Raw genomic sequence first — 54,150 nt, forward strand, 5'->3', positions numbered from 1 at the left:
CCCGGCCGAGGTGTTGATCAGGAATACAGCGGGTGCGTTCACGGCGTTTCCTGCCCGGCGGTGAGGCCTGCGACGGCCGGTTCGCGGATCGGGGGCGACCTGCCTGGATCAATGAGCCTAGCCCGCACGAACAACCGGGGCATCTCGGGCGATCATTCCGGGCTCGCCCGTGTCACGGTACGTACATTTACGTCGTACATTCGTCGCGAGGTGTTCGCCGTGCGGTGAGGAGACAGGACGATGGTCAAATCCACCGGGTCCGATCCGGCCCGGCGCGCCAGCGACCGGGGCCGCTACGGCCGGCTGAGCCGGGAGCGGGTGCTGGCCGGCGCTCTGGAGCTGGTGGACCGCGAGGGCCTGTCGGCGCTGAGCATGCGGCGGCTGGGCGCCGAGCTCGACGTGGAGGCGATGGCCCTGTACCGGTACGCGGCCGGCAAGGACGCCCTGCTGGACGGGCTGGTGGAGGCCCTGTACCTGGAGCTGGCGGAAAGACTGGCCGCGGGGCCCGGCGCGAACGCCGACGCCGCCTCCTGGCGCACCGAACTCCACCGCATCGCCCGCGCCACGTACGAGGTGTGCATGGCGCATCCCCATGTGGTCCCGTTGCTCACCACGCGCATGCTGGCGGTGCCCCTGGCCCGCCGTCCGCTGGCCGTCCTGAAGGACCACGAGCGGGTGCTCGACCTGCTGCGGCGGGCGGGCCTCGACGACGCCGGTACGGCCGACCTCTTCCGGGCCTTCACCGCCTGGCTGCTCGGGTACCTGTCCGTCGAGCTGCGGCCGATGGTCGACAACCCCGACGAGGAGGACCCCGCGTTCCGCCTCGGCCTGCACCGCATGCCGCCCCAGGACCTGCCGGAACTGCGGCGGACCGCCCCGGCGCTGTCCGAGCAGGGCGGAGCCGAGGGACTGGCCGTCGGCCTGGACGCCCTGCTCGACCGGTTCACGCGGGCCGCGGAGGAACAGGCCTCGCCATGACGGACCGGACGGCTCGCACCGAGGGGTGCGGGCCGACGGCAGGAACGTGCCGGGCGCCGATCACACACGACCCGCCGCCGTTGCACACCTCCGGCCTAACGTAGGAGGAGATCACCACACGCCCGGGAGCTCCCATGGCCGGTAGCCGTCGCAAGAGATCCGTCGAAGCCGTCGATGCCATCGAGCCGCCGGGCAACCTCGACGTGGTGGCCGGTGTGGTGTCGGTGACGGTGCTGGTGGAGGTGCTCAGCAACCTGTCCGGGTCCGAGGTGTGGCTGCTCGGGCTGCTGGTGTTCCTGCCGGGTACGGCCTCGGCGCTGTGCACGGTGGTGCAGACCGCGTTCGTCGCCGCCTGGACCGCCCTGGCCGTCACCGCCACGGTGGTGGTGCGGGCCCCACTCGACGGGCACTGGCTCGACCGTGTGCTGCTCGTCCTGTTCACCCTCACCCTGGGCGGGATCTCGGTCTACGCCTGCCACCGCCGCGTCGGACGCGAGCGCGAGATGCTGCGGCTGCGCTCCACCGCCGCCGCCATGCAGCGGCACATCCTGCACCCCCTGCCCCTGGTCACCGACGACGTCCTGGTCAACGGCGTCTACGAACCCGTCCAGGAGGACCGCCTCGTGGGCGGGGACATCTACGACGTCGTCGCCTCGCCCTTCGGCACGCGGGTGCTGATCGGCGATGTGCAGGGCAAGGGCCTGGCCGCCGTCGGCGCCGCCTTCGCCGTCATCGGCGCCTTCCGCGAGGCCGCCCACCGCGAACCGACTCTCACCGCGCTCGTGGACGCCCTGGACGCCGCCGTCGTACGCCACAACTCCTATGCCGAGCAGACCGGCGAGGACGAGCGGTTCGTCACCGCCCTCATCCTCGGCATCGACGCGGAGGATGAGGCGCAGGTGGTCAACTGCGGGCATGTCCCGCCCCTGCTGATGCACGACGGTCTCGTCACCACGCCGGCCCTCGACACGGGCGTCCCCCTCGGTCTGGCCGAACTCGCCGTGGAACCGACCATCGTCGACTGGTTCGACTTCCGGGCCGGCTCCACCCTGCTGCTGAGCACCGACGGCCTGACGGAGACACGGGCCGACGACGGCACCTTCTACCCGCTCGACGAACGCCTGTCGAAGCACCTCGGCCTCTCCCCCACCGAACTGCCCCGCGCCCTGTACGAGGACGCCCTCGCCTTCAGCGGCGACGACCGCAGACAGGACGACATCGCCATCCTCACCGTCCGCCGCGCGACCCACCTCTGAACGGACGCCCACGGACGCCCACTCGAATCCCGCTCGACTTCCCGAGGGCGCCTGACACCCTTGGTCATGAGCATCACTAGGCTTGGCACCTGAGACAACCATTCGGTCGTCCCGACGGGAGGAGTGCCCCGAGGGCCGGCCGAGGTCGCCGATGCCAGGGTCCGCTCCCCGGGCTGCGGTGATCTTCCTGACCAGGAGGACCCTCCCGCATGTTCCGACGTATTGGCAATGTCGTCGTCCGACATCCCGTCTGGACGATCGTGGCATGGCTGATCGCCGCGGTGGCGATCGTCGCCACCGCTCCGAGCCTGCCGTCCAGCAGTGACGAGAGCAGCTTTCTGCCGAAGAGTTACGAGTCGATCAAAGCCGCGGACCTCCAGGCGAAGGCGTTCCCCAGCGCCTTCACGCCGTCCGCGATCGCGCTGTACCAGCGCACCGACGGCGGCAAGCTGACCGCCGCCGACCAGCAGGACGTCGTCCGGATCACCAAAGAGCTGGGCGACAAGCACATCGACCAGGTACAGAAGGTCGTCCCCGGCCGGCCGTCCCAGGACGGCCGGTACACCATGACCCTGGTCCAGATGGACAGCAAGAACGCCGGCCAGCCCAAACAGGCCGACGCGGCCAAGGTGTTGCGCGACGACGTCAAGCAACTGGTCAAGGGAACCGACCTGGAGGTCAAACTGGGCGGCTCCGCCGCGCAGGCACTCGACCAACAGGACTCGTCCAAGCGCGGCGAGGCACTGATCGGCATCGGCACGTTCGTGATCATTCTGGTGACGCTGCTGATCATCTTCCGGGCGCCGATCCTGGCCGTCCTGCCGCTGTTCCTGATCGGCCTGGTGTCCGCCATCGCCAACGGGCTGATCGCCTACGCCACCAAGCTGTTCGACCTCCAGGCCAACAGCTCCATCTCGTCGATCCTGATCGTCGTGCTGTTCGGCGTGGGCACGGACTACTTCCTGTTCCTGATGTTCCGCTACCGCGAACGGCTGCGAGCCGGCGACGAACCGAAGCAGGCCATGATCAACGCGGTCGCGCGGGTCGGTGAGGCCATCGCCTCGGCCGCCGGCGCGGTCATCATCGCCTTCTTCGCGCTGGTGCTGTCGACGCTGGGCTTCCTCAAGCAGATGGGCCCGGCGCTCGCCATCGCGGTCACCGTCACCCTGCTCGCCGCCCTGACCCTGATCCCGGCGGTGGTCTCGCTGATCGGGCCCAAGGTGTTCTGGCCGTCGAAGTCCTGGCAGCGCGAACCGGAGAACGCCCGGTTCGCCGCGCTGGGGCGCGGGGTGGAACGCCGTCCGGCACTGACCGCAGCGGTCTCCGGTCTCGTCCTGGTCGCGCTGTCGCTCGGCACGCTCGGCTTCAACGCCACGTTCGACCTGGCCGCGGGCTCCATGCCCAAGACCAAGGAGTCCATGGTCGTCCAGGACGAGATGCAGAAGGCGTACTCGGCGGGCGCCGCCGCCCCCACCGACGTCTATCTCTCCAGCACCGACGGCAAGCCGCTGGACAAGGGCACCTTCGACGCGTACGCCAAGAAGCTCGGTGCCGTGGACGGCGTGGCGAACGCCCGGATGACACAGGTGAACAAGGCCGGCACCACGGCGGACTTCACCGTCACGCTCAAGTACGAGGCCTCCACGGACAAGGCGCTGAGCGCGGTGGGCAAGGTGCGCGACGTCGCGCACGCCGACGCTCCGGACGGCACGAAGGCCCTGGTCGGCGGCATGTCCTCGATCTACAAGGACATCGACGCGGCGGTCAATCACGACTACCGCACGGTCTTCCCCGTCGCCGCCCTGCTGATCATGCTGATCCTGGGTCTGCTGCTGCGCAGCGTGGTCGCCCCCTGGTACCTGATCGCCTCCGTCGGCCTCGGCTTCGGCGCCACGCTCGGCGCCACGGTGTGGATCTTCCAGGAGGCCCAGGGCAAGTCGGGGCTGATGTTCATGCTCCCGGTGATCATGTATCTCTTCGTGGTCGCCATCGGCACGGACTACAACATCCTGATGATCGCCCGGTTGCGCGAGGAGGCCCGCGAGGGCCGCGAACCGCGCGAGGCGGCCGGCATGGCGCTCAGGCACGCCGGTCCCACGGTGGCCGCGGCCGGCTTCATCCTGGCGGCCACGTTCGCCACGATGATGCTCGCGGGCAACGCGCTGCTCACGGAGATGGGCTTCGCGGTCTCCTTCGGCATCGCGGTCGCCGCCTTCGTGATGGCGATGTTCTTCACGCCGAGCCTCACCGCGCTCATCGGCCACGCGGCGTGGTGGCCCGGTCACGCGGACCGGGCGGAGCCGGCGGCGCTCTCCGGCGCCGGGCACCCCGACGCGCTGCCGGTCTCCGGTGACAGCAGGGACGCGGTCGGCCAGGACTCGGCGGGCCGGCGCGGCTAGCGTCCAGCCCACCGGCTGACACGGCCTCAGGGGCGGAGTCGGGCATCACCCGCGCGGTGGTGCCCGGCCGAGCGCGTCGTCGGCGTGTTCACCGAGTCGTCGGCCTACACACCGAGTCGTCGGCGTACTCACCGACCGGTCGGCGTGTACGCCGACCGGTCGGTACAGGTCCTCGGTCTCTCCAGGTCCGCGAGCACGACGAAGCCCCCGAACCCATGGGTTCGGGGGCTTTCGATGTCCTGCGACATCGTGACCGTCGGGACGACAGGATTTGAACCTGCGACCCCTTGACCCCCAGTCAAGTGCGCTACCAAGCTGCGCCACGTCCCGGTGCGCTTCACGCGGTGAACCGCGTGATCGCGCGAACAGCACTTTACCTCACGTGGGGGGCGGGGCCGAAAGGGGGCACCGGGCGCGCGACAATCGGCGTATGGGCAGCACATCCTCAGGAGAGCCGGTGGACGCGCGGGACCGGGACGGCGCGGGCCGGGCGCGCAACGCCCGGCCGAGGGACGGACTCGGGCGGCCGCTGCCCTACGGCGCGGCCGGTGTGGCACGGCAGCCCGAGGGGGTCGTGCGCACGCCGGAGGAGACCGTCGCCGAGGCACAGACGCTGCTGGCCGAGGGCAAGCCCTTCCACGCGCACGAGGTCTTCGAGGACGCCTGGAAGTCGGGCCCCGCGGAGGAGCGGGAGCTGTGGCGCGGACTCGCCCAGCTCGCCGTCGGCCTCACCCACTCCGCCCGCGGGAACGCCACGGGCGGCGCCCGGCTGCTGCGGCGGGGAGCCGGCGCCGTGTCGGCCTGGGCGGCGGACACGGAGCGCCGACAGCCGTACGGCATGGATCTGCCGGGGCTGTCCGCCTGGGCGCGGGAGTTGGCGGACGCGGTGGAGCGGGGCGGGGAGAGCGTCGACGCGGCGGAGCGGGCGCCCCGGCTTCGGGCGTAGGAGAACGTCGCGCGGCGCACCGGGAGCCGTTCCTCCCACCTGCCCGGACGCGGTGTCCGGACTGTCGGTGGCGTGCGGCAGACTCGGGGGGTGCGAAAGATTCATGTCATCGGTATCGGCGCGGGCGACCCCGACCAGCTCACCCTGCAGGCGGTCAAGGCGCTGCGGAGCACGGACGTGTTCTTCGTCCTGGGCAAGGGCGAGGTGAAGAGCGACCTCACTCGGCTCCGCCGGGACATGCTCGAGGCGCACATGCCCGAGGGGGCGTCGTACCGGATCGTCGAGGCCCGCGACCCGGAGCGGGACCGCGGGGCGGGCGGTGCGGCCTACTCCCCGGCCGTCGGGGACTGGCGCAGCGCCCGGGCCGCCATCTACGAGCGGCTGATCGCCGAGGAGCTGGGCGAGGGGCAGAGCGGCGCGTTCCTGGTCTGGGGCGACCCGGCGCTCTACGACAGCACGATCGCCATCCTGGAGGAGGTCCTGGAGCGCGGCGCCGTGGCCTTCGAGTACGACGTCGTACCGGGCATCAGCAGTGTCGCGGCGCTCGTCGCCCGGCACCGCACGGGCCTGAACCGGGTCGCCCGACCGGTCCAGATCACCACCGGGCGGCGGCTCTCCGAGGGCTTCCCGGAGGGCGTCGACGACGTGGTGGTGATGCTCGACGCCCACCAGGCCTTCCGGCGGTACGCGGACCAGGACATCGACATCTACTGGGGCGCGTACATCGGCACCCCCGACGAGATCCTCGTCTCCGGTCCGATCGCAGAGGCCGCTCCGCGGATCGAGCGGCTGCGGGCCGAGGCGCGCGAGCGCAAGGGCTGGATCATGGACACGTACCTGCTGCGGCGCCACCCCGGGGAACGGTAGTCCTCGAATCCGCCCGGACGGCAGGGTTGCTGGGCGGCCACCCGGGCGGACCGCCGCGCAGGCGCCGGTGGCCCGCCGCTGTGATCGTGACCTCGTGACAGTGGCCGACACGGGGTGGGCGCCCGGTCCCCTCGCCGGGTCACGGCGAGTCGAGCCGCAGCCACTCCAGGACCTGCGCCACGTCCGTCGCCACGCTCACTCCCTCGGGCAGCGGCGGACGGGCCACCATCACGACCGGCAGACGCAGCCGGCGGGCCGCCGTCAGCTTGGCGGCCGTGGCCTGTCCCCCGCTGTCCTTGGTCACCAGGACGTCGATCAGGTACTCGCGCAGCAGCGTCAGCTCGTCGGTCACGGTGAACGGGCCGCGGGCCAGCAGGACTTCGGTGTGGGGGGGCATGGGGGGTTCGGGGGGATCGACCGAGCGCACCACGAAGTGGCGGTCCGCCAGGTGGGCGAAGCGGGCCAGGCCCATACGTCCCGTGGTCAGGAACACCCGGGGCCCGAAACGCGGCAGCAGGTCCACCGCCTCACTCAGGGACGCGACGGTGTGCCAGCGGTCCTCGGGGCCGGGCCGCCAGCCCGGGCGGCGCAGCACGACGGCCCGTACCCCGGTCGCCCCGGCCGCGTGTGCCGCGTTGGCGGTGATCTCCTCGGCGAACGGGTGGGTGGCGTCGACCAGCGCGTCCACGCGCTGCTCGCGCAGCCAGTCGGCCAGTCCCTCGGCACCGCCGAAACCTCCGACACGTACGTCCCCCGCCAGCGCCCCCGGCCGCGTCACGCGCCCCGCGAGTGAGGTGGTGACGCGCAGGCCTGGGCGGGTCGCCAGGGCGGCGGCGAGTTCACGGGCCTCGGCGGTGCCGCCGAGGATCAGGACGTGCGGGGACATGGGGTGAGCCTACGAGGCCCTCGGCCGGGAGCGGCGACCGGCGTCTCGGCGGGGTCCCGGGACGGGGGAGCCGGTGCGGCACCGTGCGGAACGACGTGCAGGGCGGCCCCAGGCGGGGCCGCCCTGCGTCCTGTGTGCCGCCGTCAGCCCTGGCGGGCCTTGAAGCGGGGGTCCTTCTTGTTGATCACGAAGACCGTGCCGCGCCTGCGGACCACCTGGGCGCCGGGCTTGGCCTTCAGCGAGCGCAGCGACTTGCGCACCTTCATCGTGCTGCCTTCCTCGTGCGGCCGTAGCGGCGCTCGAAGCGCTCGACTCGGCCGGCGGTGTCCAGGACCCGCTGGTTGCCGGTGTAGAAGGGGTGGCTGGCCGAGGAGATCTCGACGTCGATCAGCGGGTAGGTGTTGCCGTCCTGCCACTCGATCGTGCGCGGCGAGTCCGCGGTCGAGCGGGTCAGGAACGTGACGTCCGCGGCGCGGTCACGGAAGACGACGAGCCGGGAGTCGGGATGAATGCGGGGCTTCACGGGGTTTCCCTCCTTGGGAGCGGCCTGGGGCGGACGGTCTTCGTTCAGCGGGTCTCGCGGAACTCGACGTGCTGCCCGGCGACCGGGTCGTACTTGCGCAGAACCATCCGGTCGGGCTGGTTCTGACGGTTCTTGCGGGTCACGTAGGTGACGCCGGTTCCGGCCGTCGACCTCAGCGTGACGACGGGGCGCGCCTTGCTGCGAGCCATGGGGTCCTCCCTTCGCCCACGCCACGGATCTTTGATCCGAGCATGTCAATCACATGCGGTGTAACGCGGTACCCCCTCGCCGCATTCCCGGGTTCGGAGCGGCGATTTCAGCGCAGCAGGAGCTGGAGGCCGCCGATGATCGTCGCGGCGATGACCAGCTGCTCGAACAGACGCTGGTTGATCCGGTTCACAGCCCATTTTCCGAACAGCGCACCGGGTACGACGAACACCGCGAGCGCGGCGTCGAGGAGGAGCGAGCGGCCGTCGATCAGGCCGAGGCCCGCGCTGAAGGGCACCTTGGAGACGTTGACGATCAGGAAGAAGAACGCCGAGGTGCCGAGGAAGCCGAGCTTGCGGAAGCCCGCGGACAGCAGATACATCGACATCACCGGGCCGCCCGCGTTGGCGACCATGGTGGTGAAACCGCCGAGGACGCCGTACGAGCGGGCCTTGGCACGCCCGGCCCGGCTGCTCACCGAGTCCGGCTCCTCGTCCGCTTCGGCCGTGCGCCGGCGCCAGACCGTCACCCCCGCCATCAGCAGCAGGATCGCGCCGATCGACGTCCGCACGATGCCGTCGTCGGCCCACACCAGGAACAGGGTGCCGACCACCACGCCCGCGGCGACCGCCGGGAACAGGCGCCACAGGGTGGGCCAGTGGGCGTGCCGGCGGTAGGTGACGACGGCGAGGACGTCGCCGACGATCAGGACCGGCAGAAGCACGCCGGTGGACGCGCGGGCGGGCAGGACCGCGGCGAAGATGGCGAGGCTCACCGTGTTGGCCCCGCTCACGGCGGTCTTGGAGAAGCCGACGAGGAGGGCCGCGAAGGCCAGGGCGGCGAACTCCCAGCCGGTTATGTGCCAGAGCGTCATCGTGTTCATGCGGGGACCGATGCTATGTGCAGACAACCGGTCCTTGTAAGCACCGTCTCGGTGGGTGACCCTGTGCGTCTGTCTCGGCGTCGGCCGGGGGCCGCCACCCCCAGGCCCCCGCTTCGGCCCTGTACGGGCCTGGACCTCGAAACGCCGGACAGGCTGAGAGGGAAGTCCCGCAGACGCAGCTGGAGGAGACATGGCCGACGCCCGCGAGCACGTCGTGACGGGAAGTCGCGGATCGATCCGGGTCCGTGAGTGGCCGGCGCCGCGGCCCCGGTACGTCGCCCTGGTCGTGCACGGGTACGGGGAGCACATCGGCCGGTACGAGGAGCTGGCGGACGTGCTGGTGGGGCACGGGGCGGCCGTGTTCGGGCCCGATCACATGGGGCACGGCAGGTCGGCGGGTGAGCGCGTGCTGATCGAGGACTTCGAGGAGGTCGTCGGCGACCTGCACGCCGTGGCCGAGCCGGCGCGGAGGACGTACCCCGGTGTGCCGGTCGTGGTCGTCGGGCACTCCATGGGCGGGCTGATCGCGGCCCGCTACGCCCAGCGCCACGGCGACCGGCTCGCCGCCCTGGTGCTCTCGGGGCCGGTGATCGGCGCCTGGGAGCTGCCCGGGCGGCTGCTCGCCCTCGACGAGATCCCGGACACGCCGATCAGTCCGGCCGCGCTGTCCCGGGACCCGGCGGTCGGGGCGGCGTACGCGGCGGATCCGCTGGTGTGGCACGGGCCGATGAAGCGGCCGACGGTCGAGGCGTTCGCCCGCACCCTGGCGACCGTGGCCGAGGGCGGCGACGTCGGCCGGCTCCCGCTGCTGTGGCTGCACGGCGACGACGACCGGCTCGTGCCGCTCTCCGGGAGCCGCGTCGGGATCGAGGCGCTGGGCGGCGGCCGTCACACCGAGCGGATCTACCGCGGCGCCCGGCACGAGGTCTTCCACGAGACCGACAGGGCGCGGGTGTTCGCGGATCTGACGCGGTTCCTCGACGGGGTGCTCGGCGGCCCGGAAGGCTGAGCCGGACGTGGTACGTGGTGTTTGCACGGGATGCGGCCGGGCACCCGGTTCAGGAGCCGTTGCGCGCTGCGACCTGCGAGGACGTACGCGGCACGGCCCCCTGTCGACATTGACGACACGAGGAGGAGCACTCCATGGCCGTGGTGAAGAGCACACTTCCCGAGCCCGCCCGCAAGGTGACCGGGGAGGCACTCCAGGACACCCTCGTGGATCTTCTCGGGCTCTCACTGATCGGGAAGCAGGCGCACTGGAACATCGTGGGGCCGCGTTTCCGCTCGATCCACCTGCAGCTCGACGAGGTCGTGGACACCGCCCGCGCCTATGCCGACACCGTGGCGGAGCGCTCCGCGGCGCTCGGTCTGCCGCCGGACGGCCGGCCGAAGACGATCGCGGCCGAATTCGGGCTGCCCGGCCCCGAGCAGGGCTGGGTGCGCGACACCGACGTCGTGCAGGTGATGGTGGAGGCGCTGGAGGCCGCGATCGGGCGGCTGCGCGAGCGCATCGCCGCGACCGACGAGCCCGACCCGGTCACCCAGGACCTGCTGATCGCGATCACCGCGGACCTGGAGAAGCAGCGGTGGATGTTCGAGGCGGAGAACTTCCCGAGCGAGAAGTGACCGGCCGGACCGGCCCGGAGAACTGACCGGCCGCCGGCGGCACCGACCGACCCGCGGCCGAAACAGGCACGTACCGAAAGGCGCACGCGATGACCGACGCCCTCGAACTCGACGCGCTGTGGGAGGAATTCCACCGCGTGGTGAACATGACCTCGCAGGAGCTGGCGGCCTGGCTGCGGGTGAGTGACGCCGACGAGCTGTCGGAGCCGCTGCCCGAACACGCGGGCACGCCGACCGGGCAGCACGTCCTGGCGATCCTGCAGAAGCGGCGCACCGACCTCACCGACGACGACATCCAGGTCATGCACGAGGTGGTCGAGACGGTGGAGGAACAGACCGACCTGGAGAACGAGCCCGCGGCCGAGGACACCCGGCGCAGGCACCTGCTGATGACGATCGGCCACGATCCGCTCAGGCCGTGAGGCGTACGTCGTGAGCGGGCAGAAGGACGTGGTGCGGGAGCTCGTGCGGGCCCACGGGCGGACGTTCGCCGAGGAGGCGGGCATCACGCTCAGGGACACCCCGCAGCCGCTGTACCGGCTGCTGGTCCTGGCCCTGCTGCTGAGCGCCCGCATCCGCGGGTCCATCGCCGTGGCCACCGCCCGGGAGCTGTACGGGGCGGGGCTGCGCGATCCGCGCCGGATGGCCGCCGCCGGATGGCAGCGCCGCGTCGACGCGCTGGGCCGCGGCGGCTACCGGCGCTACGACGAGCGCACCGCCACCCAACTCGGCGACGGCGCCGAGCTGTTGACCGAGCGCTGGGGCGGCGATCTGCGCCGGATGCGGAAGGCGGCGGACGGCGACGTCGCCGAACTGCGCCGTCTGCTGCAGGAGGTTCCGGGGCTGGGACCGGCCGGGGCCGACATCTTCCTGCGCGAGGTGCAGCGCGTGTGGCCGGAAGTGGCGCCGTTCCTCGACCGCAAGGCCCTCGACGGCGCCGCACGGCTGGGACTGCCCACCGACCCCGGCCGTCTGACGGCGCTCGCCGGGGACACCCAACCGGCGGTGCTCGCCGCCGCGTTGGTGCGGGCGGCGCTCGACAGGAAAGTGGCCGAGGACAGCCTGCGGCGCGCCGCCTGATCGCGACGCCCCGCACGCTGCCCGCCGTTCAGCCGAGCAGCCACCCCCCGTCGACGCTCAACTCCACCGCGTTCACCGACCTGTTGCGCAGCAGGAAGTCCACCGCGTCCACGACGTCCGCCATGGTGGCGAGCCGTCCGGTCGGGGTCCGGGCGCGCAGGCCGGCCAGCACCTCCTCCGGCTTGGCCCGCCAGTAGGGGCTGTCGCCGACGACGCCGGGGTGGACGGCGTTCACCCGGACCGGCGCGAGCTCCACGGCGAGGGTGTTCACCAGACCCCGTACGCCGGCGTTGACCGTGGCCACCGTCGTGGCCCCCGGATAGGGGCGCTCCTTGGCCTGACCGCCGAACACCACGATCGCGGAGTCGTCGGTCATGCGCGGGCGCAGGACGTGCACGACCTCGGTGTAGCCGACGAGCTTGAGGGTGACCAGGCGCAGGGCGGCGGAGATGTCGTAGTCGGTGGCGCGGTTCTCGTCGCGTGAGACGCCCGCGAGGACCAGGTGGTCGACGCGGCCGACGTCGGCCAGGGCCGCGGCGATGTCCCGGGGGCGGGACAGGTCGAGCGCGAGGCCGCGGGCGCCCACCTCCTTGGCGACGGCCTCGGCCCGGTCGGACTCGCGTCCGGTGAGGACGACCTCGTCGCCCCTGTCGGCGCGGAACCGGGCGAACAAGCGGCCGATGCCCGACGTGCCGCCGACGACCAGGACACTGCTCATGACTCCAGGGCCTTTCTCAGGTAGTCCCAGTCGCGGGTGAACCGGTAGGAGTGGCGCGTCGGCGGTTGCGGCGCCTGTGTCTCCAGCCAACGCAGTGCTCCGGTACCGGCGTTGGCGAAGCCGTGCACACAACCGGCGCCCGCCCAGGCGCAGTCGCCGGGCCCGAGGCGGTAGGTCTCGCCGTCGAACACCGCCTCGGCCTCCCCTTCCAGGAAGTAGTACGTCTCCTCGAAGGGGTGGTCGTGCGTGCCTGCGACGCCGTCGGGCGCGTACCGCACCATGAACATCGTCGAGGCGACGGCGCCGAGGTCGCCGTCGACCATCATCTTGACCGTGATGCCGCTGTAGACGAGCAGTGCGGTGCGCATGCTCGCCGAGACCGCGAGGAGGTCCTGGGACTGCCGGTCCGGGTCCATCTGGGCGGGCTCGAAGTGGCCGAAGGAGCGGGTGCGGGGGTCGCGGACGTCGATGCGGACGGGGTCGCGCGCGGGCGGTCCGGGCACCTCCTGGGTGTCGTAGCCGTAGCGCGCCCGCGGGACCGGCGCCAGCATGTCCGCCCAGCGCGCGGGCGTGTCCCCGGTACCGCGCCAGGCGTGCGGGACACCGGTCGGCAGGAGGCCGTAGTCGCCCTCCACCAGGAGGTGGGAACCCTCCGGCACGTCGAGGATCACGCTCCCGCCGAGGATGTGGAAGCTCTCCTCGTACGAGTGGACGTGTGCGGTCACCCGGCCCTCGGGCCGCAGTTCGCAGACGCCGAAGCCGGTGTGCACACTGCCGTCGTCCTCGCCGACCAGGGTCCGTCTGCGGTACCCGAGCCGGTCGTACGGCGGCTCGGGCAGGTCGGCGGCCCGGCGCACCAAGTGCCGTGTCATGCGCTCTGCTTCGCCTCCTTCGCGGCCAGCAGCCGGTCCCGGGACTCCTCGACCAGGCGCCGCGCCCGGGCCACGTCGGCCGTCAGCTTTCCGTCCCGCTTGCGGATCACGCCGTCGACGAGGACCGTCTCGACGTTGGAGACGTCGGCGCACAGGGTCACCGCGGCGGCCGCGTCGTGCACCGGGGCCATGTTCAGCGCGGTGGCGTCGAGGGCCACGACGTCGGCGCGCTTGCCGGGGGTCAGGGAGCCGGTGCGGTGTTCCAGTCCCGCGACGTGCGCGCCGTTGAGTGTCGCCATCTCCAGCATCCGGCGTGCCGTCAGCATGCTGCTGGGCACGGGCATGTTGGCCTGCCAGCAGTCGGCGTTGACCCGGGCGCGCTCGGCGCCGAAGGCCGCGCGGATCTGGGTGAACATGTCGCCGGGCACGGTGGTGACGACGTCGATGCTCAGGGAGGGCCGCAGGCCGTGCTCGACCGCCTGCATCACGGGCGGCCAGCCGTGCCCCATCTGCGTCTCCACCTGCGGCGCGATGGACACCGTACCGCCGCTGTCGGCGACCATCCGCCACTCGTCCTCGTGGAGGTAGCAGCAGTGGATGTAGGTGGTGTCCGGGCCGAGGAGGCCCAGGTCGTGGAGTTGCTTGACCATGCCGAAGCGGCCGGCGAGCCGGCCCATCGCCACGTGCACGGTGATCGGGATGCCCAGTTCGCGGGCGAGTGCCCATTCGGAGGTGACGACGTCGTTGACGCAGAAGCCGGGGCCTCGGGTGGCGAGGCCCATGGTGAGCAGGCCGTCGTCGGAGGAGAAGTACTTCGCGCGGACACGGCGGACGTCGTCGCCCGGGATCGCGATCTTGCTCTCGAACCAGTACTCGGCGAGGGAGGTGTTGGCGCTGCCGTAGGCGTACTGGGCGCGGATGCCGGTCTCGGCCAGCGCCTGGATCGCGGCGTCCGGGTGTTCGGGGGTGTTGTTGATGTGGGACCAGTCGACCAGGGTGGTGATGCCCGCGTTCAGGCACTCCAGGGCGCCGGCGAGGTTGGCCGCGTAGACGTCCTCCGGTGTGTACAGCGGGGCGAAGGTGTCGAGGATGTCGACGAAGTAGTCGTCGAGGGTGGCGTCCGGGGCGACGCCTCGGATCGAGGCCTCCCAGGTGTGCCGGTGGGTGTCGACGAAGCCGGGGATCACGATGCGGCCGGTCATGTCGAGCACCTCGGCGTCGGCGCTGATCTCCGGCCGCACGGCCGTGATCGTCCCGTCCTCGATGAGGACGTCACCCCGGGGCAGGTCCCCGATGGCCGGGTCCATCGAGACGACGTGCCCGGCGCGAAGGAGTATCCGATCGGTCATCGCGCTTCCTCCCATGGGGTGTTCAGTACGCGGCGAGGCCGCGGACCGCAGCCACGACGTTCTCTGTGGTGGGGATGACCTGTTCCTCCAGCGCGTCGGCGAAGGGCAGCGGGACGCACTCCCCCGCGATCCGGCGCACGGGCGCGTCGAGCAGGTCGAATCCCTCGTCGGCGACGACCGAGACGAGGGTGGCGCCCCAGCCGCCCTGGTACGGGTTCTCCTCGACGGTGACCAGGCGCGAGGTCTTCGCGAGCGAGGCGAGCACGGCCGCGGTGTCGAGCGGGACGAGGCTGCGCAGGTCGACGACCTCGGCGTCGATGCCCTCCTCGGCGAGGCGGGCGGCCGCTTCGAGCGCCACCGGCACCATCGAGGCGAGCGCCACCACGGTGACGTCGGCGCCCTCGCGGACGACGGCGGCCCGGCCCAGCTCGACGACGTGGTCCGGGGGCGGCGGGGCGCCCTTGCTCGCCAGCAGCCCCTTGTGCTCGAAGAACACCACCGGGTCGTCGCTGCGGATCGCCGCCGCCATCATGCCGATCACGTCGGCCGGCGTGGCCGGCGCGGCGATCTTCAGGCCGGGCACGGTCAGGGCCCAGTTCTCGGTGGCCTGCGAGTGCTGGGCGCCGAAACCGAGCCCGCCGCCGTTGGCGGTGCGCACGACGAGGGGCACGGTGACCTGACCTCCCGTCATGTAACGCACCTTGGGTATCTCGTTGGCGAGGTAGTCCCAACAGCAGGCCAAAAAGTCCGAGAACATGATCTCCGCCACGGGCCGCATCCCGGTCATGGCGGCCCCCATCGCGGCGCCCACGATGGCCTGTTCGGAGATCGGCGTGTCCCGCACCCGCTCGGGCCCGAACTCCTTCAGCAGCCCCACGGTCGTCTTGAACACTCCGCCGGCCTCGCCGATGTCCTCCCCTAGGCACACCACGGACGGGTCGCGCCGCATCTCGCGCGCGATGCCCTCGGCGACCGCCTCGCGGTAGGTGATCACGTCCGCCATGCCGCACCTCCGTCCGCCCACACGTCGGTCAGCGCCTCGCGCGGATCGGGCGGCGGCGCGTTCTTCGCCGCCTCCACCGCCTTCTGTACGACGTCCCGGGCGCGCTCGTCGGCCGCGGTGACCGTCTCCTCCTCCACTCCGAGTTCGGCCAGCCGGCCCCGGGCGAGGTCCAGGGGGTCGTGCTTGAGCCAGCGCTCGACCTCCTCGGCCGGGCGGTAGGCGGCCGGGTCGGCGCGGCTGTGCCCGAAGTGGCGGTAGGTCTCGGCCTCGACGATCGCGGGTCCGCCTCCCGCACGGGCCCGTTCGGCGAGCGCGCCCACCGTCTCGCGCACGGCGACGACGTCGTTGCCGTCGACGACCTCGCCGGGGACGCCGTAGGCGGGCGCCCGGTCGGCGGCCGGGCGGGCGACCGCCGTGACGTCGGCGATCGGCGTGTACTCCATGTACAGGTTGTTCTCGCAGACGAACAGCACCGGCAGCTTCCACACGGCGGCCAGGTTCAGCGCCTCGTGGAAGGCGCCGATGTTGGTGGCGCCGTCGCCGAAGAAGGCCACCGCGAGCTGCCCGGTGCCGCGCAGCCGGGCCGACCAGGCGGCGCCGACCGCCATGGGGAGGTGGGCGCCGACGATGGCGTAGGAGCCGAGCATGTTGACGGACGCCTTGGTGAGGTGCATGGAGCCGCCCTTGGCCCGGCACAACCCAGTTGCGCGGCTCATGAGTTCGGCGAGGCACTCCTCCGGTGTGGCGCCGCGGGCCAGGGCGTGGTGGTGGCCGCGGTAGGTGGCGAAGACGTAGTCGTCGTCGCGCAGGGCGGCGCTCGCGCCGACGGCGATCGCCTCGTGCCCGGCGGCGAGATGCGTGGTGCCCTTGACCAGGCCGGACATGAACAGATCGTGGGCGGCCTGCTCCGTGCGGCGGATGAGGGCCATCCGCTCGTACAGGGCGAGGAGTTCGGTCGCGTCCATCAGCGGTCCCGGGTGTTGAGGTGGGACTGCGACTCACGGCGGGTGTTGAGCTCACCGCCGACCGTCCAGTACTTGCGGCCCGCGACGAGCAGTTCCTCGGCGGGGAACTTGGTGATGACCTCGCAGCCGTCGGCGGTGACGACCAGTTCCTCCTCGATGCGGGCGGCGGACCAGCCGTCCGCGGCCGGCCAGTAGGTCTCCAGGGCGAACACCATGCCCTCTTCGAGGACTTCGGGGTGGTCCAGGGAGACCAGGCGGCTGAAGATGGGCTTCTCCCAGATCGACAGGCCCACCCCGTGGCCGTACTGGAGCGCGAAGGCGGCCGTCTCGTCGGCGAAGCCGAACTCCTGGGCGCGCGGCCAGACCTGGACGATGTCGGCGGTCGTCGCACCGGGGCGAACGAGGGCGATGGCCTCGTCCATGTACTCCCGGCAGCGGACGTAGGCGTCGCGCTGGGCGCCGGAGGCGCTGCCGACGGCGAAGGTGCGGTAGTAGCAGGTGCGGTAGCCGAGGTGGCTGTGCAGGATGTCGAAGAAGGCCGGGTCGCCGGGGCGGATCAGGCGGTCGCTGTAGACGTGCGGGTGGGGTGAACAGCGTTCGCCGGAGATGGCGTTGACGCCTTCGACGTACTCGCTGCCGAGGTCGTAGAGGACCTTGCTGACGACGCCGACGCACTCGTTCTCCCGCACTCCCGGCCGCAGGTATCCGTACAGCTCCTCGTAGGCGGCGTCGACCATCGCGCAGGCCTGGGTGAGCAGGGAGATCTCGTCGCGGGTCTTGGTGCGGCGGGCCTCCAGGAAGACCTGCTGGCCGTCGACGACGTCGATGCCCTCGGCGCGCAGGGCTGCCAGGACCGGCATCTCGGCGACGTCGACGCCGAGCGGTTCGTTCGCGAGGCCGTGTTCGCGCAGTTCGGCGGCGATCTTGCGGGCCACGTCCTCGGCGATCCCGGCGTCCGGGTGGAAGGCGCCGCGCAGGGTGGAGATCCCGGCCCGGGCGCCGGTGGGCGGGCCGCCCTTGCCGTCGCTGTAGTCGAGCCACGGGTTGTAGAGCTGGTGGTGGCGGGCGGCGGAGCCGAAGTCCCAGACGACCGGTTCGCCGCCGCGCACCAGCAGGGCGAAGCGGATCAGCTTGTCCATCGCCCAGGTGCCGATGTGCGTGGCGGTCATGTAGCGGATGCTGGCGAAGTCGAAGCTGAGCACGGCGCCCAGCGAGGAGCGGTTCAGGGTCTCGTGCAGCCGGGACAGGCGCTCTTTGCGCAGCCGGTCCAGGTCGATGCGCTCTTCCCAGTCGACGGCGTTCGGGCCGTATGTGCGGATCGCCATGGCGACCACCCCCACTTCGGAGTGAACGTCCGCACGGCACGGGTGTCAAGTGCTACTGAACACCGGGCGCTACCGAACACCCTGGCTGAACACGAACCACACGCCCACGGCCGGTTCGGTGCCGTCGTTGCGGTAGCGGTGCGGGGTGGTCGACTCGAAGCAGACGGCGTCGCCGGGGCGCAGGGTGTGCTCGTCGAAACCGAGGGTGAGGACGAGTTCGCCGGAGGTCAGGTAGCCGTACTCGGTGCCCGCGTGACGCATCAGGCCGCCGGAGCCGGAGGAGGCCCCGCCGGGCCGGTAGGTCACCAGCAGGAAGTCGACGTCGGTGCCGGGGACATGACCGAGCCGTTCCCACACCACGCCGGAGTCCAGCTCCAGCGTCTCGCGCTCCCCCGCCGCGACCAGCGGTCCTATCCGGCGGCCGGGGTCGGCGGCGAAGGCCGCAAGGGCGTGCAGGACGGTGTCGGGCACCGCGGAGGCCGCTGCCGCCGGGGCCGCGGCGGCCTGCCCCTCGTACGCGTCGAAGAGGGACTCGACGGAGATCGACAGCGCTGTCGTGATGGCGTACAGCGTGCTCACCGACGGCTGGCTCTTGCCGGTCTCGATCTGGGAGACCAGGCTCGCGGAGACCCCGATCTCCCGGGCGAGGGCGCGCAGGCTGACGCCCTTGGCCAGGCGCGCCTGTCTGATGCGCGCGCCGACGGGCGGCACGGCGGCGGCGGACACGGCGGCTCCTCTCGCGACCGGAGATGTGCAGCCCCATTGAACAGCCTCGGCGGACAGCGGCACCAGGGGCCCGGACGGGCACGGGGTCCGGGTGGCGCGGTCGGACGACGGGGATCAGAGACCCAGCACGCGGGCGATCGTGCGGAGCACGCCGTTGTCGTTGTTGGACGGGGCCAGGTGACGGGCGCGGGCGATGACGTCCGGGTGGGCGCCGGCCATGGCGAAGGACCACTCGGCGGCGTCCAGCATCTCCAGGTCGTTGAGGTAGTCGCCGAACACCATGGTCTGGGCCGGGATGATGCCGAGCGCCCTCTGGAGGCTTCGCAGGGCGTTGCCCTTGTTGGCGGTGCGGTTCATGACGTCGACCCAGTGCTCGCCGGAGACGACGACCTGGTGGCTGTCGGCGAACGGCGCCAGGGCGGGAGCGGTGGTGCGCGCGGCCGAGCCGAAGTCGAAGAGGGCCACCTTGATCACGTCGTCGTCGAGGGCGGTGGCGTCCTCGACGACCCGGTGCTCGACGTAGTACTTGCGCACCTCGGCCAGGAACGCCTCGTCACTCCGCTCGACGTAGGCGGACCGCTTGCCGCAGACGACGGCGCCGACGTCCACGCCCTCGGCCACCAGCCGCCGTACGGCCTGGACCACGCGGGCGGCGACGCCGGGCGCCAACGGGTCTGAGCTGAGTTCGACGCCGTCACGGACGACGTAGGTGCCGTTCTCGGCGATGAACACCATGCCCTCGGCCACCTCGGCGAACTCCCGCGCCAGCGTGGCGTACTGGCGCCCGCTCGCCGGGCTGAACAGCACCCCGCGCCGGCGCAGTTCGGCCAGCGTGTCCCACAGCCCGGGCGGGACGCGGCCCGCGTCGTCGAGGAGCGTGCCGTCCATGTCGGTGACGACCAGGCGGATGTCGGCACGGCCGGCGGGCGGGTCGGAGACGGTGGCCAGGGGCGTGGAGGCGGAGGTCATGACCTGCTTCCGGTCGGGGCGCGCCGGGGCGCCGGAGGGTGTACGGCGGTCCCGTCACCCTACGCGAGCCGACCGGGTCAGTTGTTCGACCGGATCAGTCCGGACAGGTAGCGCCACAGCGACGAGCGGCGCCGGGCGCTGTGCTCCGCCGCCTGCGGTGTGTCCGCCGACGGCACGGCGATCTCCGTCCGCGGCGCCGGCCTCGGCACGGGCCCGGCGAGTTCGTAACGCACCGGCAGGGACCGCAGCCCGCGCATGAACGGCGAGGAGCGCCACGGAAGTTGGTCGACCGGGAGGGCGAGTTCCAGGTGGGCGAAGCGTTCGAAGACGCGGCTGACGCCGGCCATCGCGATGGTCGAGGCCAGCTCCCGGGCGGGGCACTGGCGCTTGCCCGCTCCCCATGCCAGGTGCGCCCGGCTGCTGATGTTGGAGTCCGGGGTCATCTGCCCGGCGAACAGGGGGTCGGCGTGGGCGGCTGCGGCGGAGACCCACACCGGATCGCCGGCCCGGACGACGTAGTCGCCCAGCGTCGTGTCCTCGGCCGCGAACCGCGGCACGAAGTTGACCAGGGGCGGCTTGCGCATGACGACCCGGTTCATGGTCTCGCGGACCATTCCGGCGGACAGGGTGGTGCGCACACCGCCCGCGCTGTCCCCGCAGATGACCTCGACGACGGTGTTGGAGATGAGGATGCCGACGTGGTCGGAGGTCATGCCGAGCAGCATGAACAGCTCGCGGGCCAGTTCGTCGACCGAGAGGTCGGGGTGGGCGGCGAGCAGGTGGGAGGGGAAGTCGTCGCCCGGCTTCTCGATCTTGGCGGCGGCCAGGTCGGTGAGCGTCACCAGCAGCCGCTCCAGGGCGGGCCCGGCGTCGGGGCCGGCGTCCAGGATCCGCCACATGTCCATCAGGGCCTCGTCGCCCTGGGAGCCGGGGAAGCCGAGCAGGTGGCTCGCCGCCATCAGCGGCAGCGGACGGGAGAACTGCGCCGACAGATCGGCGTGGCCGCTGCCGCCGCCCTGTGCCAGGAGGGTGATCAGCTCGTCGGCGTAGCCGGTGACGGCCGTACGCAGCCGCTTGGCCAGCGGGTGGCGCGGGTCCTGGAAGGGGCGCAGCGCGGCGTCCCAGGCGGTGCGCAGGTCGCGGTAGCCCTCGCCGCCCTGGATCAGTACGTGGTTGACCTCGAGGGAGGGGGCCAGCGGCCAGTCGGCGGGCACCCGGCCCTCCGTCCGGGCGCGCCAGTTCTCCAGGCCCTTGGGCCAGGCGTCGTCGTCCTGGAGCACCTGCAGCGACTCGCGGTAGCCCAGCACCAGCCAGGCGGGCACGCCCAGCAGGTCGACGGGGGCGACGGGGCCGTGGCGGTCGCGCAGCCGCTCGTAGACGAGCGCGGGGCGGATCTCGTAGTCGCGGGTCAGCAGGGGCTGGGGAGCGAGGTCCTCCAGCCGCGTGTCGTCCGGTGTCGCGTGGTCGTGGTCGACCACGTGGAATTCCATGGTTGCGGCGCCCCCTTCGACACTGCCCGTAACGGCCCGCGGCCTGCGGGTGGTTGTGGACCGGAGCGGACCTTACCCCAGGTGTTCCTTCCGTCACCCGGCGGGGGTACTGGCCGGTAGCCGGCTGGGCGGACGTCCGCCCGCCGGGTCACCCGTACGGTCCGGTGCGCTGGTGGGCCGCACGGGCCGGTGGTGCGCTGAAGGGAAACCGCGCCCGCCCAGGAGGCCACGCCATGTCCCGTCGTCCGTCCCGGCCCGTCCGTGTCCTCGCCTCCGCCGTGTCCCTCGGTGCGCTGCTGGCCGTCGCGGCGTGTTCGAGCGACGGCGAGGGGGGTGGTGCCGCGGCCTCGGACATCGCCGGCTCGCCGCTCGCGGAGGAGGCGGGTGCGAGCTCGACACCTGCCTTCCGGCTCACCGAGGCCGGGGCGCGGGCCGCGCTGATCACGGAGACGGACCTCGAGGGCGACTGGAACAAGGTCAAGGGCGCCGCGGCCTGGGGCGACACCCTTCTCGTCGGCAAGGTCGACGTGGCCGACTTCCTCACCGCCAAGTCGGACGCCGCCGACTGCCAGCGGCTGCTGAACTCGCTCTACGACGACGACCTGCTGGGCAAGCCGTCCGGCGCGTCCGCGCTGGCCGGTTTCGAGGAGGGCGACTCCCGTCTGCTGTACCAGGTGGCCGCCTACAACCCGGTCCGGCTGAGCGCCGCGCTGGGCTGGATGAAGTCGCTGCCGGTCAAGTGCGACCAGTTCACCGCGACCGACTCCAAGGGCGGCAAGCGGACGGTGCAGGTGACCACGTCCTCGGTGCCGTCCCAGGGCGACGCCCGGCAGGGTCTGCACGTGGTGGTGCAGGGCACCGCGAACGGCGAGCCCGCCACGCTCACCCTGGACGTGGCCGCCGTGCGCGTCGGCAACGACGCGATCACGGTCACCGCGGGCGGTCTCAGCGGCGGCGCGCACGCCTCCCTGGAGCTGGCGGTGCGCGAGGGCGCGCAGCGGCTCAAGGAGGTCCAGGCGGGCAAGACGCCCGCTCCCGGCCCCGCGCGCAACCGCTGACGGCCCGAACCGGCCGATTCCGCACACCTGATCAGCCGATTCCCGGGACAGCGTGATCACCGGGCGGCACAATGGCGGCGACGGCCGCAGGTGGTGCGAGAAGGAGCTGAGTCGTGAGTGAGAGCCACACCCCGTCGAGCGGGTCGGCACGGCTGAACACCGGTGTGGCGCACAACGCGCGCGTGTGGAACTACTGGATCGGCGGCAAGGACAACTACGAGGTCGACCAGCAGGTCGGTGAGCACGTCGCCGGGATGTTCCCGATCATCCGGGACATCGCCCGCGCGGACCGCTGGTTCCTGGGCCGGGCGGTGCGCTTCCTCACCGAGGAGCGCGGAGTGCGCCAGTTCCTGGACATCGGCACCGGGCTGCCCACCGTGGACAACACGCACGAGATCGCCCAGCGCATCGCCCCCGACGCCCGGATCGTCTACGTCGACAACGACCCCATCGTGCTCGCGCACGCCCGCACCCTGCTGACCAGCACACCCGGCGGCGTCACCGACTACATCGACGCCGATGTGCACGACCCGACCGCGATCCTGGAACGCGCCGCGCGGACCCTGGACCTCACCAAGCCGGTCGCGGTGATGATGCTCGGCATCCTCAACTTCGTGCTGGACGTGGAGAAGGCGCGGCGGATCGTGCGCGAGATCATGGCGGCGGTCCCCTCCGGCAGCTACCTCGTGCTGACCCATCCCACCTTCGACGACGACCTCGGCGGCGCCGGCCAGATCCCGGCGATGGAGTTCTGGAACGAGAACGCCACCCCGCCGATCACCGCCCGCAGCGGCGAGGACATCGCCGCCTTCTTCGAGGGCCTGGAGATCCTGGAACCGGGCCTGGTGTCCTGTTCCCGTTGGCGCGCCGAGCCCGAAACGCCCCCCGTGGTACCGCAGTTCGGCGCGGTGGCCGTGAAACCCTGACGCACGGCAGCCGCCCGGCCGAGTCCGTCGAGGAGGACGTATGACCACCCTTGCCGATCCCGTCCCCGGTGGGCGCCCGGGCGAAGTGCAGCGGGCCGCCGCGATGAGCGGGGAGCTGTCCGGGCGGGGCGTGCACGGCATCGTGCTGTCCTACGTCGACACCGCGGGCGTCGGCCGGGTCAAGACGATCCCCACGCAGAAGCTCGCCTCGGCGTCGGCGTGGGGCGTCGGCATGTCGCCGGTGTTCGACACCTTCCTGGCGAACGACTCCATCGTCACCACCGACGTCCTCGGCTCCCCGGACGGCGATCTGCGCCTCTACCCCGACCTCGACCGACTGGTCGTCCTGGCCGGGCAGCCCGGCTGGGCGTGGGCCCCGGTCGACCGGATCACGCAGGAGGGCGAGCCGCACCCGGGGTGCGGCCGCACGGTCCTGCGCCGGATCGTCGCCGACGCCGCCGAGCGGCACGGACTGTCCTTCAAGGCGGGCATCGAGATCGAGTGGAGCGTGGGTCAAGGGCCCGCGGCGGGCGGGGAGTTCGTGCCCGCGACCACCGGACCCGCCTACAGTGCCACCCGCCAGGTCGAGTTGAGCGACTACACCGCCGACCTGCTGGCGGCGCTGGCCGCGCAGGACGTGGAGGTCGAGCAGATCCATCCCGAGTACGCCGCCGGGCAGTTCGAGATCTCGGTGGGTGCGCTGGACCCGGTGGCGGCGGCCGACCGCAGCGTGCTGGTGCGGCAGACGATCCGGGCGGTGGCCGGGCGGCACGGACTGGTGGTGTCGTTCTCCCCGGCCGTCCTCGCCGAGGGCGTCGGCAACGGCGGCCACCTCCACCTCTCCGCCTGGCGCGACGGAGTCAACCTGCACTCGGGCGGCGAGGGCCGCCACGGCATGACGGCCGACGCGGAGTCCTTCGCGGCCGGCATCCTCGCCCGGCTGCCCGCCCTGACGGCCGTGACCGCGCCGAGCCCGGCGAGCTATCTGCGCCTCAAACCGTCCCAGTGGGCCGGGGTGTTCACCGCCTGGGGCCGCGAGACCCGCGAGGCGGCGGTGCGGGTCGTCACGGGCACGGCGGGCCTGCGGGAGCAGGCGGCGAACCTGGAGGTCAAGCCGGTCGACCTGGCCGCGAACCCGTATCTCGCCCTCGGCTGCGTGATCGCGGCCGGACTGGACGGCATGAACCGCTCCCTGCGGCTGCCGGAGGAGATCACCGGCGACCCGGCCCACCTGGACCCGGCGGAGGCGGCGGCACGGGACGTACGGCGGCTGCCGGCCTCGCTCGCCGAGGCCGTCGAGGAGTTCCGCAAGGACGAACGGCTGCGGGCCGCGCTCGGGCCGGTGCTCGCCGATGCCGTGATCGCCGTACGGCAGGGGGAGATCGCGGCGGTCGACGGGCACGACGACGAGTGGGTGGCGGCGGCCTACCGCTGGAAGTACTGAGATGAGCGGCGGACCGGTCCTGGAGGCGCTGGAGGCGCTGTCGCTGGTGGACCACCACTGCCACGGCGTGGTCACCGCCGATCTGTCCAGGCAGGAGTTCGAGGACCTGATCACCGAGGGCGGGTCGTGGCCGGGGAGCTCCTCCTTCGACAGTCCCGTCGGGGTGGCCGTCCGCCGCCACTGCGCCCCGCTGCTGGACCTGCCGCGCCACGCGTCGGCCGACGACTACCTGGCCCGGCGCGCCGGGCTCGGCCCGCGCGAGGTCCACCGACGGCTCCTGGCCGCCGCCGGGACGGGCGTGTTCTGCGTGGACACCGGGTACGCGCCGGAACGCCTCAGCACCCCGGCCGAGCTCGCCGTCGCCGCGGGCGGCACCGCGTACGAGGTGGTGCGGCTGGAGAGCGTGGCCGAGTCGGTGGCGGCGCGGGGCGTCGAGCCGGGCGAGTACGCGGACGGCTTCCGGGTGGCCGCGCTGGAGGCCGTACGGCGGCCGGGCGTGGTGGCGGTGAAGTCGGTCGCCGCCTACCGCACGGGCTTCGACCTGGACCCGGCCCGCCCCTCGGACGCGCAGGTCACCGAGGCGGCCCGGCACTGGCTCGCGGGCGGCGGCGGGCGGCTGGCGGACCCGGTGCTCGTACGGCATCTGCTGTGGACCGCCGTCGATCTGGGGCTGCCGCTCCAGCTGCACGTCGGCCTCGGCGACAACGACATCCGGCTGCACCGCTCGGACCCCGCCCACCTCACCGACTGGCTGCACCTGACCGCCGGCACGATCCCGGTCCTGCTGCTGCACTGCTGGCCGTACCAGCGCCAGGCCGCCTATCTGGCCACGGTGTTCGAGCAGGTCTACCTGGATGTGGGGCTCGCCCTGCACTTCGTGGGCCCGGCACGGTCCCGGGCCGTGCTGGAGGAGGCCCTGGAGATCACCCCGTTCCGCAAACTGCTGTACAGCTCCGACGCCTACGGTGTGGCCGAGTTCCACTTCCTGGGCGCGCTCGCCTTCCGCCGTGGTCTGGCCGGTCTGCTGCAGGACCGGGTGGACAGTGACGAACTGGACCTGCCGGACGCGTTGCGCGTCGCGGAGTGGGCAGGAGCACACAACGCCCGTCAGGTCTACCGCCTTCCCGGCACCTCCTGAAAGTATGATCAAGCAATGTCTGACATGACCGAAACCACGCCCGGCTGGCTCTCCTCCGACGAGCTGGAGATGACGCGTGCGCGCATGCCGATCCTGTACGTCGAGGCCGTGCCCGTGCGGGTCGACGACAGCGGCGAAGTCACCAGCGTCGGCCTGCTGCTGCGCATCGGGCCGGACGGCACGGTCAGCCGGACCCTGGTCTCCGGCCGGGTACTGCACCACGAGCGGGTGCGGGACGCCCTGCTGCGCCACCTGGAGAAGGACCTCGGCCCGGTGGCGCTGCCCCGGATCCCGACCTCGCTGCAGCCCTTCACGGTCGCCGAGTACTTCCCGACCCAGGGCATCACGCCGTACCACGACCCGCGCCAGCACGCGGTGTCCCTGGCCTACGTGGTGCCGGTCACCGGCGACTGCCGGCCCCGCCAGGACGCCCTGGACCTGGTCTGGTTCAGCCCGCAGGAGGCGATGTCGCAGGCCGTGCAGAGCGAGATGCCGGGCGGCCACGGAGTGCTGCTCAGGCAGGCCCTCGCCCACGTCGGCTGCTCTGTGTGAGCATCGCGCTGAACGGCGTGACGGGGCGTTCCCTCCGCTCGCCGTCCACGGTGATGTCGACGACCTCGTTGTAGAAGGCGAGCAGCCCCTGGATCGCCGCCACGGCGGGCAGCGGCTCCGGGTAGCTCCAGACGAGGTTCGCCCCGCCGTCCGTCGACCAGTACTCGGCGACGCCCTTGTAGGGGCAGGCGGTGTGGTGGCCGCTCGCGGTGAGCAGGTCCATGCGGACGTCCTCGCGCGGGATGTAGTAGCGGGTGGGCAGGCCGGTCTCGAAGAGCAGCACCGGCCGGTGGGTGTCCGCGACGAGCGTGCCGTCGACGCTCACCTGCACATGGCGGCTGCTCGGGATGGCGTCCACCCGTTTGTGCGGGTCGCGGGGGTGGACGAAGATCTCTTCCTCCTCCTCGTACCAGTGGTCCAGGCCCCTGCCGCTGCGCCCGAACCACTCGAAGGCGATGTGCCCGGCCAGGTCGGCGCCCGGGAACGTCCAGGCGGCGTTCTCCAGCAGCTCGCCGTCGACGTCGAGGTCGTAGAAGATCTTCGATCCGCTGTGGGCGCCCGGCCGCGGGTTCCTCGCGGGGCGCAGCAGGTCCTCGCGTACGTCGCCGCGGGGGAAGGCGTACTGCGGTACGGGCAGCGACGGCTCCCAGACGAGGACGGGGTGCCGGCTGTCGACGACGGTCACGTCGCCCTTGCGGCCTCGCACCCAGCGTTCGCTCGGTTCCCACAGGAGACCTTCGGGGGTGCTGCGGACGGACTGTGCGGTGCGGAGTCCACTCATGGGGCCATGATGACCCCATGGAGCTTGAGCCGTACCGGGGCGAGCTGGTCGCGTACTGCTATCGGATGTCGGGTTCGTTCCACGAGGCCGAGGACCTGGTGCAGGAGACGATGCTGCGCGCCTGGAAGGCCCGGGACCGCTACGACGCCTCGCGCGCGTCGGTGCGCACATGGCTGTACCGCATCGCGACGAACGTGTGCCTGACGGCACTGGAGGGGCGGGCGCGGCGGCCGCTGCCGTCGGGGCTCGGGGCGCCGAGCGAGGACCCGGGGGCGCCGCTGACGCCGGCCTTCGACATCCCGTGGCTCCAGCCGTTCCCCGACGCACGGTACGACGTCGACGCGCGGGCCGATCTGCGGCTGGCGCTGGTGGCCGCGATGCAGGTGCTGCCGGCGCGGCAGCGGGCGGTGCTGGTGCTGCGGGAGGTGCTTCAGTTCAGCGCCGCGGAGGTCGCCGAGCAGCTCGGGACCACGGTCGCCGCGGTCAACAGCGCCCTGCAGCGGGCCCGGGCGGCGGTAGCCGAGGTGGGTGACCCGGGCGGGATCGGCGAGCCGGACGACGCCGGGGCACGGGAGGCGGTTCGGCGCTACGCGCGGGCCTTCGAGGCCGCGGACGTGCCCGCGCTGGTGCGGCTGCTGACCGACGACGCGGTCCTGGAGATGCCGCCGGTGCCGCTGTGGTACCGGGGCCGGCGCGACTACGGCCGGTTCATGGAGCGGGTCTTCGAGATGCGCGGCACCGGGTGGAGGGTGCGGCACCTCGGCGCGGGCGGCGAGCCCGCGTTCGCCGCGTACGCGCCCACCGCGCAGGGCGGGTTCCGGCTGCACACGTTGCAGGTGTTCACGGTGACCGGCGGGCGGATCGCGCGCAATGTCGTCTTCGCCGATCCGCGGGTGTTCGAGGCGTTCGGCCTGCCGCCGGAGATCTCCGCCAAGGAATGTGCCGAAGCGCGATGAGTCCGCGCGGTGGCGCCGGTACGTACCGGTGACCACCGATCGAGAGGACATCTGACATGACGGCGCGTTTCCTCGCCCTGTACGACACTCCCGACGACCCCGCGGCCTTCGAACGGCACTACCGCGAGGTCCACCTCCCGCTGGCCCACAAGCTGCCCGGGCTGCGCCGCTACACCGTCGGCACCGGCGTCACGGCCGTCCGCGGCGGGGCGCCGTACTACCTGGTCGGCATGCTCGAATGGGACAGCCTGGACGCACTGCGCGCGGCGTTCGCCTCCCCCGAGGGCCGGGCCTGTGCGGCGGACTCCGAACGACTCCAGGAGTTCACCGCCGTCCGCAGCATGGTCTTCACCGTGGACGAGGTCTGAGCGGGCCTACGCCAGCAGGGACGGCCGGCCCGGCGGCATGACCGGCCTGGCCGGCACGGGCCCCGAGACGACCGGGGGCATCGGCTCGTGGCGCGGGCGCCTGCGGTTGCGGCGGGACTCGTGGAACAGGGCCAGGGCGATCGCGGCACCGACCGCGATCAGGTGCTCGCGGCCGGCCAGGTTGGGTACGGCGATCGACTCCCAGACCATCGAGCCGCCGGTGAGGGTGAACACGATGGGCGCCCGCCGGACCACCGAGATGTAGGTGAACAGGCCCACGACGGCTGCCGACGGTCCCGTGTCGAGCACCTGGCCGACCTCCGGCGGCAGCCCGATGCCGTGCCAGGCCGGCCCGATGGCGAGCATCACCCGCACCATGAGGGTGCCGGCGAGCGTGGTGGCGTAGGAGATGACGAGGGTCCTGGCCCGGCCCAGGGCGAGTTCGGCCAGCGCGAAGGCGAGGAAGAGCTGGGTGATGCCCGCCCACACCGGCAGGTCCAGGGCCGGCACGTACAGGGACACGGGCGTGCGCAGCAGCGCGAGCCACAGCGGCAGGTCGGCGTAGACGCCGCCGAGCAGCCGCACCACGGTGGCGCCGGTGCGGTGCTGTGCGATGGCGTGGAAGAAGATCACGCCGCCGGCGGCCAGGAAGGCCAGCGAGAGGGCGGGCAGTCCCCGGCGTCTGAGTTGGCGCAGCGGATCGGCGATGATGCCGTCCCACTCGCCCCGCAGGGTGCGCCAGACGAACAGCGCGACGCGCCACCACCACGCGGCGCGCGGCCGTTCGGTCCGGCGCCCGGGTATGTGGTCCGCGGCCCCGTCGCCGTCCAGTCCCCTGTCGGCGCCGTCCCAGCGCCGTGTCTCCCTGTGCAGCAAGACTCCCCCGTCTCTCGTACGGCGGCCCCACCGACCGTATGCATCGAAATGCAACCGTTTCTAGAGACTGTGGAAAAGAGGGCCGGGTTGCCTCAGTGCGCCGAGTCCAGCCGGAATCGCTGGTCGTCCGACAGCTCCAGGTCCACCGCGGCCAGGCTCTCCTCCAGCTGGGCCACCGAGGACGCGCCGACCAGCGGCACGACCGGCAGGGCGCCACCGAGCTGCCAGGCCAGGACCACCTGGTTGACGGTGGCACCGGTCTCCCGCGCCACCTCGCGGAGCGCGGCGAGACGGGCCGGGGTACCCGGGTGGTCGTACTCGGCCGGGAGCCGGTCCGGGCGGACGTACGCCCCCTTCAGCAGGGGCGAGTAGGCGACCAGGGTGAGGCCGGGCTCGGCCCGCAGGTAGCCGAGCATCTCGGGGCCTACGGCACCGAGGCTGCCGTCGGGGAAGAGGCCGCCGGGCACGTCGAGGCGGGGCCGCAGGTAGCTGTGCTCGTACTGGAGCACCTCGTAGCCGGGCAGTCCGGCCGCCGCCGCGATCGCCCGGGCCCGCTCCACCCGCCACACGGCCTGGTTGCTGACCCCGAGCAGGCCCACCGCGCCCTCGGCGACCAGTCGGGCGAAGGCCTCGATGGTTTCGCGCTGCGGGACGGTGTGGTCGTCGATGTGGGCGTAGAGCAGATCCAGCCGGTCCACGCCGAGGCGTTCGCGGCTGCGCTCGGCGGACTCGCGGATCACCTTCGCGGACAGCCCCTCCGGGTTGTCGACGTAGTCGGTGCCGGGGGCGAGCGGGCGGGCCCCGAGCTTGGTCGCGATCAGGATCTCGTCGCCGACGCCGCGGCTGCGCCGCCAGCGGCCGAGGAGTTCCTCGCTCTGGCCGCCCTGGCCACCGTCCTCCCAGAAGGCGTAGTTGTCGGACGTGTCGATGAAGGTGCCGCCGGCCTCCACGTAGCGGTCGAGGACGGCGAAGGACGTCTTCTCGTCGGTGCGGGAGCCGAAGAGCATCGCGCCGAGGGCCAGGACGCTGACCTCGCGGCGGGTGCCGGGGGCGGTTCCGATCGTGCGGTACCTCATGGATGTCCTCCCGTTCGTGCCCGCGCGGAGGTGCGGGCACGAACGGGAGTCTCGTTCCTGAAGCGCACTTCAAGTCAAGGGGGTGCGCGCTACTTGGCGAACGGCCCCTCCAGGGCGGCCCATTGGAGCAGCATGATGGTCTTGGCGTCGTTGATCCCGCCGGTGCGGATCATCTCCAGGGCGCGGCGGAAGGGCAGTTCGACGATCTCGATGTCCTCGCCCTCCTCGTGGAGTCCGCCGCCCTCGTGGGTGCGGGTCGAGGGGCCGTAGGCGGCGGCGTAGAAGCTGACGCGTTCGGTGACGGAGCCGGGGCTCATGTAGACGTCGAAGACGTGCCGGACCTCGCCGATGGTGTGGCCGGTCTCCTCCACGACCTCGCGGCGCACGGCGAGTTCGGGGTGTTCGTCATCGTCGTCGAGGAGGCCGCCGGGGGTTTCGATCAGCATGCCGTCGGGGTGGCCGTTGACGTAGACGGGGAAGCGGAACTGCCGGGTGAGCAGGACGGTTTCCCGCTCGGTGTCGTACAGCAGCATGGTGGCGCCGTTGCCGCGGTCGTGGGTCTCGCGCTGCTGGGTGGACCAGCTGCCGTCGGCGCGCCGGAGGTCGAAGGTGGTGGCGCGCTCGACGTACCAGTGGCTGGAGAGCAGTTTCACCTCGCGCACCCTCACGCGGGGGTTGCCGGTCAGGTCGAGGCCGGTCCTGTCCAGGCCGGTGCGGCCGCGACGGTCGGGGGTGTCGATGCCGGCGGTCATCGGACGCCCCCGGGCGGGAGGAGGATGGTGCGGTTCGTCATGGTCGCTTCCTACCACGGCCCTCTTCAGGTCACGGCGAGCACGTGGGAGTGCCGGGCGGGCAGGTCGACGAAGAGGCCGGGCCCGAGCAGGGCGTCGCCGTCGCGGTCGTACGCCTGGTCCGTGAGCAGGTCGGTGAGCCGGCGGGGCCGGCCGGCGAGGTCGGGCCAGGGCAGCGGGACCTGGCCCTGGGCCGGGGCGTCGGAGTGGTTGACGATCACGACGTGGCGGGTGTCGGCGCCGGTCCAGGTCCAGGCGAGCAGGTTGCGGTGGGTGTCGTTGTCGGGCCAGCCGGTGGTGGTCAGCAGCCGCCACTCGCCGTCGCGGACGGCGGCTGCGGCAGGCAGCAACCGGGCGTAGAAGGCGCGGAGTTCCTCGTCGACCGGTTCCGGTGGGCGGCGGTCGAGGAACACCGGCGGGCGGACCGTGCGGCCCTCGAACTGGCCCTCGTGCCAGAGGGTGGCGCCGGGCAGGGTGGCGACGGTGACGGCCGCGGCGGGTTCCCGGCCGCCGGGCAGGGTGGCGGCGGCGCGGGGTTCGTCGTGGTTCTCCAGGAAGCGGACCAGGCCGCGCTGGTGGGCGAGGTCGGCCCGGAGGTGGGCGCGGACCGACTCGGCGTCCTCGTGGACGAGGCGGTCGTAGAGGCGCTTGTCGTAGCAGTGGTCGAAACCCTGCTCCTGGAGGGCGTGTTCGAGGTCCCAGTAGGCCTCCGCCACGAAGAGCATGCCGGGGTGGCGGGCGCGCACGCGCGGGAGGACGTACGGCCAGAAGTCCGCGGCGGGCGGCGGGCCGACCCGGTCGCCCCAGGTCTTGGCGAACACGTCGTTCATGAGCAGCATCGCCATGTCGCAGCGCACGCCGTCCGCCTGGTCGCCGATGGAGACGAGGGTGTCCACGGTCGCGGTGCGCAGGTCCGCGCCGAACGCGTCGAGCTGGACCACGTCGTGCCAGGGCGCGAAGTACGGGTCGCGGCCGTTGGCGTAGATCCGCCCGCCGACCTCCAGGAAGCCCTCGGGCGAGCGGGCCAGGTCCTCCTCGGTGCCCCGGACCAGGCGCTCGGGGTGCGCGGTGAGCCAGGGGTGGTCGGGGGCGACGTGGTTGGGGACGTAGTCGACGAGCAACCGCAGCCCGCGGGAGCGGAGTCGGGCGCGCGCCTCGGCGAGGCCGTCGGGTCCGCCGAGGCCGGGGTCGACCACGTAGTCGCGTACGCAGTAGGGCGATCCGGTGATGTCGGCCTCGGTGAGGTCGGGCAGCGCCTCGCGGAAGGAGGCGAGGAGTGCCTGGTCGCGCAGGGCGATGGCGAGGCCGGCCGGGCTGCGCTGCCACACGCCCATCAGCCAGACGGTGTCGATCCCGGGCCGGGCGATCTCGTCCCATGCCTCGCCGGGCACGTCCCCGAGGGTGACGCGGCGGCCGTGGCGGGTGCTCAGCTCACCGAGCCAGATCAGGGTGTTGACCTCGTAGATCACCGTCATGAGAACGGCTCCTCCTCGTCCACGGTGAAGTGTTCGTCGTCGGCGGTGCGGGGGGCGTCCGTCGGCCGCAGGGACTCCCGGGCGCCGCGGTGCCAGTCCTCGGCGCTGACGGTGTGGAACACGGTGGCGGTGGCCGCGACCAGGCCGGTCCAGCCGGTCTGGTGGGAGGCGCCGAGACCGGCGCCGTTGTCGCCGTGGAAGTACTCGTAGAAGAGGATCAGGTCCTTCCAGTGCGGGTCCTTGGCGAACTTCGCCTGGGCGCCGTGCACCGGGCGGTGGCCGTCCTCGCCGCGCAGGAAGGTGGCGGTGAGCCGGTTCGAGATCTCGCGGGCGACCTCGTAGAGGTTCATGAGCCGGCCGGAGCCGGTCGGGCACTCCACGGTGAAGCCGGGGCCGTGGTAGGCGTGCAGGTTGAGCAGGGCGCGGATCAGCAGCAGGTTCATCGGGAACCACACCGGACCGCGCCAGTTGGAGTTGCCGCCGAACATGCCGGAGTCGGACTCGGCGGGCAGATAGCCCACGCCGTACGTCTCGCCGTGCACCTCGAAGGTGTACGGGTGGGCCGCGTGGTGGCGGGAGAGGGACCGGATGCCGTGCGGGCCGAGGAACTCCTCCTCGTCCAGCATGCGGGCCAGGACGCGGCGCAGCCGGTCCTCGCCGAACAGGGCGAACAGATACCGGCCGTGGTGCGCGGGATCGGCGTCGAGGTGCTGGGTGACGACGGCCTCGACGGCCGGGTGGCGCCGGATGAACTCCTTCGCCCCCTCGACCAGTTCGGGGAAGCTGCGGTCGGCGTGGCCGCCGAGCACACTGGTCGCCGCGAGCGGCAGCAGGCCGACCAGGGAGCGCACCTTCAGCCGGGTCGCGCTGCCGTCGGGCAGCCGCAGCACGTCGTAGAAGAAGCCGTCCTCCTCGTCCCAGAGGCCGGCGTTGTCCTTGCCGATGCGGTTCATGGCGACGGCGATCCAGGCGAAGTGCTCGAAGAGCATCTGCGCCTGCTCGATGTAGACCGGGTTGTCCACGGCGAGTTCGACGGCGATCTCCAGGAGGTTCTGGCAGTACAGCGCCATCCACGCGGTGCCGTCGGCCTGGTCGATGTGGCCGCCGGTGGGCAGCGGGGCGCTGCGGTCGAAGACGCCGATGTTGTCCAGGCCCAAAAAGCCGCCCTGGAAGACGTTGTTGCCGTCGACGTCCTTGCGGTTGAGCCACCAGGTGAAGTTCTTCATCAGCTTCTGGAAGGCGTTCTCCAGGAAGGCGCGGTCGGCCTTGCCGGTGCGGTGCTTCTCCAGTTCGTGGACGAACAGCACGGCCCAGGCGTGCACCGGCGGGTTGACGTCGCCGAAGTTCCATTCGTAGGCCGGGATCTGGCCGTTGGGGTGCAGGTACAGGCGGCGCAGCAGCAGCTCCAGCTGGGACTTGGCGAAGCCGATGTCGACCATCGACAGGGCGATGGTGTGGAAGGCGAGGTCCCAGGCCGCGAACCAGGGGTACTCCCAGGTGTCCGGCATCGAGATGACCGCGTCGTTGACCATGTGGTACCAGGCGCTGTTGCGGATGCCGGGGTCACCCGCGAGGGGGTCCACGCCGTGTTCGGCGAGCCAGCGTTCGACGTCGAGGTAGTAGTACTGCTTGCTCCACAGCATGCCGGCGAGGGCCTGGCGGACGACCCGGCGCTCGTCCTCGTCCATGCCGTCCGGGACGACGCTGTCGAAGAAGGCGTCGGCCTCGGCTCGGCGCAGGTCCATCGTCGCCGCGAAGTCCGCCCAGGGGTCGGCCGGTTCGCGGTCGGTCAGCCGCAACCGGACGGTCGCGCTCCCGCCCGCGGGGAGGGTGAGGACGCTGTGCAGGGCGGCCTTGGTGCCGGTCCGGTCGGGGTTGACGGCCGCGGTGTCGCCGTGGACGACGCGGCGGTCGATGCCGTCCTTCACGTACGGGGTGGGGTTCGGGATGCCGAAGACGCGCTCGTTGTTCGTCTCGTTCTCGGTGAACAGGGCCTCGGCGTCGGTGTCGCAGTACAGCCGGCGGGTGCCGAGTTCCTCGTGGTCGGCACGGACGGCGTCCGGGGTCAGGCTCAGGCTCGGTACGGCGCTCCCGCCGGCCCAGGACCAGGTGTGCCGGAACCAGAGGGTCGGCAGCAGGTGGAGGGTCGCCGGGTCGGGTCCGCGGTTGTGCGCGGTGATCTCGATCAGCAGGTCCTCGGGGCCGGCCTTGGCGTACTCGACGAAGACGTCGAAGTAGCGGTCCTCGTCGAAGACGCCGGTGTCGAGCAGTTCGTACTCGAAGTCGTGGCGGGTGCGGGCGCGGTTGGTGTCGACGAGGTCGGTGTAGGGGAACTCGCCCTGCGGGTACTTGTACAGGTACTTCATGTAGGAGTGCGTGGGCGTGGAGTCGAGGTGGAAGTAGTACTCCTTGACGTCCTCGCCGTGGTTGCCCTCCTGGTTGGTCAGGCCGAACATCCGCTCCTTGAGGATCGGGTCGCGGCCGTTCCACAGGGCGAGCGCGAAGCACAGCCGCTGCTTGTCGTCGCTGACTCCGGCGATGCCGTCCTCGCCCCACCGGTAGGCGCGGGAGCGGGCCTGGTCGTGGGTGAAGGAGGACCAGGCGTCGCCGTTCGTGCTGTAGTCCTCCCGTACGGTCCCCCACTGGCGTTCGCTGAGGTAGGGGCCCCAGCGGCGCCAGGCCGCCCGTCCGGTGTCGGCCTCTTCGAGCCGCTGCCGTTCGCCGCCCGCCGTGCCGCTGTCCGCCGCCATCGCCGCCTCCTCGTAGGCCCGGCATCGCTCCCAGACTCGGGGGCGCGGGTCCGGCCCGCAATGGCTGGGCGGCGGAGGGGGGACTTCCGGGTGCGCGCGCCCTGCGCGGTGTCCGGCGACTCAGGCGCCCGGGACCGGGAACAGCATGCAGCTGCTGGTGGCGTGCGCGAGGAGCCGGTCGGCGGAGTCGAAGAGCTGCGCCTCGGCGAGCGCGGTGCGCCGGCCGCTGCTGAGGACGCTGCCGACGGCACGGACCTTGCCGGTGTCGGCGGTGATCGGGCGCAGGAACTTCACGGTGAGGTCGAGCGAGGTGTAGGCCACGCCCTGCGGGAGGGTGGACTGCACGGCGCAGCCCGCCGCGGAGTCGAGCATCGTCGCGTAGACGCCGCCGTGGACGCTGCCGATGGGGTTGTAGTGCTCCTCGCCGGGCTCCAGCGAGAACACGGCGTGCCCGTGGTCGACCTCTTCGAGGTCCATGCCCAGGGTGGCGGCGATCGGCGGCGCGGGCAGCCGGCCGGCGAGGATCTCGCGCAGGAAGTGCAGGCCGGAGCCCTGGCCGACGGTGGCCGCGGAGATCGCGGGGTCGTCCCAGTCGTACGTACGTGAGCGTTCCATGCGGCTGCGCTTCCTCCTTGGCCCGCGAGGCCTCCGACGCCGTCGTCCGGTCCTCCGGGGCCGTCTGACTCTGTTCGCCGAAGCTAGCTTCCGCTCCGCTGACTGTCAATGTCGAAGCCAGGTGCCCTACGATGGCCGTATGAAGTGGCTCGAGATGAGCACCGAGAACTGCCCGGTGCAGCGCACCCTCGACCTGGTCGGCGAGAAGTGGACGCTGCTGCTGTTGCGCGACGCCTTCAACGGGGTACGCCGCTTCGACGACTTCCGCCGCCATGTGGGGCTGTCCGAGGCGGTGCTCGCCGACCGGCTGCGCAAGCTGGTCGCGGCCGGCGTCCTGCGGACCGTCCCCTATCAGGAGCACGGCAGCCGGACCCGGAACGAGTACCGCCTCACGCCCAAGGGCCGCGATCTGTGGCCCGTGCTGGTGGCGTTGCGGCAGTGGGGCGAGACCTACGTCGGGGACCCCGAGGGCCCGACGCTCGACATCCGGCACCGGGACTGCGGCGCCCCAGTGCGCGTCGTGGTCGAGTGCCCGGACGAGCACACCGCCCTCTCCCCCACCGAGGTCACGGTCGTGCCGGGCCCGGCGGCGCGCCCGCTGGCCCGGCCGTCGGCCGGCACCTGATCCGCGGCCTGCCGCCCCGAGGGCGGCACGGCGTCAGGCGCCCTCGATCAGGGCTCGCCCCCACGCCCGCTCCCGCAGCAGGCGCAGTCCGTTCAGGCCGACGATCACGGTCGAGCCCTCGTGGCCCGCGACCCCGAGCGGCAGCGGCAGCGTGCCCGCGAGGTCCCAGGCGACCAGGCCGGCGATGAACACCCCGGCGATCACCAGGTTCTGCACGACCAGTCGCCGGGCCCGGCGGGAGAGGGCGACGACGGCGGGCACGGCGGCGAGCTCGTCGCGCACGACCACCGCGTCCGCGGTCTCCAGCGCCAGGTCCGAGCCTGCCCGGCCCATGGCGACACCGGCGTGCGCGGCGGCCAGGGCGGGCGCGTCGTTGACGCCGTCGCCGACGACCAGGACCTTGCGGCCGACGGCCTCCAACTCCCGCACGGCGCCCACCTTGTGCTGCGGCAGCAGCCCCGCCCGGACGTCCTCGATGCCGGCCTCCGCGGCCAGGTGCGCCGCCGCCCGCGGGTTGTCGCCGGTCAGCAGCAGGGGGGCGGTGCGGGTGAGGGCGGTGAGGGAGGCGACCGTCGCGGCGGCGTCGGGCCGCAGCCGGTCGGCCAGGCCCAGGACGCCGACGGGGGCCCCGTCGGCGAGGACCAGGACGGCGGTACGTCCGCGCTCCTCCGTCTCGGCCGCGAGCACCGCCGCCAGGGCGGCCCCGGCGTCGTCCGCTCCGGAGAGCAGCCGGGCGGGGGCGCCGACCTCGACCCGGCGTCCGTCGACGGTCGCCACGACCCCCACCCCGGGGGTGGAGCCGAAGTCCTCGGCGGGCGGCAGCGCCAGTCCACGCTCCCGTGCCGCCGCCACGACGGCCCGCGCCAGCGGATGCTCGCTGGGGTGCTCGGCGGCGGCCGCCAGAATCGTCAGCTCCCGCTCCCCCAGGCCCGATCCGGGCAGCGGCCGGACGTCGGTCACCCGGGGGAAGCCCTCGGTGAGCGTGCCGGTCTTGTCCAGCGCCACGGCGTCGACCTGTCCGAGCCGTTCCATCACGACCGCGGACTTCACCAGCACGCCGTGCCGGCCGGCGTTGGCGATGGCCGACAGCAGGGGCGGCATGGTGGCCAGTACGACCGCGCACGGCGAGGCGACGATCATGAAGGTCATGGCCCGCAGCAGCGCGCCCTTGAGGTCGTCGCCGAGGGCGATCGGCACCAGGAACACCGCGAGCGTCGCCGCCACCATGCCGAGCGAGTAGCGCTGTTCGACCTTCTCGATGAACAGCTGGGTCGGCGCCTTGGTCTCGGACGCCTCCTCGACCATGCGGACGATCCGGGCGATCACCGAGTCGGAGGCGTCGCGTTCGACGCGGACGCGCAGTGCGCCCGTGCCGTTGACGGTCCCCGCGAACACCTCGTCGCCGGGTTCCTTGGCCGCGGGCAGCGGCTCGCCGGTGATGCTCGCCTGGTCGACCTCGCTCGCCCCGTCCAGTACCCGCCCGTCGGCGCCGACGCGTTCACCCGGCCGTACGAGGACGATGTCGCCGACCGCCAGCTCCTCGACCGGCACCGCCTGTTCGGTGCCGTCCGGAGCGATCCGGCGGGCCGTGGCCGGTGCGAGGTCGAGCAGTCCTCGCACCGAGTCGGCGGTGCGGGCCGTGGCCAGGGCCTCGAGGGCGCCCGAGGTCGCGAAGATGACGATCAGCAGCGCGCCGTCCATCACCTGGCCGATCGCCGCCGCGCCGAGGGCGGCGACGACCATCAGCAGATCGACGTCGAGGGTCCGCCCCGCGAGCGCCTTCAGGCCCTCCCAGCCCGGCTCCCATCCCCCGGTCGCGTACGCCAGCACGTACAACGGCCCCCACAGCCAGGCCGGTTGCCCCGCCAGCTGAAGCGGCAGGGCGAGCAGGAAGGCGGCCGTGGCGGCGAGGGCCCAGCGCGCCTCGGGCAGTGCCAGGAGGCGGGTGCGGCGCGGGGGTGCGACCGTGTCGGGTGCGGAGGCGGAGCGGGGTGGGGTGAGGGTGGAGGTCACCGGCTCACCATACAGGAACACATGAAGAGTCATTCATCTCTTCATTGGTTGACCGGTGCCGCTCCCTTCCGTCCACCGCGGCGGCGCAGCAGCAGCCGGCGCGCGGGGCGCTCCACCTTCTCGTACAGCAGCCAGGACAGCGCCAGGGACACGGTGAACGCCACGGCCGTGACGGTCAGGCCCTCCACGAAGCCGTAGCGGGGCTTGACCCCCAGCAGGGCGGTACCCGCCCGCAGGACCAGCAGATGGACCATGTAGAAGGCGAAGGAGAGCTCCCCGAGCCGCACCAGCCGGCGGTGGCGCCACAGCGAGGGCAGGCCGTGCAGGTCCGCGACGGCCGCCGCCGGGATGAGCAGGGCGAAGCCCAGGACCGTGCAGGTGGTCGCCGGGTAGCCGGCGGTCACCTGGGGTACCAGGAAGTAGCCGATGATCGCCAGGGCGAGGGAACCCTCGAGGCCGGGTCCGCGCCAGCGGTCCAGGAGCACCAGCCGGGCGACGGCGGCGCCGAGCACGAACTCGGGGAGGCGGGCGGCGGGGAAGGAGTACAGCGGCTGCCCGAACCAGTGGTGGGCGTCGGCCCAGGCCAGCACCAGCACCGACAGCAGCGACGCGGCGGCCAGCGCCGCCGAGCCGCGGGCACCGAGCCGGCGCAGCAGGAGCGCGAGCAGGGGGAAGGCGGCGTAGAAGAAGGCCTCGCACGCCAGTGACCAGCTGACCGGGTCGAGCGTCTGCCACCACGGGCGCCACCAGGAGTGCAGCAGCAGGACGTTCGCCAGGCCCTGGCTCAGGGTCGGCATCGCCATGCGGGGCAGCGTCCAGGCCATGAGCAGGGCCAGGGCGGCGGTGACGAGATGGACCGGGAGGATGCGGGCGACCCGGCGTCTCCAGAAGGCCGGGGCGCGGTCGCCGGGCCGCGCGGACCACATGAGCACGAAGCCGGAGAGCACGAAGAAGAACGACACCCCCGTGCCGCCGGCCCCGAACGCCCATGTCGCTATGCGGCCGGCGGTGCCGCCGAAGTAGCCGAAGTTGTGCACGTGCAGGCCGAAGACCAGCAGCGCGGCCATCCATCTCAGTCCGGTGAGGGACGGCAGCGAGGGTGCCGCGGTCCTGGCGGTCCTGGTCGTGGGGGTGGTCGCGGGTGCGGGCGAGGTCCTCGGTGTGCCGGCCGGCGCCGTCCCGGTCGCCGTCGTCATCGAGTCAACCTCCCGAGGATGTGCGTAGGAGACATGAGAGGGAGCGTTGCCGGTTCCCCATCTTCCAATCGGTCGCGTAGGCAACGTCACACGAACGGTGGGCGTAAGCGGAGTCGTCCCTGGTGTTAGGCCCCCGCTACCGGTGGGTCTATCGTCGGAACCGTGGGCCAGAGCGTGGGAGGTCGGCCGGTGATGCCGCAGGACGAGGCCGTGATCGGCTGCACGGGGAAGCTGCTGGTGGGCACCCGCGGAACGGCGGGCCCCGGCGAGATCCTGGTGCGCGTACGAGGTGGCTCCGAGACCTTCATCGCCTGGTCGGACGACCCTCTGCCGACGGGGGCGACGGTGCTCGTGATCGAGTCACGGGGATGCCGTGAAGTCGGCGTCATCGAGTGGCAGGATCCACTCGCCGCGTTCGGCGACCGTGCCGACGCTGACTGAGGAGTAAACAGAATGTTCGGTTACCGCGTTCCCGCGCCAGACGAGGCGATGCTGATCTCGGGTGGCAGGCGGGGACTGGGGGGCGCGCCGTTCCGGGTGGTGACGGGGCACGGGAAGTTCGTGCTGCCGTTCTTCCGAAAGACCCGTTTCCTCACGCTGGCGATGTGCGAGGCCGAGGTCACGGAGACCTGTGTGACCCGGCAGGGCATCGCGTTGAACGTCCGTGCCGTGATCGCCTTCAAGGTGGGCAACGACACCGAGAGCATCATCAACGCCGGTCAGCGTTTCCTCTCGGACCAGGACCAGATGTCGGTGCTGACCGGCCGTATCTTCGCCGGTCATCTGCGGGCCATCATCGGCTCCATGACGGTCGAGGAGATCGTCACCGAGCGGCAGAAGCTCGCCGCGGAGGTGCTGGACACCTCCAAGACGGAGATGGCGAAGATCGGTCTGATCGTGGACTCGCTGCAGATCCAGTCGATCGACGACGGCGACGCCGGCTACATCGACGCCATGTCCGCGCCGCACCGCGCGGCCATCCAGCGGCAGGCCCAGATCGCCCAGGCCCAGGCCACCCAGACCGCGGCCGAGGCGCAGCAGGAGGCGGCGCGCAAGCAGGCCGAGTACGCCCGGCAGACGGCAGTCGTCCAGGCGGAGTACTCGGCGCAGGTAGACCGGGCGCAGGCCGAGGCCGCGCAGGCCGGTCCGCTGGCGCAGGCCCACGCCCAGCAGGAGGTGCTCGCCGCGCAGACCGAACTGGCCCAGCGGCAGGCGGAGTTGCGTCAGCAGCAGCTGGTGGCGGAGATCGTCAAGCCCGCCGAGGCGGAGGCCGAGCGGATCAAGCTGCTCGCCAAGGCGGAGGCGGACCGGATGAAGATCCAGGCCGAGGCGGCCGCCTCCTACGACCGGGTGGCCCTCGACCGGATGCTGATCGACCAGCTTCCGCAGATCGTGAAGGAGGCCGCGGGCGGCCTCGCCGGCGCCAACGTCAACGTCCTCAACGGCGCCGACGGCCTCGGTGAGATCGCCGCCGGCCTGGTCTCGCAGGGCCTGACGATCCTCGACTCGGTCCGCCAGAACCTCGGCGGCCAGGACTCCGACGGCCGTACCGGCGGGGGCAACGGCGTGCTGGAGCTGCGCGCGAAGGAGGACCGCAGGCCGGGCGACGGACCGGTGAACGTCGACTGAGCCGTGCCGCGGTCTCCGCCCCGGCGGGGACCGCGTCCTACTCTGACCGTCATGGGCGACGGCGACTTCACCGACCTGCGGGGCACCCGGTTCGAGCGCGCGGACCTGGGCGGGGCCCGGTTCACCGCGGTGGGCCTCAACGGAGCGACGTTCCGGTCGTGCGAGCTGAACCAGGTCGTGATGCGGGGTGTGGAGCTGGTCGACACCACCATCGACGGCGAGGTCAGGAACCTCGTGGTCAACGGCGTCGACGTGGCACCGCTGGTGGAGGCCGAGCTGGACCGCCGGCACCCCGACCGCCCCAGGTTCCGGCCGACCACGGCCGACGGTTTCCGTGCGGCCTGGGACCTCGACGAGCGGCTGTGGGAGGCCACCGTCGCCCGGGCCCGCCGGCTGCCCCCGGAGCTGCTCCACGCCTCCGTGGGCGGGGAGTGGTCGTTCGTCCAGACGCTGCGTCACCTCGCCTTCGCCTGCCAGTCGTGGGTCGAGCGGTGCATCCTGCGCGACCCCAGCCCCTGGCACCCGCTGTCCCTGCCGTGGGACGAGATGGCTCCGCGCCCGGGCGTCCCCCACGACCGTGACGCCCGGCCCTCGCTCGACGAGGCGCTCGCCCTGCGGACGGCGGCGATGGCGGCGGTACGGCGGGTGGTCGACGGCCTGACCGACGACCTGCTCGACACCCGCACCGAACCGCTCGTCGGGCCCGGCTGGCCGGACGAGGGCGAGACCTTCGAGGTCCGCGAGTGCCTGCTCGTGGTCCTCAACGAGGAGTGGTGTCACCGTATGTATGCCGAACGCGACCTGACCGAGCTCGAGAAGAGGGGCTGACCGCGTGGAACTCGCCTTCCGGGGCCGGGTGATCGAGTGGCGCGGGCCGGCGCCGTACTACTTCGTGGCCGTGCCCGACGACGAGTGCGCCGACATCCGCGAGGTGGCCGCGACCGCCACGTACGGCTGGGGTGTCGTCCCGGTCGAGGCCCGGATCGGTGAAGTCGCCTTCGCCACTTCGCTGTTCCCCAAGGACGGCGGCTATCTGCTGCCCCTGAAGAACGCCGTGCGGGTGCCGCAGGGCGTGGGAGCGGGGGACGAGGTGGCGGTGCGGATGACCGTCCGCCTCTAGGACCAGCGCCTCGCCGTATTGTTCGATCATGGCCGATACCGAAATGATGCGGCTGGCCGAGATGCCGCTGCACGACCCGTTCGTCGTCGCCGACGGCGGCACCCGCACCTATCACCTCTACACCTCCAACGACCCGTCGGTGTCCGGTGTGGAGGGCGTCGGCACGATGGTCTACCGCAGCCGCGACCTGCGCGACTGGACGCGTCCCACGGTGGTCTTCCTGGCCGCCGAGCAGCGGGAGCCGTGGGCGGCCGACGGCGGCTGGGCGCCGGAGGTCCACGAATGGGCCGGCCGCTACTACCTGTTCACCACCCTGCACGACGAGAGCAAGGCGCTGCCGGCACCGCAACCGGGCCGCTGGGGCACGCCGTTCCGGCTGCCGAACCATCGCCGCGGCACGGTCACCGCCGTTTCCGATTCGCTGCTCGGGCCGTTCACGCTCGTCGACGCCTCCCGCCCCACACCGCCCGAGCACCTCATGACCCTGGACGGGACGCTGTACGTCGACCCCTCCGGGCAGCCCTGGATGGTGTACGCCCACGAGTGGCTGCAGACCGTCGACGGCACGATGGAGGCGATCCGGCTGGCCCCGGACCTGACGCGGACCGTCGGGGAGCCCGTCTTCCTGTTCAAGGGCTCGGACGCGTCCTGGCTCGGGGAGCAGATACCCGCCGGGGTACCGCACCAGCTGCCGCCCTACGTCACGGACGGCCCACAGCTGCACCGCACCCCGGACGGCGCCCTGTTGATGCTGTGGTCGACGTACGAGAAGAACCGGGCCGGCGAGGACGGCACCCTGAGCGGCGGATACGTGCAGACCTACGCCGTCTCCAACTCCGGTGAGCTGCAGGGCCCGTGGGAACAGCGGCGCCCCCTGGTCCGTGACGACAGCGGCCACGGCATGCTGTTCCACACCTTCGAGGGCGAGTTGATGATGGTCCTGCACCGCCCGTTCGAGAACGCCCGCGGCAAGCTGTACGAGATGCAGCTGCACGGCGACGAGCTGCGGGTGCTCCGGCAGCGCACGGACCTCGACGGCGGCGGCTGAGCGCGGCGCCGCCGAACCCGGAGCCGCACGCGGGCACCCCCGGAGTCCGTAGCCGTCAGTCCTCTCGACCCGGGAGCGGCGCCCTGCCGTCGAGGCGGAGGAGTACGGCGGTGCCGGGGCGCGGCAGGGACACGGTGAGTCGTCCGTGGGCGGCGTCCCAGTGGGCCGTGGCGTCGGCGGCCGCCGGATAGAGGAGCGTGGGGGTGAGGCGGGCGCCGCGGAGGTGGTCCAGGGGGACGGTGCGGGTGCTGTCCTCGGCGTCGTCACCGGTGGCCGGGGTGCGTCGCCACAGGGTGAGCCAGTCGGCGTCGGTGCCGCGCCGGCCGAAGGCGATCCAGGAGTCCTCCCACGAGGGCAGGCCGAGCGGCCAGAAGGGCAGGCTGTCGGGAATCTCGGCGCGGAGTTCCTTGTAGACGGCCAGGCCGGTGCGGACCAGGTCGAACCGTTCCCGGTCCATCCGGTCGAGGAACCCGGACAGGTGGACGCGTCCCGTCATCGCGCCGGTGAGGGTGAAGGCGACGAGGTCCGGGTCGAAGTGCGGCTGGGGGTAGGCCCATACGGCGGCCTGCTCGGGCGTCACCGCGGTGGCGGCCGCGGCCGCGATGGGCGGACAGCGCAGGGGGTCCTGCTGGTCGCTGGTGGACTGCAGCTGGGTGACGGCGAGTTGGGCGTAGTCCATGCGCAGTCCGCCCGAGCCGCAGTTCTCCAGGACGAGACGGGGATACCGGTCGAGGACGGCGCCCAGCCAGTCGAGGTGGGCGCGATGGTGCCCGAGCAGTCCCGCACCGGCGCTCTCCTCGCCGCTCTCGGTGCCCGGCCCGACGTTGATGTTGTAGTCGAGTTTCAGATAGCCCACTCCCCACTCCCCCACGATCCGGTCGACGACCCGGTCGAGGTGCGCGCGGGCGGCCGGGTGGCGCAGATCCAGGTGGTGGCGGCCGTGCTCGGTGACACGTACGCCGCCCCTGCGGAAGAACGCCTCGGGCGGCAGGGTGCGCGCCAACGGGCTGCGGACGCCCACCACTTCGGGCTCCAGCCACAGGCCGGGTGTCATCCCGTGCTCCCTGACGGCGTCCAGAACGCGCTGGATGCCACCCGGAAAGCGACGGCCGGAGGGCTCCCAGGCGCCGACGGCGTCCCACCAGCCCTCGGCGTCGTCGTCGTACCAGCCGGCGTCGACGACGAAGACCTCGGCACCGGCGGCGGCCGCCGCTTCGATGAGCGGCAGGAGTTTGTCGGTGGTGGGGTCGCCCATCAGGGTGTTCATGTAGTCGTTGTAGATCACCGGGAGGGCCGTGTGGTCCGGGTGGGCGCGGCGCATCCGGCGGCGGCAGTCGGTGAGTTGCCCGAAGGCGGCGTCCAGCCCGCCCGTCCCGGCACCGGCGAGGGTCGCGGGGACGGTGGTGAACTCCTCGCCGGGCGCGAGGAGCTGACGCCACTGGTGATGGGCGTCGTCGGGGCCGAACAGGGCGACGTAGGCGGCGCCTTCGCGTTCGCCGGTCTCGTAGCGCCAGCCGGCGCTGGACTCGATCTGCCACAGCCACGCGCGTCCCGCCGGGTCGGTGAGCGCGGCGACCGGGAGATGACGGCCCGTGGACCAACTGCCCTGCGAGGAGCGCTCGAAGCAGCCGCGCCCCTCGTGGCCGTGGGCGGACCGGCTCAGCCGGACGACCTGGTCACGGAACGGGGCCTGCCGCCAACGGCACTCGGCGAGCCAGTCGTTGTCCGCCCAGTGCAGGGTGAGGCCGTCGAGGTCGCCGTAGGCGAGACCGCCGAGCGCGAGGCTCGATACGCTCTCCAGTCGGAGCGGGGCGCCGCCCTCGTTGACCAGGCGCACTTGCGAGCGGACGAAACCGGTGCCGGGGCAGGTCCGCAGACTCACCTCGGCGGCGAGAGCGGTCACGGGATCCGCGAGCGTGATCGTCGTGCAGTGCCACTCGCCGTCCTGGACCGTCCGGTGGCCCCGGTGGGCGAGGCGCTCGCCGATCGCGGTGTCGATGAACCGTTCCCCCGACCAGGTGCGCCCGTGCCCGGTGGCGGTGATCTCCACCAGGGGCAGCAGGGCGTCCCAGTCCTGTCCGGGCGCACCCAGCCTGACCGACCCGCCGGGTCCCACGACGGCACACAGCCCCAGAACCTCCTGGGACCAGAGAACCGACCCTGCTGCTGCTTCGACGGCACTGGTCAACGCGGTGTCCCTTCGGTGGCGGGCGGCCTTCGGCAGATCTTTCCAGGGCCGCCCTTCATGGTCGGCCCGCCACCTCACGTATAATTACCCCCGGGGGTATGCGAGAGGACAGTGATCATGCAGCTCGACCTGGAGAGGCTCTTCCTCTTGCTGCCTGAGCACCGACGACCGTCTCGACCTTGAAACCCGACCCCGAAACCCGGCCTCGAATCCGGACCTCGAATCCCGACCTCCCGACCCGAAGGAGAACACCTCATGTGCCGACAAGCGGTCTGCCGAAAGTGCCAGGGCATCACGTACCGGGGCTGCGGCATGCACGTCGAGCAGGTACTCGCCGGAGTTCCGCGCTCACAGCGCTGCACATGCTCCGAGGACGAGGCTCCGGCCGAAGGGCTCTGGAAGCGCCTGTTCGGCCGCCGTTCGTGAGCGGAGGCACGAAAAAGGGTCCCCGCCGGCTCTCGCCCGCGAAGACCCTTCGCACCGTCGGGACGACAGGATTTGAACCTGCGACCCCTTGACCCCCAGTCAAGTGCGCTACCAAGCTGCGCCACGTCCCGGTGCCGTCTGACCTGGGGTTTCCCCGGGCCGAACACGCAGGGAAACCATACCGCACTCGGGTCCATGGTCGCGCACGGCTTTTCGCCGGCCCCGCGCCCGCCCACGGGTCGTGCCGCCCGGCACCGGTGCCCCGCCGGTCAGTCCGCGGACGGCGCACCCAACTCGGGGTAGGCCTCCAGCAGTCGGGACGGGGCCGCCTGGCGCCAGGAGTCGGCAAGTATGTCGCGCAGCTCGCTCTCGTCCTCGATCGCGGCGAGGCGGGCCCTGACCCAGGCGAACTGCGCCTCGTGGTCGGCGATCCAGAACTTCTCCGGTTCGGCCAGCACCAGTTCGTCGCGCTCCTCCTTCGGGCAGCGCACGGCGATGGAGGTCTCGTCCTCGGGCAGCGTGGCGAACATCTTCCCCGCGACCCTGAAGGTGGGCATGCTCCAGGCGATCTTCTCCGTCGTGTCCGGCAGGGCGAGGCAGATTCGGCGTACGTCTTCGGCATCCGGCATGCCCCGCACGTTAGCCGCCGCCACTGACAATCACCTGGTGGGAGCCTCGGCGCCCGTCTCGCGGCGAAGGGGCTTGTAGTAGATCGAGGTCGGCCTCAGCACCCCGTCCGGGGCCGCCGCGTAGTCCGGGATCGCACCGATGCGGCTCCAGCCGGCCGCCCGGTACAGCCGCTCGGCGGGGCTGTCGGTCTCGGTGTCCAGGTGCAGCAGGGTGATCCCGGCCGCGGCGGCCGCCTCCTCCGCCGTGGCCAGGAGCAGACGGCCGAGTCCCCGCCCGCGGGCGTCCCGGTGCACCATCAGCTTCACCAGCTCGGCCCGGTGGCGGCTGTTGGGCTTGTCCGGGAAGGCAAGGCTCACCGTGCCGACCGGCCGACCGCCGTCGTACGCCACCCACACGGCGAGCCGGCCCGCCGCGGTGCCGGCGGCGTGCTCCCGCCACCACGCCAGGGCCTCCGCCCGGTCGAGGGGCGCGAGGAAGCCGATGGAGGCGCCGCCTTCGACGGTGTCGACGAGCAGGTCGGCCAGTCCGGCCGCGCAGGCGAGCAGTTCGGCGTGGTCCACGCGCTCGACGATCACGGCAGCACCACCGCCAGCACGTAGCGCACGTCCGCCGGGCCCGCGCACCGGAACCGGGTCGGCCCCCACACCCGCAGCCGCAGGCAGTCCCCCGTGCCGAGGTGGTGCTCCGTCTCCCGTGCCGTCACCTCGAGCGCTCCTTCCAGGACCCAGATGTGCTGCTCCAGACCGGGTACGGGCGGCCGGTCGTAGGAGATGTCGGCTCCCGCCGCGAGCCGCCCCTCGACGAGTTCGCCGCGCAACCCGGCGTGCGGTGGCGAGACGGATCGTCGTACGAAGCCGGAGGCGCGGTCCCGCCACACCGGCTGCTCGGCGGCCGCCACCAGCGGCGTGGGTTCCGCCTCCACCTCGGCGAGCAGCCGGGACATGGTCCGCCCGTAGACGCCGCAGAGACGGTTGAGGAGTGCGGCGGTGGGGCTGATCTCCGCCCGTTCGGCGCGGGAGAGGGTGGATTTGCTGATGCCGCTGCGTTCCGCCAGTTCGCCGAGCGACCAGCCGTGTTCGGCGCGCAGCTCGGCCAGGCGGGCGGCGAGGCGGGCGTCGACCGGGTCCGGGGCCGGGGCGTCCCCGGCACGTTCATCGCGTTTCACATCGGGGACGATATCCCGGATATGAAACAGCCAGGTTACGGCGTCTCCACTCCGGCCGCCTCGCGCAGGGCATCCAGCACGGGGCGGATCAGCGGATGCTCCTCGGCCCCGCGTCGTACGGCCGCGAAGACCCGGCGGGTGGGCGCGACGCCGTCGACGGGCCGTACGACCACGCCGGCGAGGTCCATCCCGCTCAGCGCGGACCGCGGTACGAGCGCCACGCCGGCGTCGGCCGAGGCGAGGGCGACGACCGCGCGGAAGTCGTCCGAGGAGTGCTCCAGGCGCGGCTGGAACCCGGCGCTCTCGCAGGCCAGGACCACCACGTCATGGCACGGGTTGCCGGGGTACGGGCCGATCCACGCGTCCTTGGCCAGGTCGGCGAGCGGGATCTCGGCGGCCTCGGCCAGCCGGTGCCGCACGGGCACGACCGCGTCGAACGGCTCGGCGTACAGGGACACGTGGGTCAGCCGCGGGTCGTCGGCGGGCGGGGCGCCCCGATACTCGACGGCGACGGCCACGTCCACCTGGCGGTCCAGCACCATCGGCAGGCTGGCGTCGCCCTCGGCGTCCTGGACGCGGATGCGGATGCCGGGCGCCGACTCGGCGAGACGGGCCACCGCGGGGGCGACGACCTGGGCGATGCCGGTGGCGAAGGCGGCGACGGTGACCGTGCCGGCGGCACCCGATCCGTACGCGGCGAGCTCGGCCTCCGCGCGCTCCAGCTGGGCGAGGACCGCGTTCGTGTGGCTGAGCAGAATCTCGCCGGCCGGGGTCAGCCGTACGCCCTTGGCGCCGCGCTCGACCAGGCGGTGACCGGTCTCCTGCTCCAGGGCGGTCAGCTGCTGGGAGACCGCCGAGGGGGTCAGGTACAGCGCGGCGGCAGCCGCCGTCACCGTGCGGTGGTCGGCCACCGCACGAAGGATGTGGAGCCGCCGCGCTTCGATCATGGAATCGATTGTCTCAAACGCACACCCCGGGCCCTCAGGCCCGCTCGGCCTCCAGCTGCGCCCGCGCGGCCACGAAGGCGTCGACGGCCCGGTTCACGTCCTCGGTGGAGTGCGCGGCGGACAGCTGGACGCGGATACGGGCCTGGCCCTGCGGCACCACGGGGTAGGAGAAGCCGATCACGTACACGCCCCGCTCCAGCAGCAGCTCGGCCAGCCGGCCCGCCTTCGCGGCGTCGCCGATCATCACCGGCGCGATGGCGTGGTCGCCCGGGAGGACCTCGAAGCCCTCCTCGGTCATCCGGCGGCGGAACAGGGCGGTGTTCTCGGCCAGCCGGACGCGCAGGTCGTCCGCCGACTCCAGCAGGTCGAGGACCTTCAGGGAGGCGGCAGCGATCACCGGGGCGAGCGTGTTGGAGAAGAGGTACGGGCGCGAGCGCTGGCGCAGCAGGGCGACGATCTCGGCGCGGGCCGCGACGTAGCCGCCCGAGGCGCCGCCGAGGGCCTTGCCGAGGGTGCCGGTGATGATGTCCACGCGGTCCATGACGCCGTGCAGTTCGGGGGTGCCGCGGCCGCCGGGGCCGACGAAGCCGACGGCGTGCGAGTCGTCGACCATGACCATGGCGTCGTGGCGGTCGGCGAGGTCGCAGATCTCGCGCAACGGCGCGACGTAACCGTCCATCGAGAACACGCCGTCGGTCACGATCAGCTTCCGCCGCGCGCCAGCGGCCTCCTTCAACTGCCGTTCCAGATCGGCCATGTCACGGTTGGCGTAACGAAAGCGCCGCGCCTTGGACAGTCGGATGCCGTCGATGATGGAGGCGTGGTTGAGGGTGTCGGAGATCACCGCGTCCTCCGGGCCCAACAGGGTCTCGAAGACACCGCCGTTGGCGTCGAAGCAGGAGGAGTACAGGATCGTGTCCTCCTGGCCGAGGAACGCCGACAGGCGCGCCTCCAACTGCTTGTGCACCTCCTGCGTACCGCAGATGAACCGCACGGACGCCATGCCGTAGCCCCAGCGGTCGAGGGCCTCGTGGGCGGCGGCGATCACCTCGGGGTGGTCGGCCAGGCCGAGGTAGTTGTTGGCGCAGAAGTTGAGGACCTCGCCGGGGCGGCCGCCCGCGGTGACGTTGACGGTCGCGGACTGCGGGGTGCCGATCACACGCTCGGGCTTGTGCAGGCCGGCGGCGCGGATCTCGTCGAGGGTGGCGCGCAGGTCGTCGCGCACGGAGTCGAACATCTCAAAGCTCCTAGGGATGCTGATGACTTACGCGGTCCAGTCGAGGATGACCTTGCCGCCGCGGCCGCTCGCCGCGTCGGCGAACGCCGCCTCGAAGTCGCGGTAGCCGTACCGGCCGGTGATCACGGGCGACAGGTCGAGGCCGCCTTCGAGCAGCACCGACATGGCGTACCAGGTCTCGAACATCTCCCGGCCGTAGATGCCCTTGATCGTGATCATCGAGGTGACGACACGGGCCCAGTCCACCGGGAACTCCTCGGCGGGCAGGCCGAGCATGGCGATACGGCCGCCGTGCGTCATGTTGGCGATCATGTCGCGCATGGCCTCGGGTCGGCCGGACATCTCCAGGCCGATGTCGAAACCCTCCCGCAGCCCCAACTCCCGCTGTCCGTCGGCGATCCGGGAGTGCGCGACGTTCAGGGCCAGGCTCACGCCGATCTTGCGGGCCAGTTCCAGCCGTTCCTCGCTGACGTCGGTGATCACGACGTTGCGGGCGCCGGCGTGCCGGGCCACCGCGGCGGCCATCAGACCGATCGGCCCGGCGCCGGTGATGAGCACGTCCTCGCCGACCAGCGGGAAGGACAGCGCGGTGTGCACGGCGTTGCCGAACGGGTCGAAGATGGCCGCGACGTCGAGGTCCACCGGTACACGGTGCACCCAGACGTTGGCGGCGGGAAGGGCGACGTACTCCGCGAAGGCCCCGTCCCGGCCGACGCCGAGCCCGACCGTGGCCCGGCACAGGTGGCGGCGGCCGGCGAGGCAGTTGCGGCACTTGCCGCACACCAGGTGCCCCTCCCCGCTGACCCGGTCGCCGGCCTTGATGTCCGCGACGTCGCGCCCGGTCTCGACGACCTCGCCGACGAACTCGTGCCCGAGCACGAGCGGCGTGCGGATCGTCTGTCGCGCCCAGCCGTCCCAGGAGCGGATGTGCAGGTCGGTGCCGCAGATGCCGGTGCGCTGCACCTTGATCAGTACGTCGCCGGGTCCGACGGTGGGCTCCGGGACGTCCGCGAGCCACAGCCCGGGCTCCGCCTTCTCCTTGACCAGCGCCTTCAACGCTAGGGCTCCTGACGGTGAGACCCCGGGCGCGGGCATGCCGAGGAGGCCCGCATCCGGGGAGAGGGGTGGGATCGCGTAGCAATCTGCCGCACGGTCCCTCCCCCGGTCCATCGAGAGTTTCTTAACCCGCGCCGCAGATCCGCTTCACGCCGCGGATCCGCTTCGCGCCGCGCATCCGCTTCGCGCACGGGAGACGCTTCACACCTGGGAGACCTGGTAGTGGGCGATGTACCACTCGTCGCCCTCCCGGGTCACCAGGACCGAGAGCTTGACGTCCAGGGCGGGCCGGTCCGTGAAGGAGAACTCGACCGCCAGGTAGCCGAGGACGAGTCCGTCGGCGGGCCGCCGGGTCTCCAGGAAGCGGTACGCGGCCGTCATGCCGAGGGGCTGGGAGTCGTAGTACTCGGCGACGCCCTGCCGTCCGACGCTGTAAGGGTGGAGCCCCTGGAAGATCGCGTCCTCGGTGAAGACCGAGGCGACGCGTTCGGGCCGGTGCTCGTCGACCGCGGCCTTCCACCGGTCGAGGACGCCGCGCAGGACGGCCTCGTCTTCTGTCGTGCTGGTCATGGCTGCTCCTCGGACTTGTCAGTGGCCGGCGCTCATACCGCCGTCGACGTGCAGGATCTCTCCGGTGACGAACGGGGCCGTCTCCAGGAAGAGCACCGCGTCGACGATGTCGCCCACTTCACCCATCCGGCCGACGGGATGCAGGGCGGCGAGGAAGTCGTGGGTCTCGGCCGGGTGCATGGGGGTCTTGATGGTGCCGGGCGAGACCGCGTTGACCCGGATGCCGCGGGTGGCGTACTCGATGGCGAGGGACTTGGTCGCGGACTGCAGACCGCCCTTGGTGAGCGAGGCCAGGACCGAGGGGACGCGGGAGTCGGCGGCGTCGACCAGGCTCGTGGTGACGCTGACGATGTGGCCACCGCCCTGGGCGAGCAGATGCGGGACGGCCTGCTGGGTGAGGTGGAAGAAGCCGGCGACGTTGATGCCGGTGACGGCCGCGTAGTCCTCGGCCGTGTAGTCGGTGAACGGCTTGGCGACGAAGACGCCGGCGTTGTTGACCACGGCGTCGATCCGGCCGAACCGCTCGACGGCGGCCGCGACGACGCGCTCGGCGGTGGCCGGGTCGGCGATGTCGCCCTGGACGGTGAGGACGCCGGCGTCGTCGACGGGGGCGATGGTGCGCGAGGTGGCGACGACGGCGTATCCGAGCTTGCGGTAGCCATCGACGATGGCGGCGCCGATGCCCTGCGAGGCGCCGGTGACGATCGCGACCTTCTGGTTCTGCGTGCTCATGGTGACCTTTTCCGAAGTGATGACCGGTTACTAGCCGACCGGTCGACTATTTGGAAGGTAGGCCGGATCGCACGGCGGCGGAAGGATCGGATCTCTACCGCGTGGGAGGCTGATCCTCCCAGCGCAGGTCAGCCCGGCAGCGCGTACGGATCGTCGGCGGGCAGCCAGGCGTCCGGGGCATGGATCCCGAGGTCGCCGAGGCCCTCGCACAGGGCGTCCACGGTGGCGAGGACGGCGGCCCGGTCCTCTTTCTCTCGCCACACGAGCGACCAGGTCCAGTACACCTTCGGGGCGACGATCTCGCGGCGGACCAGGTCGGAGGGGATCGGATCGCCCTGCCCCTTGGGGGAGTTGAGGACCGGGCGGGTGCAGCGGCGGACGTGGTCGAAGAAGGCGGGGCCGGTGACGGCCCCGTCGGAGATCCGCACCTGACGGGCCCCGGTGCGGCGGGCGAGCTCCTCGGCGTAGACGTTCCAGGACTGCCAGGAGGTGATGTCGTCGTCGATGAGGACGTCGGCCTCCCCGGCGGCGACCTCGGCGGTGTCGGTGCCCTTGGCGACGGCGTAGAGCCGGTCGGCGCCGATCAGGCGGGCCCGCAGCCCCAGCCGCTTCAGGTCCTCGTCGCGCACCCAGCACACGGCGAGGTCCAGGCTGCCGTCGGCGACCCGGGCGGCCTGGGTGTGGGAGGGGGCGACCCAGGCGTCGACCCGCACCTGGGCGACCGAGGCCGTGCGCGAAGCCAGGTCGGCGGGCAGCCAGTTGACGTATCCCAGCCGTACCGGCAGGGAACCGGACAGCCGGCCGGCCCGGCGCTTGAGGTCGTCCGCCCGCTCCAGCAGGGCACGGGTGTGCGGGAGCAGGTCGGCGCCGGCCGCCGTGAGGGAGACCGAACGGCGGTCCCGGTCGAAGAGCCGTACCCCGAGGTCGCGTTCGAGCGCCTTGATCTGCTGGGAGAGCGAGGGGCCCGCGATGAGCAGCCGCTCGGCGGCACGGCCGAAGTTCAGTTCCTCGGCGACCGCGACGAAGTACCGCAGCTGGCGCAGTTCCACGCGCGCCATGCTACGCGCGCTGGTAGGCCGGGCCTATCAGCAGCGAGGAAGCCGGTCGTGGAAGGCGTGCCGGGGGCGGGCGCACGATGGGCTGACCGACGAGCACGAACGGAGTGCGTCATGCGAGAGTTCCTGGTCGAGATCACCACCACCGTCCCCGAGGGCACCGGTCAGGACGAGGTCGACCGGCGGCGGGCCGCCGAGGCCGTCCGCGCCGGGGAACTGGCCGCCACCGGCCACCTGGCCCGGCTGTGGCGTCCGGTGGGCGAGTTGCGCAGCATCGGCGTCTGGCGGGCCACCGACGAGGCGGAGCTGCACGAGAAGGTGCTCGGCACGCTGCCGCTGCGCCCGTGGATGACCGTCACGGTCACCCCGCTGGAGTCGCACCCGAACGATCCGGGCCGATGAGGGGCTCCTCCCCCTGGACCCATGTCGCCCGGGCGGCCGCCGCACTCGCGGCGGGCATGGGCGTCGGCCGCTTCGTCTACACCCCGATCCTGCCCCTGATGCACACCGGGGCGGGCCTGTCCGCGGCTTCCGGGGCCAACCTCGCGACCGCCAACTACGTCGGCTACCTGGTCGGGGCCCTCGCGGGCATCCTGGCCCCCGCCCTGACCCGCTCGCGCGCCGTGCTGCGCGGGTCGC

At 72.2% G+C, this 54,150-nt stretch carries 58 protein-coding genes and 2 tRNA genes (2 of these 60 cut by a window edge); 24 read left to right on the forward strand and 36 right to left on the reverse strand.

What is annotated here, in order from left to right; genetic code table 11:
• Window positions 1-42: the start of a GNAT family N-acetyltransferase gene (locus ACIGDI_RS15645; RefSeq protein WP_399896100.1), read on the reverse strand. The gene continues 1,044 nt to the left of window position 1, outside the view; 42 of the gene's 1,086 nt are visible here — the first part of the coding sequence; it begins with the start codon at window positions 40-42; its stop codon lies off the left edge, out of view.
• Between the two features lie 198 nt (window positions 43-240).
• On the opposite strand from ACIGDI_RS15645, the gene ACIGDI_RS15650 reads away from it, so the two are divergent.
• From ACIGDI_RS15650 to ACIGDI_RS15660, 3 genes are all read left to right on the forward strand, one after another.
• A complete protein-coding gene (locus ACIGDI_RS15650) occupies window positions 241-978 on the forward strand; it encodes a TetR/AcrR family transcriptional regulator (RefSeq protein ID WP_399896103.1) in 738 nt (245 codons plus the stop codon).
• A 134-nt stretch (window positions 979-1,112) separates the two neighbouring features.
• Window positions 1,113-2,234 carry a PP2C family protein-serine/threonine phosphatase gene (locus ACIGDI_RS15655; protein ID WP_399896106.1) on the forward strand — a complete coding sequence of 374 codons (1,122 nt, stop codon included), beginning with the start codon at window positions 1,113-1,115 and terminating at the stop codon, window positions 2,232-2,234.
• 209 nt (window positions 2,235-2,443) lie between these two features.
• Window positions 2,444-4,633 (forward strand): MMPL family transporter, encoded by a 2,190-nt coding sequence (locus ACIGDI_RS15660; protein WP_399896109.1) that lies wholly within the window; start codon window positions 2,444-2,446, stop codon window positions 4,631-4,633.
• A 256-nt stretch (window positions 4,634-4,889) separates the two neighbouring features.
• On the opposite strand, the gene ACIGDI_RS15665 is transcribed toward ACIGDI_RS15660, so the two are convergent.
• Window positions 4,890-4,963 (reverse strand) — tRNA-Pro (locus ACIGDI_RS15665).
• Window positions 4,964-5,063: 100 nt separating this feature from the next.
• Between ACIGDI_RS15665 and ACIGDI_RS15670 the strand changes: the two genes are divergently transcribed.
• Window positions 5,064-5,579, forward strand: coding sequence for a DUF309 domain-containing protein (locus ACIGDI_RS15670; protein ID WP_399896112.1), 516 nt, complete (start codon window positions 5,064-5,066; stop codon window positions 5,577-5,579).
• Window positions 5,580-5,669: 90 nt separating this feature from the next.
• A complete protein-coding gene (gene cobF, locus ACIGDI_RS15675; protein ID WP_399896115.1) occupies window positions 5,670-6,446 on the forward strand; it encodes a precorrin-6A synthase (deacetylating) in 777 nt (258 codons plus the stop codon).
• Window positions 6,447-6,585: 139 nt separating this feature from the next.
• On the opposite strand, the gene ACIGDI_RS15680 is transcribed toward cobF, so the two are convergent.
• The 5 genes from ACIGDI_RS15680 to ACIGDI_RS15700 all read right to left on the reverse strand — a co-directional run bounded on the left by ACIGDI_RS15680 (window position 6,586) and on the right by ACIGDI_RS15700 (window position 8,945).
• Window positions 6,586-7,332 carry a cobalt-precorrin-6A reductase gene (locus ACIGDI_RS15680; protein ID WP_399896118.1) on the reverse strand — a complete coding sequence of 249 codons (747 nt, stop codon included), beginning with the start codon at window positions 7,330-7,332 and terminating at the stop codon, window positions 6,586-6,588.
• Window positions 7,333-7,475: 143 nt separating this feature from the next.
• Entirely contained in the window at window positions 7,476-7,598 is a 123-nt protein-coding gene (ykgO, locus tag ACIGDI_RS15685) for a type B 50S ribosomal protein L36 (protein ID WP_142144676.1), read from the reverse strand.
• The gene (locus ACIGDI_RS15690) at window positions 7,595-7,855 is read right to left on the reverse strand and encodes a type B 50S ribosomal protein L31 (RefSeq protein WP_200701821.1); all 261 of its coding nucleotides are present in this window, start codon (window positions 7,853-7,855) and stop codon (window positions 7,595-7,597) included. Before ACIGDI_RS15690 ends, ykgO begins: the two co-directional genes overlap by 4 nt.
• 44 nt (window positions 7,856-7,899) lie before the next feature.
• The gene (gene rpmG / locus ACIGDI_RS15695) at window positions 7,900-8,064 is read right to left on the reverse strand and encodes a 50S ribosomal protein L33 (RefSeq protein ID WP_142144673.1); all 165 of its coding nucleotides are present in this window, start codon (window positions 8,062-8,064) and stop codon (window positions 7,900-7,902) included.
• Between the two features lie 107 nt (window positions 8,065-8,171).
• On the reverse strand, window positions 8,172-8,945 hold the full coding sequence (locus ACIGDI_RS15700; protein ID WP_399896123.1) for a sulfite exporter TauE/SafE family protein: 774 nt from the start codon (window positions 8,943-8,945) through the stop codon (window positions 8,172-8,174).
• A 190-nt stretch (window positions 8,946-9,135) separates the two neighbouring features.
• Here ACIGDI_RS15700 and ACIGDI_RS15705 point away from each other — a divergent pair, with 190 nt between their 5' ends.
• The 4 genes from ACIGDI_RS15705 (at window position 9,136) to ACIGDI_RS15720 (ending at window position 11,651) form a co-directional block, all read left to right on the forward strand.
• Window positions 9,136-9,954 carry a lysophospholipase gene (locus ACIGDI_RS15705; RefSeq protein WP_399896126.1) on the forward strand — a complete coding sequence of 273 codons (819 nt, stop codon included), beginning with the start codon at window positions 9,136-9,138 and terminating at the stop codon, window positions 9,952-9,954.
• A gap of 134 nt (window positions 9,955-10,088) precedes the next feature.
• A complete protein-coding gene (locus ACIGDI_RS15710; RefSeq protein WP_399896129.1) occupies window positions 10,089-10,571 on the forward strand; it encodes a Dps family protein in 483 nt (160 codons plus the stop codon).
• Window positions 10,572-10,660: 89 nt separating this feature from the next.
• Window positions 10,661-10,993: a DUF3140 domain-containing protein gene (locus ACIGDI_RS15715; RefSeq protein ID WP_399896132.1), complete on the forward strand. Its 333-nt coding sequence runs from the start codon at window positions 10,661-10,663 to the stop codon at window positions 10,991-10,993.
• A gap of 10 nt (window positions 10,994-11,003) precedes the next feature.
• Window positions 11,004-11,651: an endonuclease gene (locus ACIGDI_RS15720; RefSeq protein WP_399896134.1), complete on the forward strand. Its 648-nt coding sequence runs from the start codon at window positions 11,004-11,006 to the stop codon at window positions 11,649-11,651.
• A 28-nt stretch (window positions 11,652-11,679) separates the two neighbouring features.
• Here ACIGDI_RS15720 and ACIGDI_RS15725 read toward each other — a convergent pair whose 3' ends face one another.
• From ACIGDI_RS15725 to ACIGDI_RS15765, 9 genes are all read right to left on the reverse strand, one after another.
• Window positions 11,680-12,369: an SDR family NAD(P)-dependent oxidoreductase gene (locus ACIGDI_RS15725; protein WP_399896137.1), complete on the reverse strand. Its 690-nt coding sequence runs from the start codon at window positions 12,367-12,369 to the stop codon at window positions 11,680-11,682.
• Window positions 12,366-13,241, reverse strand: a complete 876-nt coding sequence (locus tag ACIGDI_RS15730; protein ID WP_399896140.1) for a cupin domain-containing protein — start codon at window positions 13,239-13,241, stop codon at window positions 12,366-12,368. Before ACIGDI_RS15730 ends, ACIGDI_RS15725 begins: the two co-directional genes overlap by 4 nt.
• Window positions 13,238-14,590: an amidohydrolase family protein gene (locus ACIGDI_RS15735; protein WP_399896143.1), complete on the reverse strand. Its 1,353-nt coding sequence runs from the start codon at window positions 14,588-14,590 to the stop codon at window positions 13,238-13,240. The genes ACIGDI_RS15730 and ACIGDI_RS15735 overlap by 4 nt, the downstream gene beginning before the upstream one ends.
• Before the next feature lie 22 nt (window positions 14,591-14,612).
• Entirely contained in the window at window positions 14,613-15,593 is a 981-nt protein-coding gene (locus ACIGDI_RS15740; protein ID WP_399896146.1) for an alpha-ketoacid dehydrogenase subunit beta, read from the reverse strand.
• The gene (locus tag ACIGDI_RS15745; RefSeq protein ID WP_399896149.1) at window positions 15,581-16,558 is read right to left on the reverse strand and encodes a thiamine pyrophosphate-dependent dehydrogenase E1 component subunit alpha; all 978 of its coding nucleotides are present in this window, start codon (window positions 16,556-16,558) and stop codon (window positions 15,581-15,583) included. Before ACIGDI_RS15745 ends, ACIGDI_RS15740 begins: the two co-directional genes overlap by 13 nt.
• Window positions 16,558-17,883, reverse strand: a complete 1,326-nt coding sequence (locus tag ACIGDI_RS15750) for a M24 family metallopeptidase (RefSeq protein ID WP_399896152.1) — start codon at window positions 17,881-17,883, stop codon at window positions 16,558-16,560. Before ACIGDI_RS15750 ends, ACIGDI_RS15745 begins: the two co-directional genes overlap by 1 nt.
• A gap of 69 nt (window positions 17,884-17,952) precedes the next feature.
• A complete protein-coding gene (locus ACIGDI_RS15755; RefSeq protein WP_399896156.1) occupies window positions 17,953-18,609 on the reverse strand; it encodes a helix-turn-helix domain-containing protein in 657 nt (218 codons plus the stop codon).
• A gap of 114 nt (window positions 18,610-18,723) precedes the next feature.
• A complete protein-coding gene (locus tag ACIGDI_RS15760) occupies window positions 18,724-19,578 on the reverse strand; it encodes a Cof-type HAD-IIB family hydrolase (RefSeq protein WP_399896159.1) in 855 nt (284 codons plus the stop codon).
• A 77-nt stretch (window positions 19,579-19,655) separates the two neighbouring features.
• Window positions 19,656-21,068, reverse strand: a complete 1,413-nt coding sequence (locus tag ACIGDI_RS15765) for a cytochrome P450 (RefSeq protein ID WP_399896162.1) — start codon at window positions 21,066-21,068, stop codon at window positions 19,656-19,658.
• A gap of 233 nt (window positions 21,069-21,301) precedes the next feature.
• Between ACIGDI_RS15765 and ACIGDI_RS15770 the strand changes: the two genes are divergently transcribed.
• From ACIGDI_RS15770 to ACIGDI_RS15790, 5 genes are all read left to right on the forward strand, one after another.
• Entirely contained in the window at window positions 21,302-22,126 is an 825-nt protein-coding gene (locus tag ACIGDI_RS15770; protein WP_399896165.1) for a hypothetical protein, read from the forward strand.
• A gap of 113 nt (window positions 22,127-22,239) precedes the next feature.
• Window positions 22,240-23,052: an SAM-dependent methyltransferase gene (locus ACIGDI_RS15775; protein ID WP_200701837.1), complete on the forward strand. Its 813-nt coding sequence runs from the start codon at window positions 22,240-22,242 to the stop codon at window positions 23,050-23,052.
• A 40-nt stretch (window positions 23,053-23,092) separates the two neighbouring features.
• Window positions 23,093-24,496: a glutamine synthetase family protein gene (locus ACIGDI_RS15780; protein ID WP_399896168.1), complete on the forward strand. Its 1,404-nt coding sequence runs from the start codon at window positions 23,093-23,095 to the stop codon at window positions 24,494-24,496.
• A 1-nt stretch (window position 24,497) separates the two neighbouring features.
• Complete coding sequence (locus tag ACIGDI_RS15785; RefSeq protein WP_399896171.1) at window positions 24,498-25,634, forward strand: amidohydrolase family protein; 1,137 nt, start codon at window positions 24,498-24,500, stop codon at window positions 25,632-25,634.
• 24 nt (window positions 25,635-25,658) lie between these two features.
• Complete coding sequence (locus tag ACIGDI_RS15790; protein WP_399897624.1) at window positions 25,659-26,186, forward strand: NUDIX hydrolase family protein; 528 nt, start codon at window positions 25,659-25,661, stop codon at window positions 26,184-26,186.
• Here ACIGDI_RS15790 and ACIGDI_RS15795 read toward each other — a convergent pair.
• On the reverse strand, window positions 26,149-26,967 hold the full coding sequence (locus ACIGDI_RS15795) for a DUF427 domain-containing protein (protein ID WP_399896174.1): 819 nt from the start codon (window positions 26,965-26,967) through the stop codon (window positions 26,149-26,151). The two genes, ACIGDI_RS15790 and ACIGDI_RS15795, sit on opposite strands and share 38 nt — an antisense overlap.
• A gap of 17 nt (window positions 26,968-26,984) precedes the next feature.
• On the opposite strand from ACIGDI_RS15795, the gene ACIGDI_RS15800 reads away from it, so the two are divergent.
• Window positions 26,985-27,923: a sigma-70 family RNA polymerase sigma factor gene (locus ACIGDI_RS15800; protein ID WP_399896177.1), complete on the forward strand. Its 939-nt coding sequence runs from the start codon at window positions 26,985-26,987 to the stop codon at window positions 27,921-27,923.
• A 56-nt stretch (window positions 27,924-27,979) separates the two neighbouring features.
• Window positions 27,980-28,291 carry an EthD family reductase gene (locus tag ACIGDI_RS15805; protein ID WP_399896181.1) on the forward strand — a complete coding sequence of 104 codons (312 nt, stop codon included), beginning with the start codon at window positions 27,980-27,982 and terminating at the stop codon, window positions 28,289-28,291.
• Between the two features lie 6 nt (window positions 28,292-28,297).
• Here ACIGDI_RS15805 and ACIGDI_RS15810 read toward each other — a convergent pair whose 3' ends face one another.
• The 6 genes from ACIGDI_RS15810 to ACIGDI_RS15835 form a co-directional block, all read right to left on the reverse strand.
• The gene (locus tag ACIGDI_RS15810) at window positions 28,298-29,041 is read right to left on the reverse strand and encodes a hypothetical protein (protein ID WP_399897627.1); all 744 of its coding nucleotides are present in this window, start codon (window positions 29,039-29,041) and stop codon (window positions 28,298-28,300) included.
• Window positions 29,042-29,259: 218 nt separating this feature from the next.
• A complete protein-coding gene (locus ACIGDI_RS15815; protein ID WP_399896184.1) occupies window positions 29,260-30,243 on the reverse strand; it encodes an aldo/keto reductase in 984 nt (327 codons plus the stop codon).
• Window positions 30,244-30,332: 89 nt separating this feature from the next.
• Window positions 30,333-30,995 (reverse strand): NUDIX domain-containing protein, encoded by a 663-nt coding sequence (locus ACIGDI_RS15820; protein ID WP_399896187.1) that lies wholly within the window; start codon window positions 30,993-30,995, stop codon window positions 30,333-30,335.
• A 65-nt stretch (window positions 30,996-31,060) separates the two neighbouring features.
• Window positions 31,061-32,509 (reverse strand): alpha-amylase family glycosyl hydrolase, encoded by a 1,449-nt coding sequence (locus ACIGDI_RS15825; protein ID WP_399896189.1) that lies wholly within the window; start codon window positions 32,507-32,509, stop codon window positions 31,061-31,063.
• Window positions 32,506-35,259, reverse strand: coding sequence for an MGH1-like glycoside hydrolase domain-containing protein (locus ACIGDI_RS15830; protein WP_399896192.1), 2,754 nt, complete (start codon window positions 35,257-35,259; stop codon window positions 32,506-32,508). Before ACIGDI_RS15830 ends, ACIGDI_RS15825 begins: the two co-directional genes overlap by 4 nt.
• Before the next feature lie 120 nt (window positions 35,260-35,379).
• On the reverse strand, window positions 35,380-35,874 hold the full coding sequence (locus ACIGDI_RS15835) for a PaaI family thioesterase (RefSeq protein ID WP_399896195.1): 495 nt from the start codon (window positions 35,872-35,874) through the stop codon (window positions 35,380-35,382).
• Window positions 35,875-36,013: 139 nt separating this feature from the next.
• Between ACIGDI_RS15835 and ACIGDI_RS15840 the strand changes: the two genes are divergently transcribed.
• Window positions 36,014-36,499, forward strand: coding sequence for a helix-turn-helix domain-containing protein (locus ACIGDI_RS15840; protein WP_200701847.1), 486 nt, complete (start codon window positions 36,014-36,016; stop codon window positions 36,497-36,499).
• Window positions 36,500-36,532: 33 nt separating this feature from the next.
• Here the strand turns inward: ACIGDI_RS15840 and ACIGDI_RS15845 are convergent, their stop codons facing one another.
• Window positions 36,533-38,512 carry a heavy metal translocating P-type ATPase gene (locus ACIGDI_RS15845; protein WP_399896198.1) on the reverse strand — a complete coding sequence of 660 codons (1,980 nt, stop codon included), beginning with the start codon at window positions 38,510-38,512 and terminating at the stop codon, window positions 36,533-36,535.
• A 41-nt stretch (window positions 38,513-38,553) separates the two neighbouring features.
• Window positions 38,554-39,708, reverse strand: coding sequence for an acyltransferase family protein (locus tag ACIGDI_RS15850; protein WP_399896201.1), 1,155 nt, complete (start codon window positions 39,706-39,708; stop codon window positions 38,554-38,556).
• A 192-nt stretch (window positions 39,709-39,900) separates the two neighbouring features.
• Here ACIGDI_RS15850 and ACIGDI_RS15855 point away from each other — a divergent pair, with 192 nt between their 5' ends.
• Genes ACIGDI_RS15855 through ACIGDI_RS15875 form a run of 5 tightly spaced genes read left to right on the forward strand, consistent with a single transcriptional unit; the run spans window position 39,901 to window position 43,505 of the window.
• Window positions 39,901-40,149, forward strand: a complete 249-nt coding sequence (locus tag ACIGDI_RS15855) for a hypothetical protein (protein ID WP_142147538.1) — start codon at window positions 39,901-39,903, stop codon at window positions 40,147-40,149.
• Window positions 40,150-40,161: 12 nt separating this feature from the next.
• The gene (locus ACIGDI_RS15860) at window positions 40,162-41,337 is read left to right on the forward strand and encodes a flotillin family protein (RefSeq protein WP_399896204.1); all 1,176 of its coding nucleotides are present in this window, start codon (window positions 40,162-40,164) and stop codon (window positions 41,335-41,337) included.
• Between the two features lie 51 nt (window positions 41,338-41,388).
• On the forward strand, window positions 41,389-42,165 hold the full coding sequence (locus ACIGDI_RS15865) for a DinB family protein (protein WP_399896207.1): 777 nt from the start codon (window positions 41,389-41,391) through the stop codon (window positions 42,163-42,165).
• 4 nt (window positions 42,166-42,169) lie between these two features.
• Window positions 42,170-42,457 carry a DUF1905 domain-containing protein gene (locus ACIGDI_RS15870; RefSeq protein WP_399896210.1) on the forward strand — a complete coding sequence of 96 codons (288 nt, stop codon included), beginning with the start codon at window positions 42,170-42,172 and terminating at the stop codon, window positions 42,455-42,457.
• 28 nt (window positions 42,458-42,485) lie between these two features.
• Window positions 42,486-43,505 (forward strand): glycoside hydrolase family 43 protein, encoded by a 1,020-nt coding sequence (locus ACIGDI_RS15875; protein WP_399896213.1) that lies wholly within the window; start codon window positions 42,486-42,488, stop codon window positions 43,503-43,505.
• A gap of 55 nt (window positions 43,506-43,560) precedes the next feature.
• Here ACIGDI_RS15875 and ACIGDI_RS15880 read toward each other — a convergent pair whose 3' ends face one another.
• From ACIGDI_RS15880 to ACIGDI_RS15930, 11 genes are all read right to left on the reverse strand, one after another.
• Window positions 43,561-45,621 (reverse strand): alpha-galactosidase, encoded by a 2,061-nt coding sequence (locus tag ACIGDI_RS15880; RefSeq protein ID WP_399896216.1) that lies wholly within the window; start codon window positions 45,619-45,621, stop codon window positions 43,561-43,563.
• Between the two features lie 555 nt (window positions 45,622-46,176).
• A tRNA-Pro gene (locus ACIGDI_RS15885) sits at window positions 46,177-46,250 on the reverse strand.
• 138 nt (window positions 46,251-46,388) lie between these two features.
• Window positions 46,389-46,748 (reverse strand): MmcQ/YjbR family DNA-binding protein, encoded by a 360-nt coding sequence (locus ACIGDI_RS15890; protein WP_399896219.1) that lies wholly within the window; start codon window positions 46,746-46,748, stop codon window positions 46,389-46,391.
• A 30-nt stretch (window positions 46,749-46,778) separates the two neighbouring features.
• Window positions 46,779-47,324, reverse strand: a complete 546-nt coding sequence (locus tag ACIGDI_RS15895; RefSeq protein ID WP_399896222.1) for a GNAT family N-acetyltransferase — start codon at window positions 47,322-47,324, stop codon at window positions 46,779-46,781.
• Window positions 47,321-47,914, reverse strand: coding sequence for a helix-turn-helix domain-containing protein (locus tag ACIGDI_RS15900; RefSeq protein WP_399896225.1), 594 nt, complete (start codon window positions 47,912-47,914; stop codon window positions 47,321-47,323). The genes ACIGDI_RS15895 and ACIGDI_RS15900 overlap by 4 nt, the downstream gene beginning before the upstream one ends.
• Before the next feature lie 35 nt (window positions 47,915-47,949).
• On the reverse strand, window positions 47,950-48,861 hold the full coding sequence (locus tag ACIGDI_RS15905; RefSeq protein ID WP_399896228.1) for a LysR family transcriptional regulator: 912 nt from the start codon (window positions 48,859-48,861) through the stop codon (window positions 47,950-47,952).
• A 34-nt stretch (window positions 48,862-48,895) separates the two neighbouring features.
• Complete coding sequence (locus ACIGDI_RS15910; RefSeq protein WP_399896231.1) at window positions 48,896-50,098, reverse strand: glycine C-acetyltransferase; 1,203 nt, start codon at window positions 50,096-50,098, stop codon at window positions 48,896-48,898.
• Between the two features lie 27 nt (window positions 50,099-50,125).
• On the reverse strand, window positions 50,126-51,154 hold the full coding sequence (gene tdh, locus ACIGDI_RS15915; RefSeq protein ID WP_399896233.1) for an L-threonine 3-dehydrogenase: 1,029 nt from the start codon (window positions 51,152-51,154) through the stop codon (window positions 50,126-50,128).
• Window positions 51,155-51,355: 201 nt separating this feature from the next.
• Window positions 51,356-51,724 (reverse strand): YybH family protein, encoded by a 369-nt coding sequence (locus tag ACIGDI_RS15920; RefSeq protein WP_399896236.1) that lies wholly within the window; start codon window positions 51,722-51,724, stop codon window positions 51,356-51,358.
• 18 nt (window positions 51,725-51,742) lie between these two features.
• Window positions 51,743-52,456, reverse strand: coding sequence for an SDR family NAD(P)-dependent oxidoreductase (locus ACIGDI_RS15925; RefSeq protein ID WP_399896239.1), 714 nt, complete (start codon window positions 52,454-52,456; stop codon window positions 51,743-51,745).
• Window positions 52,457-52,584: 128 nt separating this feature from the next.
• On the reverse strand, window positions 52,585-53,514 hold the full coding sequence (locus ACIGDI_RS15930) for a LysR family transcriptional regulator (RefSeq protein ID WP_399896242.1): 930 nt from the start codon (window positions 53,512-53,514) through the stop codon (window positions 52,585-52,587).
• A 111-nt stretch (window positions 53,515-53,625) separates the two neighbouring features.
• Here ACIGDI_RS15930 and ACIGDI_RS15935 point away from each other — a divergent pair, with 111 nt between their 5' ends.
• Window positions 53,626-53,913 (forward strand): muconolactone Delta-isomerase family protein, encoded by a 288-nt coding sequence (locus ACIGDI_RS15935; RefSeq protein ID WP_200701865.1) that lies wholly within the window; start codon window positions 53,626-53,628, stop codon window positions 53,911-53,913.
• Window positions 53,910-54,150, forward strand: the 5' portion of a protein-coding gene (locus ACIGDI_RS15940; protein ID WP_399896245.1) for a YbfB/YjiJ family MFS transporter. It continues 980 nt past the right edge of the window; 241 of the gene's 1,221 nt are visible here — the first part of the coding sequence; the start codon lies at window positions 53,910-53,912; its stop codon lies off the right edge, out of view. The genes ACIGDI_RS15935 and ACIGDI_RS15940 overlap by 4 nt, the downstream gene beginning before the upstream one ends.

It is taken from the genome of Streptomyces sp. NPDC085900 (genome assembly GCF_044540925.1).
GTDB classification, from domain to species: domain Bacteria; phylum Actinomycetota; class Actinomycetes; order Streptomycetales; family Streptomycetaceae; genus Streptomyces; species Streptomyces gilvifuscus.

Bases quoted from the DNA above. Each gene is read 5' to 3' on its own strand.
- ACIGDI_RS15650 (WP_399896103.1), top strand. From the start codon at position 241: ATGGTCAAATCCACCGGGTCCGATCCGGCCCGGCGCGCCAGCGACCGG.
- ACIGDI_RS15655 (WP_399896106.1), top strand. From the start codon at position 1,113: ATGGCCGGTAGCCGTCGCAAGAGATCCGTCGAAGCCGTCGATGCCATC.
- ACIGDI_RS15660 (WP_399896109.1), top strand. From the start codon at position 2,444: ATGTTCCGACGTATTGGCAATGTCGTCGTCCGACATCCCGTCTGGACG.
- ACIGDI_RS15670 (WP_399896112.1), top strand. From the start codon at position 5,064: ATGGGCAGCACATCCTCAGGAGAGCCGGTGGACGCGCGGGACCGGGAC.
- ACIGDI_RS15680 (WP_399896118.1), bottom strand. From the start codon at position 7,332: ATGTCCCCGCACGTCCTGATCCTCGGCGGCACCGCCGAGGCCCGTGAA.
- ykgO (WP_142144676.1), bottom strand. From the start codon at position 7,598: ATGAAGGTGCGCAAGTCGCTGCGCTCGCTGAAGGCCAAGCCCGGCGCC.
- rpmG (WP_142144673.1), bottom strand. From the start codon at position 8,064: ATGGCTCGCAGCAAGGCGCGCCCCGTCGTCACGCTGAGGTCGACGGCC.
- ACIGDI_RS15700 (WP_399896123.1), bottom strand. From the start codon at position 8,945: ATGAACACGATGACGCTCTGGCACATAACCGGCTGGGAGTTCGCCGCC.
- ACIGDI_RS15705 (WP_399896126.1), top strand. From the start codon at position 9,136: ATGGCCGACGCCCGCGAGCACGTCGTGACGGGAAGTCGCGGATCGATC.
- ACIGDI_RS15710 (WP_399896129.1), top strand. From the start codon at position 10,089: ATGGCCGTGGTGAAGAGCACACTTCCCGAGCCCGCCCGCAAGGTGACC.
- ACIGDI_RS15715 (WP_399896132.1), top strand. From the start codon at position 10,661: ATGACCGACGCCCTCGAACTCGACGCGCTGTGGGAGGAATTCCACCGC.
- ACIGDI_RS15725 (WP_399896137.1), bottom strand. From the start codon at position 12,369: ATGAGCAGTGTCCTGGTCGTCGGCGGCACGTCGGGCATCGGCCGCTTG.
- ACIGDI_RS15730 (WP_399896140.1), bottom strand. From the start codon at position 13,241: ATGACACGGCACTTGGTGCGCCGGGCCGCCGACCTGCCCGAGCCGCCG.
- ACIGDI_RS15735 (WP_399896143.1), bottom strand. From the start codon at position 14,590: ATGACCGATCGGATACTCCTTCGCGCCGGGCACGTCGTCTCGATGGAC.
- ACIGDI_RS15740 (WP_399896146.1), bottom strand. From the start codon at position 15,593: ATGGCGGACGTGATCACCTACCGCGAGGCGGTCGCCGAGGGCATCGCG.
- ACIGDI_RS15745 (WP_399896149.1), bottom strand. From the start codon at position 16,558: ATGGACGCGACCGAACTCCTCGCCCTGTACGAGCGGATGGCCCTCATC.
- ACIGDI_RS15750 (WP_399896152.1), bottom strand. From the start codon at position 17,883: ATGGCGATCCGCACATACGGCCCGAACGCCGTCGACTGGGAAGAGCGC.
- ACIGDI_RS15760 (WP_399896159.1), bottom strand. From the start codon at position 19,578: ATGACCTCCGCCTCCACGCCCCTGGCCACCGTCTCCGACCCGCCCGCC.
- ACIGDI_RS15765 (WP_399896162.1), bottom strand. From the start codon at position 21,068: ATGGAATTCCACGTGGTCGACCACGACCACGCGACACCGGACGACACG.
- ACIGDI_RS15770 (WP_399896165.1), top strand. From the start codon at position 21,302: ATGTCCCGTCGTCCGTCCCGGCCCGTCCGTGTCCTCGCCTCCGCCGTG.
- ACIGDI_RS15780 (WP_399896168.1), top strand. From the start codon at position 23,093: ATGACCACCCTTGCCGATCCCGTCCCCGGTGGGCGCCCGGGCGAAGTG.
- ACIGDI_RS15785 (WP_399896171.1), top strand. From the start codon at position 24,498: ATGAGCGGCGGACCGGTCCTGGAGGCGCTGGAGGCGCTGTCGCTGGTG.
- ACIGDI_RS15790 (WP_399897624.1), top strand. From the start codon at position 25,659: ATGACCGAAACCACGCCCGGCTGGCTCTCCTCCGACGAGCTGGAGATG.
- ACIGDI_RS15795 (WP_399896174.1), bottom strand. From the start codon at position 26,967: ATGAGTGGACTCCGCACCGCACAGTCCGTCCGCAGCACCCCCGAAGGT.
- ACIGDI_RS15800 (WP_399896177.1), top strand. From the start codon at position 26,985: ATGGAGCTTGAGCCGTACCGGGGCGAGCTGGTCGCGTACTGCTATCGG.
- ACIGDI_RS15805 (WP_399896181.1), top strand. From the start codon at position 27,980: ATGACGGCGCGTTTCCTCGCCCTGTACGACACTCCCGACGACCCCGCG.
- ACIGDI_RS15815 (WP_399896184.1), bottom strand. From the start codon at position 30,243: ATGAGGTACCGCACGATCGGAACCGCCCCCGGCACCCGCCGCGAGGTC.
- ACIGDI_RS15820 (WP_399896187.1), bottom strand. From the start codon at position 30,995: ATGACCGCCGGCATCGACACCCCCGACCGTCGCGGCCGCACCGGCCTG.
- ACIGDI_RS15825 (WP_399896189.1), bottom strand. From the start codon at position 32,509: ATGACGGTGATCTACGAGGTCAACACCCTGATCTGGCTCGGTGAGCTG.
- ACIGDI_RS15830 (WP_399896192.1), bottom strand. From the start codon at position 35,259: ATGGCGGCGGACAGCGGCACGGCGGGCGGCGAACGGCAGCGGCTCGAA.
- ACIGDI_RS15835 (WP_399896195.1), bottom strand. From the start codon at position 35,874: ATGGAACGCTCACGTACGTACGACTGGGACGACCCCGCGATCTCCGCG.
- ACIGDI_RS15840 (WP_200701847.1), top strand. From the start codon at position 36,014: ATGAAGTGGCTCGAGATGAGCACCGAGAACTGCCCGGTGCAGCGCACC.
- ACIGDI_RS15850 (WP_399896201.1), bottom strand. From the start codon at position 39,708: ATGACGACGGCGACCGGGACGGCGCCGGCCGGCACACCGAGGACCTCG.
- ACIGDI_RS15855 (WP_142147538.1), top strand. From the start codon at position 39,901: ATGCCGCAGGACGAGGCCGTGATCGGCTGCACGGGGAAGCTGCTGGTG.
- ACIGDI_RS15860 (WP_399896204.1), top strand. From the start codon at position 40,162: ATGTTCGGTTACCGCGTTCCCGCGCCAGACGAGGCGATGCTGATCTCG.
- ACIGDI_RS15865 (WP_399896207.1), top strand. From the start codon at position 41,389: ATGGGCGACGGCGACTTCACCGACCTGCGGGGCACCCGGTTCGAGCGC.
- ACIGDI_RS15875 (WP_399896213.1), top strand. From the start codon at position 42,486: ATGGCCGATACCGAAATGATGCGGCTGGCCGAGATGCCGCTGCACGAC.
- ACIGDI_RS15890 (WP_399896219.1), bottom strand. From the start codon at position 46,748: ATGCCGGATGCCGAAGACGTACGCCGAATCTGCCTCGCCCTGCCGGAC.
- ACIGDI_RS15905 (WP_399896228.1), bottom strand. From the start codon at position 48,861: ATGATCGAAGCGCGGCGGCTCCACATCCTTCGTGCGGTGGCCGACCAC.
- ACIGDI_RS15910 (WP_399896231.1), bottom strand. From the start codon at position 50,098: ATGTTCGACTCCGTGCGCGACGACCTGCGCGCCACCCTCGACGAGATC.
- ACIGDI_RS15920 (WP_399896236.1), bottom strand. From the start codon at position 51,724: ATGACCAGCACGACAGAAGACGAGGCCGTCCTGCGCGGCGTCCTCGAC.
- ACIGDI_RS15925 (WP_399896239.1), bottom strand. From the start codon at position 52,456: ATGAGCACGCAGAACCAGAAGGTCGCGATCGTCACCGGCGCCTCGCAG.
- ACIGDI_RS15930 (WP_399896242.1), bottom strand. From the start codon at position 53,514: ATGGCGCGCGTGGAACTGCGCCAGCTGCGGTACTTCGTCGCGGTCGCC.
- ACIGDI_RS15935 (WP_200701865.1), top strand. From the start codon at position 53,626: ATGCGAGAGTTCCTGGTCGAGATCACCACCACCGTCCCCGAGGGCACC.